The following is a 57,671-nucleotide window of genomic DNA, read 5'->3' on the forward strand; positions in this document are numbered from 1 at the left end:
ACCGTCTTTGGCGGGTGGGGGAGGTTCAGCGCGTCCACTTGGCCGGCGACCAGCGCCACGGGGCCTTCTGGGGGGGCCGTTGGGTGTGGCGTGTCGGGCTTCCGGTGCCTGCGGCGCCCCCCGTGCCCCCGCGACCGTCCTGACCCTTCCTCAACACAGGGGGCCTGCGCAATCATCCCGGCCGGTGTCGTGGCCGGTGCGGAACCCGCGGAGGGACGGCGGTTGCGCGGCGACGGTGCGGCGGCCGGTGTCCACGCCGACCGCGTCCGCCTGCTCCGTACTACCCCACCTGTGCCCCCGCTCCGTTCATGGCCGCCTTGCGCTGGCGTCCTGCCAGGCGGGAACCGGACTCGCGGCGGGTCGTCCTGCGCAGCAGCGGTACGGCGAGGAGGAAACCGGCGACGGCCCAGGCCGTGAGCACCAGGGCGACCGTGGGCAACTGCCAGGCCCCCGATGCCTCCGCGGCCAGCGCACTGTCCGGCAGCAACGCCGACCGCAGGCCCTGCGCCATCCATTTGAGCGGAAAGAACTCGGCTATCCGCTGCACGATCTGGGGCAGCCGGGTGACCGGGAACATCGTCCCGGAGATCACGAGCAGTGTCATGGAGGGCAGCATGATCAGGGCGAGCGCCTCGCGCGGGTTGGGCAGTACGGCGCCGATGGCCGCGCCGAGCGGTACGACCGCGAGGAGTCCGAGGCCGGCGACCCAGATCAGGGTGAGCCACTGGGCCGGGGTGGCCGGCAGCGGCCCGTCGGCCAGCACCGCGCAGGCCGTGAGCAGGAGCACGAGGGTGCCGACGGCCATGCCGAGGATCAGCAGCGCCTTGGCCACGAGGTACGCCGGTATGCCGCCCGGCGTGGCGCGCAGTCGCAGCAGCGCGCCCTCTTCGCGTTCCGTGACGAACATCTGCGGGATGTTGAGCACGCCGAGCTGGAAGAGCAGATAGGCGCTGAACCCGGCGACCATCAGATGGCTCATGGGGAGCTCGGTGCCCGGCACGGAGTCGCCGATGGTCACGGCGAGCACGACGGCCACCACGATGTTCAGCAGATGCCCGCTCAGCTCCTTCTTGCTGCGCAGCAGCTGGCGCAGTTCGATGCCTCCGCGCCGGACCCCCGCCCGCAGATACCTCCGCGGCCCCGTCCCCCTCATGCGGCACTGTCCTTTCGGTCCCCGGCGTCGGCCGGGGGTCGGTTCTCGGTGTTCACCATGTGCAGGTAGGTGTCCTCCAGCGTCGGGCGGCGCACCTCCAGGTCGGCTATCGGTCCCCGGGCTTCGCGGTGCAGGTCCCACACGAGCCGGGAGGGGTCCTCGGTCCGCTCCCTTCGCGGGGTCCCGTCCTCGGCCGTCCAGCGCACCTCGGCGCGGGCCGCGGCCTGCCGGGCCAGTTCGGCCGGGGTGCCGCTGACGCGTATCCGCCCGTCGACCAGTACGGCTATACGGTCGGCGAGGCGTTCGGCCTCGATGAGATCGTGGGTGGTGAGCAGGATCGTGACGCCCTCGTCGCGGGCGAGTTTCTCGACCAGGACGTGGAAGTCGTAGCGCGCCTCCGGGTCGAAGCCGGTGGTGGGCTCGTCGAGGAAGAGCAGTTCGGGGCGGCCGACGATGCCGAGGGCGACGTCGAGACGACGGCGCTGGCCGCCGGAGAGTCTGCCCACTTGCTGGTCCGCCTGCGTGCTCAGGCCGACGAGGGCGAGCAGCGCCGCCGGGTCACGCGGGTAGGGGTAGTACTCGGCGAAGTGGCCCAGCAGTTCGCCCACCCGCCATCTGGCGTGGTCGCGCCAGGACTGGAGGACGAGACCGAGCCGTCCGCGCCAGGCGTCGTCACCGCGCACCGGGTCCGTACCGAGTACGCGCACCTCGCCGGAGGAGCGTCGGCGGAAGCCTTCGAGTATTTCGACGGTGGTGGTCTTGCCGGCGCCGTTCGGGCCGAGCAGGGCGAAGATCTCGCCGCGGTGGATGTCCAGGTCGACGCCCTGGAGCACTTCCCTGGAGCCGTAGGACATGCGCAGGTCGCGGACCTGTACGACGGGGGCGGGCGGGGTCACCGGCGGGCCTCCGTACGCATCGGGCGCGTCTTCGCGGAATCCGCGCTTTCCGCGCCCGCGTGGGCCGCAGCCGCATCCGGCGGGGACGCCGGGGCGGCTTCGGGAGGCGGACCGGTGGTGGCGCCCTCGACGATCGCGCGCAGTGCCGCCACATGTCCCTCGAACGCCGTCCGCCCCCGGTCGGTGAGCCGGACCTTCGTGCGGCGCTTGCGGCCGCCGCCCTCCTTCCGGATCTCCAGGTAGTGGGCCTCCTCCAGCGTGTGCAGCTGTTTGGAGAGCGCCGAGTCGCTGAGCGAGAGGCTGTCCCGGATGAACGGGAAGTCGGCCCATTCGGTGGCGGCGAGGAGCGCGACCACCGAAAGTCTGGTCGAGGGATGGATCAGTTCGTCGAAACCTGTGGGGGTGCTCATGGGCGGCTCCCGTCGTAGCTGCGCAGCGGGGCGAAGGCCCACCGGTTGGCCGGCGCGGTGACGAGCAGGAAGAGGCCCGCGCAGATCGTGGCCTGCACGAGGCTGCCGAACGGCAGCTCGGCCCACTCGACCAGCCGGCCGGTCAGCGCGATGCTCGCCGCGCCCAGGGCGGCCGCCGCGAGGAACACGGCGAACACACGCCATGAATAGCGCGAACGATGCAGTCGCATACGGGATTTGCGGCTCGCCCGCACGCCCATGGCGCCCAGCGCGCCCACATACGCGGCCAACGCCACCAGCACCCCCCATTCGGGCAGGTCGAGCCCGCTGACGGCCAGATAGACCCACATGACCGCCGCGATCGGCAGATACGCCCGCCGGCCCGTCACGGAGCAGCGCTCCAACTCGTCGTACACCCGCTCCTGCGGGACCCGGATCCGCTGCAGATCCGCCCATGCACGTTCGGCGTCCACCGGTGTGCTCATGCACATCGCCTCCCCAAGACGTTGACATGCTGCATCGCTGAGTTCATGGACGATCCACTTCCCCACCGTCAGCTTTCCCACTAGGAAAGTTAGCGCAGACTTTCCTGCCGGGCAAGTCAAGAAACGGGAACACGCGGCCGGACGCGACCGCCGCCGCCGTTCCCCGTCACTCGATGCTGGCGACGGCCTCCACCTCGACCAGATGCGCCGGGATGTCCAGCGCCGCCACACCCAGCAACGTGGCCGGCGGGGTCGGGGTGGTTCCCAGTTTTTCGGCTGCCCGGGTGATGCCTTCCAGGAGCAGGGGCATCTTGTCCGGGGTCCAGTCGACGACGTGGACGGTCAGTTTCGCGACGTCGTCGAAGGAAGCGCCGACTCCGGCCAAGGCGGTGGCGACATTCAGGTAGCACTGCTCGACCTGGGCGGCGAGGTCACCTTCGCCGACCGTGGTTCCTTCGGCGTCCCAGGCGACCTGGCCGGCGAGGAAGACCAGTTTCGATCCGGTCGCGACCGACACCTGCCGGTAGACGTCGATTTCCGGCAGTCCTTCGGGGTTCACCAGGGTGACGGCCATGGGTGTGCCTCCTCGGCGTGAGCCCGTGGCCCCGCTGCGCGCGGGCCACGACGCTTCCGGTTTCTCTTGGTTACTCGGAAACCGTAGGAGAGTGGCCGCTGACGTGGAAGAACGCACTTCTCGGTGCCTGGGGAACCTGATGGTGACCCAGCAGTTCGGGAGCTCCCCGGGAGGACGAGCACGGAAACGAGGACGAGCACGGGGACGGGGACGGGCTCAAGCGACCCAGTGTGGGCGGCGGTCGGTCGACGAGGGGGTGAGGCCGTCCGCCAGTGCGGTGGCCATGCGGTGTACGGCCTCGCGGAGGGTGTCCGAAGGGGTGGTGTAGGGAATGCGGAGGCGCTGTTCGAAGACGCCCGGGTCGGTGGCGAAGTAGGCGCCGCCCTCGATGCGTACCCCGTAGTCCAGGGCCCGTTCGGCCAGCGCGGCGGCCAGCGGCTCCCCCAGATCGACCCAGAGGGACAGGCCGCCGGGCGGCAGTCGCCAGGTCCACTGCGGGGCGTGTTCGGTCAGCGCGGCGGCGAGGGCGGCGCGCTGGACGCGCATCCGCTCCAGGCGTGGCGGGAGCAGTTCCTCCGACCGGTCCAGCAGATCCAGGGCCAGGAGCTGGTCCAGGACCGAGCCGCCCATGTCGGTGGCGACCCGCTGCCCGGCGAGTTCGGTGACGAGCCGCGCGGGGGCGCGCAGCCAGCCGATGCGCAGGCCCGCCCAGTGGGTCTTGCTCATCGAGCCGGTGGTGATGACCTGGCCGGTCCCGCCGGGTGGGGCGAGGGAGGCGAAGGGCGGTGGCGCGGGGACGTCGAGGGCGAGGTCGGTCAGGGTCTCGTCGATGACCAGCCACGTGCCGGAGCGTTGCGCGGCGCGCAGGATGCGGGCGCGCTGGCCGGCGGGCATGAGGCAGCCGGTCGGGTTGTGGAAGTCGGGAATGAGGTAGGCCAGTTGGGGCACCGACTGGCGCAGGGACGATTCGACGATCTCGGTGTCCCAGCCGGTGTCGGTCACGGGGACCGGCACCGTACGCAGCCGGGCGCGCCGCAGGGCTTCCAGGGCGTTCGGGTAGGACGGGTTCTCGACCATGACCCGGTCGCCGGGGCGGCAGAGCAGCCCGAGGACGAGCGTGAGCGCGTGCTGGGCCCCGGAGGTGACCAGGATCTGTTCGGGCACGGTGGCCAGGCCCCGCCGGGTGAACCGTTCGGCGATGGCGGCACGCAGCTCCGGCAGGCCGTACGGGTGGTAGCCGGGGGTGTCGACGTGCTCGGCCAGCTGCGGGGACACCCTGGCGAGGGCGTCGGCGAGTGTGCGGTGCGGCAGTCCGGGGGCGGCCCTGGCCAGGTCGATCGCGGTGTCCCGCGGGCCGAGGAGCCGTGTGACACCGCGGGGGGTGCGGCCTTCGGGCAGGGCCGTCCAGGTGCCGGCGCCCTGGCGGCTGTGCGCGTAGCCGCTCTCGCGCAGCAGGTCGTAGACGGCGGTGATGGTGGCCCGGCTGGTGTTCAGGGCGGTGGCGAGTTCGCGTTCGGCGGGGAGTCTGACGTGCAGCGCGATACGCCCGTCCAGGATCAGCGCGCTGATCACCTGTGCCAGGTGGCGGTAGGCGGGCCGGGACTCCGACGGGTCGGGCAGCAGCGCGGCGAGTCGCCTGCTTCCCAGCGTGCGGTCCGAGTGTCCGGTCCTGGCTCCTGCTCCGTGTACGGGTTGGGGCGCTCCGGTGTCCGCCATGTCGCTCCTCCGTTCTGCCGCGCCCGTCAGCCGGCTGCCGCCCCTGCCGCGTCGCGCCGCACGGCCATACCACTCCCCCGGTATTGGCCATGTTCTGTCAGCCAATCACTGTACAGAGTCACACCAATGGCCTCGGACGAACGCGGGCCCCGGCACACGAGGAACGGTGGAGGCGACCGGCACGTGCAGCACGAGCACACGCACCCGCACACGGCAACAGCCGGACACGAGCACGCAGGGCGAGGACGATCCCGGAACGAAGGGCGGGACCCGACGCGTCCGCCGGTCAGCCCCCGGACAGGCGCGCCGCCGCTCGCTCTCGCCTACGTCCCGCTCGGTGAGCGTCCACTGAGGCGGCTGCCCCAGCTGTTCACCGGCCTGGCCCTGTACGGGTTCAGCCTGTCGGTCATGGTCCGGGCCTCACTGGGCGTCAACCCGTGGAGTGTGCTGTACGAGGGGGTGGCGCGCCACACGTCCCTGAGCTTCGGCACGATCAGTGCCGTCGTGGGGGTGCTCGTGCTGCTGCTGTGGATACCGCTCAGGCAGCGGCCGACGTTCGGCACGGGCGCCAACATCGTCGTTCTGGCGTGCTCGTCCGACCTCGGGCTCCGGCTCCTCCCCCAGGACCTCGGGCTTGAGGCGCGGATCGGCCTGCTCGCCGGTGGCGTTCTCCTGAACGGCCTGTCCGTCGCCGTCTACGTGGGCGCGCGTTACGGCCCCGGCCCCCGGGACGGCCTGATGACCGGCGCGTCGGCCGCGACCGGGCGTTCGCTCCGCTTCGTCCGTACGCTGATCGAGGTCACCGTGCTGGGCGCCGGGTGGCTGCTGGGCGGGAGTGTGGGGGCCGGCACCGTGCTCTATGCCCTCGCGGTCGGCCCGGTCACCCAGTTCTTCTTGCCCCGGTTCGCCTACCGGAGCGCGGTGGAGCGCCAGGGGTGAGAAACCCGGTTCGGTCACCAGGACGCCGGAATCGAAAGGGGGCGGCGGAAGAACAGGCCCTCGTGCCAGCGGATCTCCTCCGGCTGCACGGCCAGGCGCAGGCCCGGGTTACGGGACACGGTGCGCACCATGGCGTCGATCAGGCAGCGCGCCAGCCGGTTGCCGGGGCAGAAGTGCAGGCCGCGTCCGAAGCCGAAGTGCGCGGGGCCCCGGCGGCCGAGGAGGAAGGCGTCCGGGTCCTCGAACGCCTCCGGGTCGTGGTTGACGGCCTCCATCGAGACCATCACCACCTCTCCCGCCCTGATGGTCTCGCCGTCCACCTGTACGTCCTCGGTGGCCCGGCGTTTGGCGGACCCGGTGGCCAGGGGGGTGTGGCGCAGCAGTTCCTCGACCGCGGCGGGAATCAGCGCCGGATCGCGGTTCAGTGCCGTGACGGCTTCGGGGTGTTCGAGCAGGGTGATCAGGGCTCCGCAGAGGAACCCGGAGGAGGTCGGATATCCGGCCACGACGAGGAGCTCGGCGACTTCGGCCAGGTCCTCGTCGCCGAGCCGGCCGGATTCCGTGGGGGCCTCGGACACGGCCTTGAGCAGGTGCTCCCCCGGTGTCCCGGCCAGGCGGCGGGCGTGGGCGAGGAAGAACCGGTGCATGTCGGCGAAGGCGGCGGTCTGCTGCCGTGCGGTGACGCCGCAGAACCGCAGGCCGAGGTCGGCCCAGCGGGTCAGCTGCTCCTCTTCGTCGGGGCCGAGCTGTCCCAGTAGCGTCCGCGATGCCGACTGCCGGGCCAGGGGCAGGGCGAACTCCCGTGCCAGGTCGACGGTGTCCCGGCGTTCGAGGAGGGCGCGCATGAGGACGTCGGCCCGCTCGCGAATCCACTCCTGGTGGCGGCGGACCGCACGCGGCCCGAGGCCGTCGGCGAGCACGGCCCGCAGTCCGGCCTCTTTGAGAAGCGCGATGGCGTTGCCGCGCGTGCCCGGGGCCCGCAACTCGACGGGCTCCTGGCGTGGGCAGCCGGGCGCCATGGCGGCAGCCGAGCTGAACCGCGGGTCCTCCAGCACCTGCACGGCGGTGGCATAACGGGTGACCAGCCACAGCCGGTCGCCGGTGTATTCGGACACGACCGGGCAGGCCGCCGGGCCGGTTTCGCGCAGCCGTGTGTAGTGCGGGGAGAGCTGCTGGCTCCAGTCGTGGAACGGATACGTGAGAGCCCCGGATGCGGGTGCGGCGGACTCGTGTGCGGTAGTCACGGTGAGTGCTCTTTCCCATGGTGGGCGGCCCGCACCTCAGGTCGCCGGGGCGGGCGTCGCCGAAACGGCTGCGGTCGGCGGCGGGACGAGGGTCAGTGTTCGGCCGGGTTCTCCGTGAGCAGGATGAGGCCCTGGCCGTCGGCGGCGCGCAGCGGTCCGTTCCCGATGTAGAGCAGATCGGCGAACGGGACGGGAGCGTGATAACTGGCCAGCGACGTCGGCACGTCGAGGATGCTCGGGGTGTCGATGAAGAACGGCAGCTCGTCGATGAGGTACTCCAGGGCCAGGCCGGTCGGGTCGCTCTCGGCGGCCCCGCCCCGCACCGGCTGCGGGCCGCCCGTCGTGACAGCGCGGGCCGTCACCTCCCGGCAGACGCGGCGGGTCCGCTCGTCCGAGGCCAGCGCGTCCCGGACCCGCTGGTGGAGTGCGCGGTACTCGGGTGACTGCGCCAACTCGGACAGCAGGTGGGTGCGTTGGTCCGGCTCGGGGATGCCGGTGCGTTCGAAGGCGCGGCGGATGCGGCGGCGGACGCTGGAGAGTTCGGTACGGGCCTTCTTGTGCGCCGCCTGCTCCGGGTAGCCCTGCGCACGGTAGTTGGAGGCCAGGGAGCGGTCCGGGACGATGACGTCCACCCGCTGGAAGGTGGCGTGTGCCCAGCGCAGCATCCGGGCCAGGGTGGGGATGCGGTAGTAGCTGTTGCCCGGACTGACGCCGATCAGCAGGTGGTCGGCGCCGGACAGCAGGCGTCGGCAGTTGGGCGTGTGCGGCAGCGCGGTGTAACTCTTCGCGATCGTGGCCGCGGTGAGGGGCAGGGGGTTCGACACAGACGTTCCTCGGTGTGGGTGGGCGTGGCCGGGGCCGCCCGGGTCAGGGGCGTACGGAGGTGTCCGCGGCCGGTGCGGGCTCCCGGACGGCGTGCGCCACCCGACGGCAGAGGTCGTCCAGGAGATCGGACGCGTCCAGCGGCCGCTGCGGTCCGGTGGCGACCCGTTCGATCTCGGCGCGGACGGCGGCCAGCCGCGGGTCGTGGGCTCCGCTCGCCTCCAGCAGCTCCAGCGTGCGGCGCGCGCCGTCCATGCAGCGGAAGACGCCGTAGAAGCCGGGTTCGTCCATCAGGCCGCGCGCGCTGCTCAGCAGGAAGCCGGCCAGCAGCGCGAGCCCTTCACTCAGCTGCGGCGGGTTCGGCTCGACCGGCCCTCTCATAGCTGATCACCTCGCTTCTGGGTCGTCTGAGGGACGGTTGGGGCGCCTGCGCGGGATGCCCGACCGGCACCAGCAGCAGCGGGTCGAGCGAGGGCGGCAGGCCGAGCAGTTCCCGCAGCACGCCGGGCACGAATCCGTGCACCGGACAGGCGCCGAGGCCGTGCGCGTGGGCGGCGAGCAGCAGGTTCTGGGTGGCCATGGCCGCGCACAGCGGCGCGATCCGCCGCCCGGAGGCATCGGTGCTCCGCGCGGTGTCCACGCAGACGACGACGATCAGCGGGGGCAGTCCGATCACGCCGGGCGACAGGCCGCGCAGCCGCCGGATCGTCCGCCGGTCCTGGACGGCGAGGAAGGACCACGCCTGGGCGTTGCCCCCGGAGGGCGCGGCGAGCATGGCATCGAGAAGCGCCTCCACGACGGGGGCGTCGACGGGCGCTTCGGTGTAGCCGCGTACGACGCTGCGGGTGAGCAGGGTCCGCATGAACGCGTCCGCCGACGCGGATCGTGGCGAGCCGGTACGAGGCGGCCTGCTCGGCGCGTCGGTGACCGTGTGCAGCGCGTCGGCCATGGCGACGGGGTCACTCACGTCCGGCTGCGCGGGGCGGCTGGGCGCAGCGGTCTGCTGGGGAGGCGGCGCGGACCGGCGAGGCCGGGTTCGGGGCCGCGATACGGGCGGTCGCCACGCGAATCCTTTCCATGGGCCCGCGGTGCCGGCAGGCAAACGGGAGTAATGCCAAATTGCCTGCCGGGCTGCGGTCGCGCGCCCTGCGGAAGGCCGGACGAGTGATCGACCGCAGTGCCCTGAGGAGGGCTGCGACGCACGGAGGCTTCGGCCGGGAGGAGGGGTTCGCGGCGAAGGAGAGTCCTGCCGCGGGTTCGGACGGTCGCGGAGGTGTGTCAGCGGTCGTTCGCGGCTACTCCCGTACTACCCGTACGGCGATGATCAACCGACCGGGCCGTGCGCGCGGCCCGGCACCCCTCAGGAGACACGGCATGAGCAGCGAACCGACCATGCGCACGATCACCCAGGACACCTGGGGCGGCCCCGAGGTGCTGTACCTGACCCGGGCGCGGCGGCCCGTGCCGCTGCCCACCGAGGTGCTCGTGCGGGTGCACTCCGCCGGGGTGAATCCGGTCGACTGGAAGACCCGTCAGGGCGGCGGCATGGCCGGAGTCCTCGGAGACCCGCCGTTCACCGTGGGCTGGGACGTCAGCGGTGTCGTGGAGGAGGTCGGCTTCGGTGTGCACACGGTGGAGGTGGGGGACGAGGTGTACGGGATGCCGTGGTTCCCGCGACAGGCCGGCGCGTACGGCGAGTACGTGAGCGCGCCCTCCCGGCACTTCGCCCGCAAGCCCGCCGCGCTCGACCACGACCACGCCGCCGGGGTGCCGCTGGCCGCGCTCACCGCCTGGCAGTCGCTGGTGGACGCGGCGCGCGTCGAGGCCGGCCAACGGGTGCTGGTCCACGCCGCGGCCGGCGGGGTCGGTCACTTCGCGGTGCAGTTCGCCAAGCACCTGGGCGCGCAGGTCATCGGTACGGCCCGGGCCGCCAAGCACGACTGGCTGCGCTCACTCGGGGCGGACGAACTGATCGACTACACCGAGGACCGCTTCGAGGAGGCCGTACGCGACGTCGATGTCGTCCTCGACCTCGTGGGGGACGAGCACGAGCGGACCAGCACCCGTTCCCTGCGGACACTGCGGTCCGGTGGCACGCTCATCGCCGTCCCTTCGGGGGCCTCACCCGACCTGGTGGAGCGTGCCCGTGCGCAGGGCGTGCGGGCGAGGGGCTTCCTGGTGGAGCCGGACGGCGCGGCGCTCGGCCTCATCGGAGGCCTCGTCGACGAGGGGGCGGTGTCGGTGGCGGTCGAGGACGTACTGCCGCTGGCCGAGGCCGCGGAGGCGCACCGCCGGGGCGAGGAGGGCCGTACCCGCGGCAAGCTGGTATTGCGTGTGGCGTCCTGACATCGCGCCGCGCTCGCCGGATACCGGACCGACCGGTGGACGCGCCCGAAAGGGTGACCGGCATTTATCCACCGGAATACCGGCCGTACCGGCACCCCGGCCCCCGGGCCGAACCCACGGCGCGAACCCGCGTTCCGGTCCCGGAACCCGAACAAGGGGACCCGGACCCGGAACTGGAACGCGGCCTGAACCGGAACCCCGATGCACCCGGTGTCCCCACGCCCCGGTGCTCGTCAGACAGTCGGACCCGCCATCGGAATTCCGTTCTCCGGAGCAAGCGCGGGCCGACGATGTGTACCGGCCACTGCGTTGTGCGTGCGACGCCGCACCGCATCGCCTCTGCGCAACCTGCCGGATACGGGGAGTGGCAGCAGACGCGATACGGACGGCCCGCGGCGGTGGGAGTTCGACCGACCGGGCCCGGGGCCCGGAAGTTGGGAAAAGTTACGCGTCGACCCATTCGTGGGACTGTGCCTGCTTCAGCAGACGCTGACGGGCCTGGACGATCTGCTCGCCGGTCATGCTCGGCACGCCCGTCACCAGGAGTTCGGTCACCTCGTCCAGGAACTCCTGGGCGGAGAGGGTGTCGCACAGGACACCGTCCTCGAAATTCCCGTCGTGCGCCGCGCTCTGCGCGCGGTGGGTGCCGCCGGACCGGCCGGGGGCGCCTTCCAGGAAACGCACCTCGGACGCCTTGGGGCCCCGGTCGCCCTCGTCCACCAGGAATTCGACCTTGACGCCGGGGGCCATCAGCCCCTTGTCGAATTCCAGGTCGTTCACATGCACGAAGACGTCTTCTCCGCCGTCGTCCGGGACGACGAATCCGTAGCCGCGTACCTCGTCGAACCGAATGACCTTGCCCGAAACCATCACAGTGCCCCAAACCCCAATTCCACAACTGCCCGCAATTCCGCACCCTGTCGCCATCGCCTCGGCGGTGCCGTTCCCGCCGGGCGGACCGGCAGAGGTTATCGCCGAAGGCGGAGACGAATCGGTGGATGTCCCGCACATACTATTGCCGAGCCGCGGCGGAACGTCCAGCCCGGCGCCCGCCCCCACCCCGCACCGGCGTACGCGGGCGGTCCGCGGGGCGGCACCGACCGTTTCGACGACACCGCACCGTCGCGACGACACGATCCCGTCGAAACGACACCGGCACGCCGCTACGGCGGCAGTCCGTCGCTACGGCCACGTTTCGTCGTTACGGCCCGGCCCGTCGCTACGGCACCGGACCATCGCTACGGCACCGCCCCATCGGAACGGTGCCGTAGCGACGAAACGGGTCAGTCCGCCAGGGCGGTCCGCACCTCCTCCGCGAGCAGGGCCACGTAGTCGGCGGTCCAGCCCTCGATCGTGCTCCGGTCCCACAGGTCGGACGAGTACTCGACGTACCCGGTCAGCGTGTCGCCCGCCGGGACGAGCCCGAAGTTGAACTCCGTACGGGAAGCCCTGACGGCCAGGTCCTCCACCGCGGTCTCCACGCCGGGCAGCTCGATGTCCGTCTCCAGCGAGTTCTGGTACTGGAAACCGAACGGCACGTGGTCCGGCACCTCGACGCCCATCTCCTCACGCAGGGGCTTCGCCAGCCTCCGCAGCGGCATGATGTGGTCGATGCCCTCGATGGAGGTGTGCGCGACCTGGCGGACGAGGTCCGCGAAGTCCTCGGCCCCGTCGAGCCGGATGCGCAGCGGCAGGCCCACGGCCGTGCAGGCCACCAGCGACTCGAAGGCGCGGCGCTCACGGTTGGCGTAGGAGACGTTGACGACGACGTCCGAGCGCCCGGAGAGCTTGCCGACCAGCCGGCCCAGGGCCGCGACGGTGACCGCGTACGGTGTCGTGCCGCACTTCCTGGCCAGCCGTTCCACGTCGGCGCGCACGTCGGCGCCCACCGGGAAGAGGAAGACGCGCCCCTGTCCGCTGAGGGTTTCCGGGCGGGGCCGGTCCAGGGGCAGCGCGTGCTGGAACGGCGCGCCGTCCAGTTCCCCGGCCCAGTACTTCAGGATGCGCTCTTCGGTCCGGTCCGTGGCGGTCTCCTGCTGCCAGCGCGCGTACTCGGTCGGCTGCGGCACCGTGCTGCCCAGGGTGTGCGGGGTGCCGGTCACCGCGGCGCGGTAGAGGGCGGCGAAGTCGCTCAGCAGGATGCTGACGGCCCAGCCGTCGCAGGTGGAGTGGTGCATCAGGAGGAACAGCACCCAGGCCGACGGGCCGGTGCGCACCAGCCGGAGTTTGGGTGCCACTCCTTCGGTGAGGTCGAACCGGGTGTCCGCGACCTCGGCGCTGATCCGCTTGATCACGTCGTCGGCGTCCCCGGCCGCGCCCGTCGTGCCCGGGGTGGCGGCCGTGGCTTCCTTCCGGGTGGTCAGGTCCTCGACCGGGAGATCGACCGGCCGCGGCCGGAGGATCTCCTGCCACCACTGCCCGTCCTCTTCGACGAACCGGGTGCGCAGCGATTCGTGACGGGCGACGAGCCCGGTCAGCGCGGTGCGCAGCGCCGGCAGGTCCAGGTCGCCGGTGAGCGTGATGCGCAGGGCGACGTTGTAGACCTGCGGCAGGGTGTGCCGGTGGTGCGAGTCGATGAAGCCCCGCTGCTGGCGGGTGACCATGGCCCGGTCGACCACCTCGGCGGCGGCGACCGCTGCCCCGTCCGCATCCCCGCCGTCCCCGGCATCGGCGCCCCCGGAGCCGGATTCCCCGGAGTCCCCGGAAAGGTACGCCGCCATGGCCCGTACCGTCGGCTCCTGGTAGAAGCGCACCATCGGGTACTCCTGGCCGAACACCTCACGGGCCCGGTTGACCAGCCGGATCGCGGCGATCGAGTGACCGCCGAGGTCGAAGAAGGACGTGTCGGGCCCGATGGCGTCGGCGGTGAGGTCGAAGGCGTCGGCCCACAGGGCCCGGAGGCGGTGTTCGAGCCGGGCCCGGAGGCCGGGCTCCGGCCGCCCGTCGGCCGGAACGGTGACGGTGGCTGCCTGCCGGGGGTCCCGCTTGGGCTCCACGGGAGCGGGCGTGGGGCGGACGGCCGTGACGATCTCCGGGTCGGGCAGCGCGGCGCGCTCCAGCTTGCCGTTGCCCGCGAGCGGCAGTGCGGTGAGGACCGACCAGGAGCGCGGTACGAGGTACTCCGGCAGCCGGGACGCGAGTTCGCGGGCCAGCCCGTCGGCGTACGCCTGGCGGTCGGCCGCGGTGGCGGTGTGACCCGCGCCCTGGTCCGCCGGTACGGCGTAGGCGGCGAGGTAGGCCTCGCCGTGGCTGTCGCGGCGGGCCAGTACGGCGGCTTCGCGCACGCCGTCCAGGGCGTTGAGCGCGCGGGCGGCCTCCTCGGGCTCGACGCGGTATCCGCGGACCTTCACCTGGTCGTCGATGCGCCCGCGGAACTCCAGCGCCCCGTCCTCGGTCCACCGCACCAGGTCACCGGTGCGGTAGTAACCGATGGTGCCCGACGCCTCGGAGACGTCCGCGCCGGGCCCGGCGCGGAGCGGGTCGGGGCCGAAACGTTCCTCGGTCGACGCGGGCGCGCCCAGGTAGCCGCGGGCCACGCCCGGCCCGCCGACGTACAGCTCCCCCACCGCGCCGAGCGGCACCGGCGCGCCCGAAGCGTCGAGGACCCGCAGCGTCACGTTGTCGGCGGGCCGGCCGATCGGGATCGGTCCCGAGCCGGTCTCCGGCGTGTGCGGGCGGACCGTCTCGGTGGTGCACAGCACGGTGATCTCGGTCGGCCCGTACACGTTGACCGTCTCGTACGCCACGTCCGGGCGCGGCCGGGCGCGCATCACGTCGCCGCCCAGCAGCAGGTGGCGCAGCGGCGGCTGCTCGGCGGACGGCAGGGTGAGCAGTGCCTCGCCGAGGGCGGTGGGCAGGATCGAGAAGGTCACGTGCTGCTGCGCGTACCAGCGGGCCAGTGCCGCCGTGTCCGTACGGACCGTGTCGTCGGCGATGACGATGGCCGCCCCCGCGGTCAGCGCGGGCCAGATCTCCAGGACGGAGGCGTCGAAGCTCTGGCTGCACACGAGCGCGCTGCGGTCGGCCGAGGTGAAGGCGAAGCGCTTGTGGTGCCACTGGCAGAGGTCGACGACGCTGCGGTGCGGCACCGCGACGCCCTTGGGTGTGCCGGTGCTGCCGGAGGTGTAGATGACGTAGCACAGGGATTCCGGCCCGGCGGCGTCCGACGGCGTCTTCTCCGTGCGCCCGGAGGCGTGACTCCCGCCGCTCCCGCCGCTCTTCCCGTCGGCGACGTCCAAGACGGCCGGGCCGTCGGGGAGGTCGAGCGCGTCGGCCTGGGAACCGGTGCTCACCAGGAGGCGGGCGCCGCATTCCGCGATCACCGCGGCGGCACGGGCCCGCCCGAGCGACGGGTCCAGGGGGACGTACGCGCGGCCGGACTTGAGGACCGCGAGCATGGCCACGATCAGGTCGAAGGAGCGGGGCAGCCACAGGGCCACCACCTCGTCCGCCCCGTCGCCGCCGGAGCGCTCCCGGATGACGGTGGCCAGCCGTTCGGCCCGCTCGTCGAGCTCGCGGTAGCAAAGCCGGTCCTCGCCGTGGTGGACGGCGGTCCGGTACGGGGCGTCCGCCGCGCGGCGGGCGACGAGTTCGTGGACGGTGGTGCGGGCGACGGGCCGGGCCGGTCCGTGCTGCCATTCGGCGGGCACCGGTTTCCCCGTCGGCGCGGTGGTCGGGGCCGCGTCCGTGCCGGGCCGTTCCGCCGTGGTGGCGAGGCGGGACAGCGGGGTCCTCGGGTCCCGTACGGCGGCTTCGAGCAGGTCGCGGAAGGTGTGGAAGAACCCGTCCACGGTGGCCGCGTCGAACAGGTCGGTGTTGTACTCCAGGTGGCAGCGGATGCCTTCGGGCTGGTCGGTGAAGTAGACGGCGAGGTCGGTGAGGGCCTTGTCGGGGCCCGCGTCGATCACGGTGGCCCGGACACCCGGCAGGTCGAAGCGGAACGGGTCGCTGCTCTCGAACTCGGCGAGCACCTGGAAGACCGGCGTGCGGTCGGTGGTGCGCGCCGGAGCCAGCTCCCGCACCACCGTCTCGAAGGGCACGTCCGCGTGGTCGTACGCGTCCAGGGCGACGCCCCGCACCCGGTCGAGGAACGCGCCGAACTCCGGGTCGCCGGAGACGTCGAAGCGGAGCGCGAGGGTGTTGACGAAGAACCCGAGCAGGTCCTCGGTGCCCTGGGGGCGGTCCGAGATCGGGGTGCCGACGACGATGTCCCGCTGTCCGGTGACCCGGTGGAGCATCGCGGTGAAGCCGGCGAGCAGCGTCATGAACAGGGTGCCGCGCCGCTGCCTGCTCAGGTCCCGCAGCCGGGTGGACAGCTCCGGGGCGAGCCGGTGGAAGACGGCCCGTCCGTTGGACGTCATGGCCGCGGGGCGGGGGCGGTCGCAGGGCAGTTCCAGTACGGGGAGTTCGCCGCCGAGCGTGCCGAGCCAGTACGTGAGGCCCGCGGCCTTCGCGGGCTCGTCGAGCGTACGGAGCTGGGCGCGGGCGTGGTCGGCGTAGGTGCCGGTGAGCGCGGGCAGCTCCGGGCCCGTGCCGTCGTGTGCGGCCCGGTAGAGGGCGGACAGGTCACGGGCCAGGACGGTGGCGGAGGCGGCGTCCACGACGATGTGGTGCAGGGAGAAGACCAGGACGTGGCGCTCCTCGGCCAGCTTGACCAGCCGGGTGACGAACAGCGGACCGTTGACGAGGTCGAAGCGCCGTTCGCTCTCCTCCGCCAGGACGGCGCGGATCGCGGCGTCGTCGCCGGCCGGGCCCGCGGCCGTACGGTCGAGCACCGCGAAGTCCGGTGCGGACGGCGGCCGGACGAGCTGGCAGGGCTCGTCGTCGATCTCGCGGAAGACGGTCCGCAGCCCCTCGTGCCGCGCCACCAGCTCGCGCAGCGCCGTACGCAGCGCGGGTACGTCGAGCGGGCCGTCCAGGCGGATGGCCTTGGTCTCGTTGTAGGCGGTGCGGCCCGGCAGCATCCGTTCGAGGAACCAGATGCGCTGCTGTCCCGGGGAGAGCGGGGCGGCGCTCTCGGGGGCGGGTTCCCGGACTCCCGTCCGGCCCGGTGCGGACGGCGCGGACCGGCGCGCGCCGGCGCTCGGCTCGTGGTATCGGCGGCGCAGCGCGTCGACGTGGGTGAGGCCGGAGCGCAGCGCGTCCGGGGCGACGCCGAAGTCGACGAGCGAGACGATCTCGTCGGCGCCCGCCGCGCTCACCGCGTCCACCACGGGGGCGACGGTCTCGGGGGTACCGATGAGGGCCCGCTGGTCGCAGTAGCGGTCGTAGGCGCGGCGGAAGAGTACGTCGAGGTCGTCCTCGCTGAGCGCGGACAGGTCGACGTTGTGGCCGAGGCTGTTGGCGACGTTGCCGAAGAGGGAGAGCGAGGCGCGCATGTAGCGCGACAGGGGCTCGTACGCCTCGGTGCGCGCGGTGCGGTGGTCGGCCGCGAGGTAGGTGTGCAGCAGGACCGCCACCCGCCCGGCGTCCGGGTCGAGGCCGTGCTCGGCGCGGGTGCGGCGGTACAGCGCGATGTTCTCGGCGAGCTGCTCGACACTCTGGGTCATCAGGTTGGTGACCACGCCGACGTCGTGCCGGGCGGCGGCCTCGTACGACGCGGGGTTGCCGACCACCGCCGTGTACATGGGCGGCGTGTCCTGGACGGGGCGCGGGAAGAGGCGCACCTCGGTCTCGCCGTCGCCGCCGGCGCGCCGCACGGCCTCGCCGCGCCACAGCCGGCGGACCTGCTCCACCTGCTCGTACATCATCTCCTTGTGCCGGCCGAAGCGTTCGGGGAAGAAGACGAAGTCGTTGGCGTGCCAGCCGCTCGCGCAGCCGATGCCGACCCGGCCGCCGGAGAGGTTGTCGGCCATCGACCACTCCTCCGCGACCCGGACCGGGTCGTGCAGGGGCAGGACGACGGAGCCCGCGTTGAGGCGGACGTGCCGGGTCTCGCGGGCGAGGGCGGCGGCGAGCACGACGGGGTTGGGGAACAGCCCGCCGAAGGAGTGAAAGTGCCGTTCGGGCATCCAGAGGGCGTGGAATCCGTGCTGGTCGGCGAAGCGGGCGGTGTCCAGGATGTGGTCGTACTTGCCCTGGGAGGCGGCCGGGTCCGCGGCGGCCGCGGTTTCGTCCTGGGGATAGTCGCCGAAGAAGTAGATGCTGAAGTCCGGGGTGCGGCGGGGGGCCGCGGCGGTGGCGGAGGGCGCCGGACGCGGCTCGGTGGCGGGCTTCGGCGCGGTGCGCGCGGGGGCCGGTACGGTGGCGGTCCGGGCGGCGGCCGCGTTCCAGGCCACTCCCTTGGGCTCCTCCGCGAGGGGCGCGCCGGGCACGGCCCCGGAGGCCTTCGGTGCCTCGGGGGTCCCAGGAGCCTTGGGCGCCCGCGCGGTTGCCGGTGCCGCCGTCGCCAGCGGCTTCGGCCCTCCGGGGAAGAAGCCCGCGGCGCGCAGGTCCCGCAGCGACCCGCGGACGGCGTCGGCGATGAATTCGAGGTCCCCGTCGGAGTGGGCGGTCGACAGGAAGAAGTTGCGCCATTCCCAGACGTGTACCCCGCGCAGCATGAGGTGGTGGTACAGAAGTTCCATGTCCGCGCGGTGCTCGAAGCGGAACTGGGAGCCGAAGTGGCTGATCCGCAGCGGGAATTCCTCGTCCTCGAAGAAGCGGTTCAGCGAGTCGGCCAGTTCACCGGTCCGGGCGTTCAGCCGCTCCTGGAGCAGCGGGCTGTGCTCCTTCAGGTGCGTCAGCACGGCGCGGGCGGCGACCATCGAGACCGGGTGCTGGATGTAGGTACCGCCGAAGAAGGTGGTGTCGGCGGGCGGGTAGCTGGCGTCCCCGTACTGCCAGAAGCCGCCGTCCACGCCGTTCATGATGTCCGCGCGGCCCGCGATGGCGCCGATCGGGAAGCCGCCGCCGAGCAGCTTGCCGTAGGTGGCGAGGTCGGGGGTGACGCCGTACAGCTCCTGGGCGCCGCGGGGCGCCGGGCGGAATCCCGTCAGCATCTCGTCGAACATCAGCACGATGCCGTGGCGGCGGGTCAGCTCGCGCAGCCGCCGTACGAACTCGGCGGGCTGCAGCGACGGATGCCGGCTCTGTACGGGTTCGATGATGACCGCGGCGATGTCGTCCGCGTGCTCGGCGACGGCCGCCAGGCTCGCGTCGCTGCCGTAGTCGAGGACGAGCAGGTCGGCGACGCTGTTGTGCGGGATGCCGCTGGAGACGGGGACGGTGACCCGGTCGGCGCCGGTGCCGGTGGAGCGGCCGAGGACGTTGTCGGCGTGGCCGTGGTAGGCGCCGTGGAAGGTGACGATGCGCCGGCGGCCGGTGGCGGCGCGGGCGAGCCGGATCGCGGCGGAGTTCGCCTCCGTACCGGAGTTGGCGAACGCCACCCGCTCCATGCCGGTCAGTTCCGCCAGCAGCTCGGCGGCCTCGCCGGTCTCGACGTTGCGCGGGCCGAGCTGGATGCCCCGGGAGAGGTGTTCGCGGACGGCCTCGCTCACGAACCGCGGTTCGTGGCCGAAGAGGAGCACGCCGAAGCCCATGGTGATGTCGACATAGCGGTTGCCGTCGACGTCCTCCAGCCAGGAGCCGCTCGCCCGGCGTCCGGCGATCGGGTACAGCATCTCCTTCGTCTTGCTGCGGAAGCCGACGACGGCCCGGCTGTCGGCCAGCACCCGGCGGTACCGCTGGGCGATCTCCTTGGACGTGGCGGTCTTGGCCGTGTAGCGGCGTACCAGGTCGTCGAGGTGCGCCTGCTGGGAGGCCGGGGCCAAGCCGCCGACCATGCCGGAGGCGCGGGAGACGGTCACCCGGGGGCCGTGCACGCGCTGCCGTCCTCCGGTCCCCGCCGCCGGAGCCGCGGGTGCCGGGGCCTCAGGTGCCGCCGTCTGTTCCGCGGTTCCGGCCGCGGCCTCGATCCGCTGCGCGATCCGCCGCGAGAGGTCGGCCATCGCGGCCAGGTCCTGGTCCACCGCCGCGGCGGCGCCGCTCAGCCCGGTCACTTCCCGCCCGCCTTGCCGTTGGCCACCGCGCCGCCGGACAGGACGCTCGTCGCCTGCGCGGTCAGCAGCTGGGAGAGCTGGTGGATCTGGGACATCATCTGGAGCTGGAGCTGCGAGAGCTGCTGCACCTGGCGCACGACGTCGGCGAGTTCCGCGCGCGTCACGGGGTGCGAGGCGCCGGACGGCTCGGCCGGCGCGGGTTCCGGAGCGCGGACGGGCTCGGCGGGTGCCGTGGGGGCGGGCTCGTACCGTACGGGTTCCTCCGCGGCCGGCTCGTACCGCACGGGCTCGTCGGCGACCGGCTCGGTCCGTACGGGCTCGCCCGCGACCGGCTCCGACCGTACGAGGCCACCGGCAGCGGCCTCCCCCGACGCACCGCCCGGCGCGCCCGGACCGCCCGCCATCCGGCCCACGATCAGCTCCGCGAGCTGCCGCGAAGTGCTCGCCTCCTCGAACAGCTCCCGCATCGCGACCTTGACCCGGTGGTCCTGCTCCAGCTCGCGCAGCACGCTGATCATTTGCAGGGAGTCAGCACCGAGGTCGAAGAAGGATGTGTCGCCGGTGATCGTGTCCGCGTCGTGCCCGAGGTGCTTGGCGACCAACTCGATGACGTGCCCGAGCACCCGCTCGAACACTGCCTCGTCCTGTGCCACGTCTTCCTCTTCTCTCGCTGGTTCGCCGGTCCGGACGGCCCGGACGGCTGTCGGCTCCGGCCCCGTCCAGTAGTTCCTGTGCTGGAAGCGGTAGCCGGGCAGCCCGGTCCTGCGGCCGGCGCTCCCGGCCGTGAGCGCCGGCCAGTCGGGGTCCGCGCCCGCACAGTGCAGCTGCGCCACCGCGTCCCAGAAGGGGGCGGGCCCGGCGCCGCGGCGCTGCGTCGGCACCGCCCGTACGCCGGGCAGGGCGGCGCGGGCGAGTCCGCTGAGCGTGGTGTGCGGGCCGATCTCGACCAGTGCGGCGGGGCCCGTTTCGCCGAGCGTGCGCAGTACCGCGTCGTAGCGCACCGGCTCGCGCGTCTGCCGGACGAAGTAGTCGGCGTCGGGCACCCAGCCGGGCTCGTACCGGCTTCCGTCGAGGCAGCTGACGAAGCCGGTCGTGACCGGGCGGAAGGTGACGCCGTCGAGCAGTTCCCGGAACTTGTCCAGGACGGGGTCCATGAGCACGGTGTGGAAGGCGCGGGTCACCGGCAGGCGTTCCCCGGTGATGCCCCGCTCCGCCAGGAGTGTCAGCAGCCGGTCCACGCCGGCGACGGGGCCGGCGAGCACGTGGCGCTGCGCCCCGTTGACGACGGCGAGTTCGAGGCCGCTGATCTCGGCGGTCAGGTCCGAGGCGGTGGTCAGGTCGGCCGAGACGGCGGCCATGGCGCCAGGTGCGCAGTGGTCCTGCATCAGCCGGCCGCGCTCCGCGGTGATCCGCAGGCCGTCCTCGACCGAGAGTGCGCCCGCCGCGCACAGGGCCGCGTACTCGCCGACGCTGTGCCCGGCGACGACGTCCGGCGTGATGCCGGCGTGCCGCCAGAGTCCGGTGAGCGCGTACTGGAGGGCGAAGAGGGCCGGTTGCGCGGTCCGGGTGTTCTCCGTCGTGGCGCGGTCGGCGCCGGGGTCGAGCAGGCCGTCGAGCAAGGGGGTGCCGTAGAGCTGCCGGTGGTGGCGTTCGCAGGTGTCGAGCAGGTCGCGTACGACGGCGAAGCGCTCGTACAGGGGCTGGGCCATGCCGGGGTACGGGCTGCCCTGCCCGGTGAACTGGAAGGCGACGCCCGCGCGCCCTTCGCGCGGCGCTTCGCCGGTCGTCACGGCGGCGGTGGCGGCCGGACCGCCGGTGCCCGCGAGCCAGCCGTCCAGGGCCGCGGCGAGTTCCGCGGGGGTGGTGCCGCGGGCTGTCAGGCGGTGCCGGTGGTGGACGCGTCCCGCCGCGGTGGTCACCAGGTCGGCGAGGTGTGCTTCGGGGTGGCGCGTCAGGTGGTCGCGTACGGCGTGGGCGTTGGCCGCGAGGGCCGCTTCGGACTGGCCGGACAGGACGAGGACGTCCGGCGGGGGGACGGTGGCGGCGCGGGGCGGGGGCTCGGGGGCCTGTTCCACGATGACGTGGACGTTGGTGCCGCCGACGCCCAGTGAGGTGACACCGGCCCGGCGCGGCGTGTCCCCCTGCGGCCACGGGCGGGCGGCCTCGGGGATGTAGAACGGGCTGGTTTCCAGGTCGAGGGCGGGGTTCGGCTCGCTGAAGTTGGCCATCGGCGGGATGACGCCGTGTTTGAGGACGAGCAGCGCCTTGATGAAGCTCGCCAGGCCCGAGCCCACGTCGAGGTGGCCGATGTTGGCCTTGGTCGAGCCGAGCGCGCAGTAGCCGGTCCGGTCGGTGTCGGCGCGGTAGGCGGAGACGGCGCCGTCGAACTCGATCGGGTCGCCCTTGAGCGTGCCCGTACCGTGGGTCTCCAGATAGCCGACGGTGTCCGCGCTGATACCGGCGTGGTCGAGCGCGCGGCGGATGGCGCCGCGCTGGCCCGCCGCGCTGGGCGCGGTGTAGGCCTGCTTGCCCGCGCCGTCGTTGGTCACGCCCCAGCCGCGCAGCACGCCGTGGATGGTGTCGCCGTCGGCGACGGCCCGGTCCAGGCGTTTGAGGACGACGGCGGCGACGCCCGTACCGCCCACCGTGCCGTCCGCGCCGGCGTCGAAGGCACGCAGACGGCCGCTCTTGGAGAGGATGGAGCCCTTCACGTACTGGTAGCCGAGGACCTGCGGTACGTGTACGGCCGTGGCTCCGGCCAGTGCGATGTCGCTGTCGCCGACGAGTACCGACTGGGCGGCGAGTTGCAGGGCGACCAGGGAGCTGGAGCAGCCGGTCTGCACACTGACGGCCGGGCCGGTCAGGTTGAGGCGGAAGGAGACGCGGGTGGCGGTGAAGTCGGTGTAGTTGCCGACCATGACCTGCATCCGGGAGAGCCAGTCGTCGCCGACGGGGCCCTTCAGGACGTTGTTCAGCAGGTAGTTCTCCATCGTGTAGAGGTGATAGCCGGTGGTGGCGAAGACGCCGGTGCGCTGTCCGTCCGGCTCCCGGGGATATCCGGAGTCCTCCAGTGCGTGGTAGGCGCATTCCAGGAACATCCGGTGCTGCGGGTCGGTGAGCTGCGCCTCCCGTCCGCTCATGCCGAAGAACGGGGCGTCGAAGCCGGCGATGCCGGACAGGATGCCGCTGGCGCCGACGAAGCCGTCCGCCCGGTACTTCTCCGCGGGGACGCCGGCCGCGGCCAGTTCCTCGTCGGTGAAGCGCCGTACGCAGTCCCTGCCGTCCCGGATGACGCGCCAGAACTCCTCGGGGGTGTCCGCCCCGGGAAGGCGGAAGGCCATGCCGATGACCGCGACACGCGAGTCGGCCGGTACGTTCATGAGCTGCCGCCCTCCGCGGCGGAGACCTCCCGGCCGGGCGCCGGGCCGCCGCTCTCCCGGGCAAGCCGTTCCTGCGGGAACAGCGAACGTCCTTTGGACAGCACGACGAGCAGCGCGACGCACAGCACGATGGCCAGCCCTTGGAAGGCGCCCACCACTTGCAGCGGCGAGTAGCGCTCCAGCAGCGCCGCGCTGACGATCATTCCCAGGCCGAAGCCGCTGTTCTCGGCCGAGGCGGAGAGGCCGAAGAGCCGGCCGCGCTGCTCGTCGGGGGCGGCCTGCAGCCGGGAGACGTACGCGATCTCCGTGAATCCGTCGGCCATGCCGGCGACGAGCGCGGCGACGGCCGCGGGGACGGCCGGCAGTCCGCTGAAGACCACGATGAACGCCGCGGACATCACACAGGAGCCGATCGCGAAGGCGCGCTCCCCCGGTGACCACCCGGTCTTGCTCGTACGGCGCGAGCAGACCTGCTGCGCGACGATGTTGCCGATCGCCCAGGTCGCCCAGAACTGGCTGATGAAGGTGGCCGGGTGGGACGGGTCCAGGGCGCTGGAGTAGATGGGCAGGGCCACGTTGTGCGACGAGGAGCCGAGGCCGTCGGCCGCGCGCACCGCGACCATGATCGCCAGCAGCGGTGCCGCCTTCAGGAGCGCGAGGGAGGCCCAGCGGCCGGTGTCCGCGGCGTCCGTCGCGGTGCCCTCGGCCGCGCTCTTCGCGGCGACGGCCCGGGTACGGATGGGCAGCAGGAAGAGGATCGTGGCGGAGACCGCGAAGGTGGCGGCGTCCATCGCGAAGGCCGCGGTGTAGCCGAGCTGGGCGATGACGACGCCCGCCGAGGCGAAACCGGCGATCATGGCCAGCGAACGGCCGGTCACCAGCAGGCCGTTGGCCCGGGTCCGCAGGTCGGCGCCGACGATCTCCGGGACGCTGCTGCGCAGTGCCACCTGGGAGAGCGTCGAACAGGCGCCGGTCCCCACGGCCAGCGCGAAGAGCAGCGCGACCCGTGCGCCGTCGGGCGCCAGGAGCAGCACCACCAGGGCGGTCGCCTGGGTCAGGTCCGCGCACACCATCAGACGCTTACGGTCGTAGCGCGACACCAGACGGCCGCTGACGAAGCCCGACAGTACGCTGGTGATCAGCCGGACGGCCATGAACAGGCCCGCGGTCAGCGCGCTGCCCGTCACCTGGTAGACGAAGACGTTCAGCGCCACCATGTTGAGGTAGCTGCCGTACGCGGAGACGGCGTTGCCGACGACGAGCAGCCGGAAGTGCCCCACCCTGTTGTTCCCCCTTAGCGCCCCGTGCCGGCCTGGTCCACCACACGGACGGCGGAGGACGTACTTACAGTCACCCGGTTCGCGGGGCGTCTGGAGACGCATCATCCGGTGACTTGACCGGTGCTTTACCCGCGTGTAGAGGCAGGGCGGGACCGGCCGTCGCCTTCTTGCGTTTTGCCGCGTCCGTGGTTAGATCAAGCCGCATGTCAGGGGGCGTGCCGCCCCCGCGACGCCGTCGGCAGTTCTGCTCCGTACCCGCGGGAGGGCGCACCATGGCCGGTCCTCCACGGGCCGTCTCCGCGGCGATGAGCCGATGAGCCCGCGAGCACCCCGCAGCGCGGCGGCCGTACCACGGCCTCGCCCCGCTCCGCCCGCGCCACCGGACCGACCGTCCTGACGCCGCGGGCCGCCGGACCTTCCCTGCTCCACCGCCACCCCCTTGGAGAAGAGATGTCGGATCACAGCGCGTCCACCCTGTCGCCGGTGCTGTCCCCCCGGGAGCGGGAGGTACTGTCGCACATCGCCGACGGCCTGACGTACGACCAGACGGCCAGGCGCCTGGGCATCAGCGTCCATACAGTCAGCACCTACCTGCGCCGTATACGGGCCAAGCACCCGGCTCCGACGCTCGCCCACCTCGTACGGCTCCAGCTGGCGCAGAACAGCCGCTGACGGCCCGCGCCCGGGGCGCGTCCGCGGCGACGCGCCCAGGTTGGCCGGTTTGCGCCCCGTCAATGGCCGGTATCCGGACAACATCACCGGGACCGGGCGCTCCGGCCCCGTCATATCCCCGGCCGTACGAGCCTGCGTGCGAACGATTGACGCCATCGGGTTTCCCACGGCTGCGGCGGGTACTCGCCGCCGGACGCCGAACCCGATCGAAGGGCGCCCGTTGGCCATGCACTGCTTGTCATCAACACGGCGGAAACCGGCGTCCCCCGAAGGGACCAGGCCCGGACGTGGCATCCCGGCGACGCGCGGGTCCCGTGGTGAACTGCGGTGACGGGCGCCGGCGGCGCGGGGCACGCGCCCGGCCCGTCCGGCGGCGCGTCCGAGGGGCGGCCACGGTCCACGTGGAGCAGCGCCCATCGACCGGTTCGACGGAAGGACGTGCGATGCGCCGTATCCGGGTGGAGGACCGTCAGGACGCGGCCGGTGCCCGTGCGGTGGACGCGGATGTCGCGGGGGCCATCGGGCGGGTGCTGCACGAGGTGCTCGGCGCGCGGCTCACCGAGGCGGCGCGGACCGATGCCCTGTTCACGCGCGACATCGCCGAACGCGTCGCCCGCTTCACGCTGGGCGGCAAGCGGCTGCGGGGGCGGTTCGTGTGGTGGGGGCTGCGGGTCTGCGGCGGCGGTGGTGAGGCGGCGGAGGCCGCGCTGCGGCTGGCCGCCGCGCTCGAACTCGTCCAGACCTGCGCGCTGGTGCACGACGACGTGATGGACGGAGCCGAACTGCGCCGGGGCGGGCCCGCCCTGCACGCCGACGTGCGGGCGCAGTACACCGCTCCCCCAGGGGCAGGCGGTTTCGACCGTTCGGCTTCCCCAAGGGCCGGTGGCTTCGACCGCTCGGCGGAAACGTTCGGCCGGTCCGCGGCGATCCTGGCCGGCGACCTCGCGCTCGCGTGGGCCGACGACACCGTCCTGGACACCGGCCTCCCCGCCCGCGCGCGGTCCGCGGTGCACACGCTGTGGCGGACCATGCGGACCGAGATGGTGGCCGGCCAGTACCTCGACCTGCACGGCCAGGTCACCGCGTCCCGCTCCCCCGTCCGCGCGGTCCGCACCGCCCGGCTCAAGAGCGCCCGCTACTCGGTCGAACGGCCGCTGCTGCTGGGCGCCGCCCTGGCCGGCGCGGACGACCGGGCCGCCGGCGCCCTGCGCTCGGCGGGCCGCTGCGCCGGGCTCGCGTTCCAGCTCCACGACGACCTGCTGGGGGTGTTCGGCGACCCGCGGGAGACCGGTAAACCGTCCGGGGACGACATCCGCGAGGGCAAGTTGACCTACCTCACCACGGTGGCCCGCGCCCGCGCCGAGGCCGCCGGCGACGACGGGGCCCTCGGCGTCCTCGACGCGGCCCTGGGCGATCCGGACCTGTCCGCCGCCGCGGTGGACCGCGTACGGGAGGTCTTCGTCTCGACCGGGGCCCGCGCCGCGCTGGAGGACAAGGTGGAGGTCCTCGCCGACCGCAGCGCGGCGCACCTCGCCGACATGCGGACCGCCGACCCGGCCGCCCTGCGCCACCTGCACGACCTGCTGCGCGCCACGGCAGGCTCCCGCCGGTACACGCCACCGGGCGGCCCTCCCGCGACCGTCGCCGTCGTGACCGCACGCGGAGGTGAGCGGTGAGGACCGTACCCGGCCGTACCGATCATGTCGTCGTCATCGGCGCCGGGCTGTCCGGGCTGTCCGCCGCGCTGCATCTGCTCGGTGCGGGGCGGCGGGTGACCGTGGTGGAGCGCGCGCTCCGGCCCGGCGGGCGGTGCGGCCGCATCGACCGCAACGGCTATCTGATCGACACCGGGCCGACCGTGCTGACCATGCCGGACCTCGCCGAGGAGGCGTTCGCGGCGGTCGGCGCCTCGATGGCCGGGCGGCTGGACCTCGTCCCCCTGCACCCGGCCTACCGCGCCCGGTTCGCCGACGGCAGCACGCTCGACGTGCACACCGGAGCGGCGGCCATGGAGGCCGAGATCGAGCGGTTCGCCGGGGCCCGGGAGGCCCTCGGCTACCGGCGGCTGCGCTCCTGGCTCGGCCGGCTGTACGCGGTCCAGATGCGGCGCTTCATCGACGCCAACTTCGACTCGCCGCTGCAACTGCTCCATCCCGACCTCGCCCGCCTGGCGGCGCTGGGCGGCTTCGGCCGCCTCGACGCCCGGATCGGCCGCTTCCTCGACGACGAGCGGCTGCGCCGCGTCTTCTCGTTCCAGTCCCTGTACGCGGGTGTGCCGCCGGCCCGCGCGCTCGCCGCGTACGCCGTCATCGCCTACATGGACACGGTGGCCGGGGTGTACTTCCCGCGCGGCGGTATGCACGCGCTGCCCAGCGCCATGGCCGACGCCGCGTCCGAGGCGGGCGCGGAGTTCCGGTACGGGCGAACGGTGCGGACGCTGGAACGTTCGGGCAGCCGGGTCACCGCCGTCGTCACCGACGCCGGGCGCGTCCCGTGCGACGCGGTGGTGCTCACCGCCGACCTGCCCGAGGCGTACCGCCTGCTCGGCCGCGCCCCGCGCCGTCCGCTGCCGCTGCGCCGCTCGCCCTCGGCCGTCGTCCTGCACGCGGGGACGCCGACGACCTGGCCGGAGCCGGGCCACCACACCCTGTCGTTCGGCGCCGCCTGGCACCGCACCTTCCACGAACTCACCCGTACCGGGGCCCTGATGAGCGACCCCTCGCTGCTGCTGACCCGGCCGACCGCCACGGACCCGTCCCTGGCGCCGCCGGGCCGCCATCTGCACTACGTCCTGGCGCCCTGCCCGAACACCGACATCGGGCCCGGCGTCCACGCGTGGCGCGACCTCGGTCCCCGCTACCGCGACGCGCTGCTCGCCGAACTCGCAGGGCGCGGGTTCACCGGCCTGGACGCCGCTGCGGAGCAGGAGTGCCTGGTCACCCCGGCGGACTGGAGCCGCCAGGGGCACGGCGCCGGGACCCCGTTCGCCACGGCGCACACCTTCGCGCAGACCGGGCCGTTCCGACCGCGCAACCTCGTGCGCGGCACCGAGAACGCCGTGCTGGCCGGGTGCGGCACCACTCCGGGCGTCGGGGTGCCCACCGTGCTCGTCTCGGGGAAGCTGGCCGCCGCCCGGGTGACCGGCGGCGGCTCCGTGCCGCGCGCCCGGGTGACCGACCTCGGCACGCGCCCTCCCGCCCGTACACCAGGAGGCACCCCGTGACCACCCGGGAACTGGACGCCGCGGGCATCGCCGAGCCCGCGCTGCGGGCCGCCTACGCCCACTGCCGCCGGCTCAACGCCCGGCACGGCAAAACGTATTTCCTGGCCACCCGGCTGCTGCCGGTCGCCCGCCGGCCCGCCGTACACGCGCTGTACGGCTTCGCCCGGTGGGCCGACGACATCGTGGACAGCCTGGACGACGACGCCACTCCCCAGGAGCGCGCCGCGGCGCTGCACACCCTGGAGGCGCAGCTGCACGCCGGGCTCGCCCGTGGCGGCGGCGACGAGCCGGTGGTACGGGCGCTGGCGCACACCAGCGCCGCCTACGGCATCGCCCCGGAGTACTTCACCGCCTTCATGGCCTCCATGCGCGCCGACCTGGAGGTGACCGACTACCCGACCTACGAGGACCTGCGCCGGTACATGTACGGCTCGGCCGAGGTGATCGGCCTTCAGATGCTGCCGGTCCTCGGCACGGTCACGCCCCGCGAGGAGGCCGCGCCGCACGCCGCCGCGCTCGGCGCGGCCTTCCAGCTCACCAACTTCCTGCGGGACGTGGGCGAGGACCTGGACCGGGGGCGGGTCTATCTGCCGGCCGACCTGCTGGCCGCGCACGGCGTGGACCGGGAACTGCTCCGGTGGAGCCGGTCGACCGGCTCCGAGGACCCGCGGATCACCGCTGCGCTGCGGGCCGCCGCCGACCTCACCCGCGGCGTCTACCGGCTGGCCGCCCCCGGCGTGGCCATGCTCGCCCCGGCGTCCCGGCCGTGCATCCGTACCGCGTTCATCCTCTACCGCGGCATCCTGGACGCCGTGGAGGCCGACGGCTACGCGGTGCTGCACCGCCGCGCCGTCGTGTCGCGCCCGGTCCGCGCGACCGTGGCCCTGGACGGGCTGGTCCGGGTCACCGCGGCCCGCACCCGGGCCAGAAGCGGTCCCACGGACGCGGCCGGGGTTCGTACCCCGGCCGCTGCCGTCGCCCGCACCCCGTCCGCGTCCGGGCCCTCGTACGACGCGGCAGCCACCGCAGTACGCCCCGGAGGACGCACCGTGGACACTCCCCACCACCCCGCCGGACGCGACCGGTTCCCACTGAGCCTGCGCCGGCGGCCCGTGGCATGGGACCGCCAGCGGCCGACCTGGCGGGACGCCGCGCCCGGCGTGATCGCGGGTGCGCTGGAACGTGCAAAGGCCCGGCCGTCCGGCAACTGGTACGCCGTGGGCGCCTCGCGGGAGGTCGGCCGGGACCGGCCCCTCGGCCGGACCGTCGCCGGGACGGAGGTGGTGCTGTGGCGCGCCGCCGACGGGCGGCTGCGCGGCGGCCCGGGAGCCTGCCCGCACCTGGGCGCGCCGCTGAAGGACAGTCCCGTGCGCTGCGGCACCCTCGTCTGCCACTGGCACGGACTGTCCCTGGACGGCGAGCCGTTCGCCGGTTGGGAGCCGTACCCGGTCCACGACGACGGGGTGCTGGTCTGGGTACGCCTGGACCGGGCGGGCGGTGAGGAGCCGCTGGACCGGCCCCGCGTCCCGCGGCGTCCGGGCGCGGCAGGCGCGGTGGCGGCCGTCTACACCTGCGTGGGGCGCTGCGAGCCGGACGACGTGGTCGCCAACCGGCTCGACCCGTGGCACGGCGCGTGGTTCCACCCGTATTCCTTCGTCGACCTGACCGTGACGGACGGCCCGGCGGGCCCGGCCGACGCGTTCACGGTGGACGTCTCCTTCAAGGTCGCCGGGCGCCTGGTGGTCCCGGTCCGCGCGGAGTTCACCGCGCCCGGGCCGCGCACCGTGGTCATGCGCATCACCGGGGGCGAGGGCGTGGGGTCCGTCGTGGAGACCCACGCCACGCCGCTCGGCACCGACGCGGCCGGGCGTCCGCGCACCGCCGTCGTGGAAGCGGTCGTCGCCGCCTCCGCCCGCCCCGGGTTCGCGGTGGCACGCGCGGCCGCCCCGCTCCTGCGGCCGCTGATGCGGGCGACGGCGGGGCGGCTTTGGCGGGACGACCTGGCGTACGCGGAACGGCGGTGGGAGCTGCGCCGTTCGGGGCGCTTCCCGGGCTGAGGAGCCGGTCGGCCGTCAGGAGGCGGGGCCGGTGGCGGGGCGGGGCTCGCGCCGCATCGCCCACACCGTCGGCCCGCCTCCCGGCAGGTCCATCTCCCCGCGCACGGTGAAGCCGAAGTGCTCGTAGAAGGGAAGGTTGGACGCCTTGGAGGACTCCAGGCAGGCGGGCAGACCCGCCGCGTCGGCCTTGGCCAGTCCCGAGCGCAGCAGGGCGGCGCCGTGTCCCTGGCCCTGTGCGGCCGGGTCGGCGCCGAGCACCGCCAGGTACCACTGGGGTTCCTTCGGCGCATGCTCGGCCGCGGCCCCCACCGCGTCGCGGAACAGCGAAGCCCGGTCGCCGAGGATGTCCTCAAGCTCCCGAACGGTCTCCGCATCCGGGACGGCCTTGTCCTGGCTCTCCGGCGGCACCCAGAACGCGGCCGCGGCGCCGGTGCGCTCGCACACGCCGTGGTGGGCGTACTGCCGGGTGAAGAGCGTGGTGAAGTAACGGCGCAGCCCCGCCCCACGGGAAGCGGCGTCGGGGAGGAACCAGCGCATCATCGGGTCGTCGTCGAAAGCGTGGGCCAGGATTCGGCTGACCGGTTGCGCGTCGTCGAGCGTTGCCCTCTTCGGGGTGTTCGTTATCGGCACAAGGGTCATTGTGCCCCCATGGTGATCTTTTGCCGTCGGCGGGCGGTCCGTTGGGAGGGCGAGGGGCGGTAGCGCAGCACCCGGGGGGCGTCGGCGCCGAGCGCACCACGGACCCGGATTCGCCATCGCCAACCGCGCCTGGAGCGCCGGTTACGGCTCGGACGAGGCGGTTTGGTACGGGTGCCGTCGGCGCACGACGCATCCGCAACGGGCTGGTGATCCGGCCGTCGGGAGAACGTTCCGGGCCAGACTGACCGAATATGTCCGCGATTTCAGGACAGCCGCGCCCGTGAGGGTTGTGGGGCTGACGTGCCCCATGGCACTCATGTGTCGATAGAGCTTCGTGAGCTGCCACCGCCGCCGTTGCGCACCTTCGGACGCACCGCCGTCCCGGCAACGGCGCCTGCCCGAGCAAGCCCCCAGCACGCCCCGCACGCCCCCGGAAGAACTCTGACGAGGAGGACCCATGCGCGCATCCCGACGCTGGAGAACGACGGTCTGCGGCGTGATCGCCGTCACCGGCATCGCCCTCGGTACGGGTACGGCACAGGCCGTGCCCATCGGCCAGAACATGACCGGCAAGATGACCTTCTACAACGACAAGGGCTACGGGGCCTGCGGTACGCCCATCGACGCCACCACGCAGGATCTGGTCGCCGTCTCCGCCTCCTGGTGGACCTCGCCCAACCCGAACAACGACCCGCTCTGCGCCGGGGTCAAGGTGCAGGTCACGTACAACGGCAGGACCATCACCGTGCCGGTCAGGGACAAGTGTCCCTCCTGTCCCTCGACACACATAGACCTCAGTCAGGCCGCCTTCCGCAAGCTGGTGCCGGCGGGCACCGACATGGTCGAGAGGGTCACCTGGAAGTTCGTCCGCTGAACCGGACCTGACCGCGGGCCCGATGGCACCCGGCGCGCCCACCGCGCCTGCCGTCGGGCCCGTCCGCGTCCGCCTCCGCACCCGCCCGTACGAGCGGGAAGAGCGAGCACGCAAGCAACGCAAGAAACGCAAACGGCTTGCACTGCTTGCGCTGATGCTGCGTACATGACGCGACGACTTGCGCGGTGTGGCGAAGAAGGCGGACGCCGCCGAGGCGACCGGCATCTCGTACGCGGCTCGGCGGGCCCATACTGGCGCGATAGACCGACGCCCACTCAGGAGCGCGCGTCCGCGACACCCCAAGGACTGTCAATCTTTTGCAGATTGTGCGCGCTATATTGCGCTCCCCTGACCCCGGTGCTTGAGTGTGCGCCGTCACACACCTACGCATCGCCCAGCCCGAAGGGGTCCACCGATGTCCTCCACGAGAAGCCGTGCGCTCGCGCTCGCCTCCGTCGCCGTAGTGTCCCTGACCCCGCTCACCGCCTGCGGCACCAGCAGCGACGGCTCCGACGGCGCGCCGGGCGGCAAGGTGACGCTCTCCGTCAACGGGCAGCCGCCCACGACCCAGGTCTTCGAGCGGGCGCTCTTCGACAAGCACGTGCGGCAGTTCGAGCAGGCCAATCCCGGCATCGACATCGTCCCGCACGAAGGCTTCATGGACCCCAAGACCTTCAACGCCAAGCTGGCGGGCGGCAAGTTGGAGGACGTCTTCTACGTCTACTTCACCGACGCCCGCGGCCTGATCGCGCGGCACCAGGCGGCCGACATCACCGGCCACGTCAAGGGCATGCCCCATCGGGGCGACGTCCAGGACGAGTTGATGAAGGTGTTCCAGGACGGCGAGGGCCGCCAGTACGGCCTGCCGACCGCCAACTACTCGATGGGCCTGCTCTACAACCGCACGCTGTTCGAGAAAGCCGGACTCGACCCGGACCAGCCGCCCCGGACGTGGGCCCAGGTGCGGGCCGCGGCCAGGCGGATCGCCGCGCTCGGCGACAACACCGCCGGCTACGCCGACTTCTCCAAGAACAACCAGGGCGGCTGGCACTTCACCGCCGGGCTGTACTCGCGCGGCGGCCGGATGGCCACCGAGGAGGGCGGGAAGTGGAAGGCCGCGTTCAACTCGGCGGCGGGCCGGGCCACCCTCCAGGACCTGCACGACATGCGCTGGAAGGACGACTCGATGGGCAGCAGGCAGCTGCTCCAGGCCGAGGACGTCCAGCGGATGATGGGCAGCGGCAAACTGGGGATGTACATCGCCGCGGCCGACAACATCACCGTCATCGCCAAGCAGTTCGGCGGCAGGTACCGGGATTACGGCCTCGGGCCCGTCCCCGATGCCAGGGCGACCCTGATCGGCGGCGAAGGCTACATGATCAACCCCAAGGCCTCGCCGGAGAAGACCGCGGCCGCGGTCGAGTGGCTGCGGTGGAAGTTCCTCGACCCGGACCTCGTCGAGCGCAACATCCGGGACAACGTGGAGGCGAAGCTGCCCGTCGGACTGCCCATGCCGCCCACCCCGGACATCTGGAAGGGCGCCGTCCGCGACCGGGTGGAGAAGGCCAAGCGCCGGTACGCCAATGTCCCCGTCGCCAACTACCGGTCCTTCATGGACGCGGCCCCCCACGTCACCGGCGTGATCGAGCCCCCGGAGGCCCAGCAGGTCTACGCCGTGCTCGACACCGTGATGCAGGCGGTCCTCACCAGGAAGGACGCCGACATCGACGCGCTCCTCACGACCGCCGCGAAGCGGGTCGACCAGATATACAGCGCCCTGTGATGGCCACCGCACCCCTGCTGGAGAAGCCGGTGCCCCCGCCCCCGGCCACCGCGGAACGGCAGCGGCGGACCGCTCGCCTGCGCCGCCGCGTGCGCGAGCACCTGACCGCGTACGGGTTCCTGTGCGCCGCCGTGGTCGTCTTCGCGCTGTTCTCGTGGTGGCCGATCATCCGCAACGTGCTGCTGAGCTTCCAGCACGTCGACTTCGCCACCGGCGGCACCTGGGCGGGCACGTCCAATTTCGGAAAGCTCTTCCGCGACCCGCTGCTGGCCACGGCCTGGCGCAACACCGCGCTGTTCACCGCGTACGCGCTGGTCCTGGGCTTCTTCGTACCGTTCCTGACCGCGGTGCTGCTCAACGAGTTCCGGCACGCCCGCGCGTACTTCCGCGTCCTGGTCCACCTCCCGGTGATGCTGCCGCCGGTGGTCGTGGCACTGCTGTGGAAGTGGTTCTACGACCCGGGCCCGGGGCTGCTCAACGACCTCCTGCGCACCCTCCACCTGCCGACCTCCGACTGGCTCGACTCCTCCGCCACCTCCCTGATCTCCCTGGTGATCGTCTCGACCTGGGCCAACATGGGCACCGCCACGCTGATCTACCTCGCCGCGCTCCAGACCATCCCCGGCGAGCTGTACGAGGCGGCGGAGCTGGACGGCGCGAACCTGTGGCAGCGGCTGCGCCACGTCACCATCCCGCAGACCCGCTTCGTGCTGCTGGTCCTCCTGCTGCTGCAGATCGTCGCGACGATGCAGGTGTTCACCGAGCCGTACGTGATGACCGGCGGCGGGCCCGAGGACTCCACGGTCACCGTGATGTTCCTCGTCTACCGCTACGCCTTCGTCTACAACGACTTCGGCACCGCGAGCGCGCTGAGCCTGCTGCTGCTCCTCGTCCTCGCCGCGTTCTCCGCCCTCTACCTGCGCGTCACCCGCGGCGCCGAGGAGGACTGATGGCCGCCTCGGCCCGTACGCTGGTCCGTCCCGCCGTGCTGCGCACCCGAAAGGGGAAGCTGGTCTACTGGTCGGTGCTGGCCGTGGCGCTGGCGCTGTTCACCGTGGCCTTCCTCGTGCCGCTCTACTGGGCCGTGACGGGCGCGATGAAGTCGTCGGCCGAGCTGGCGCAGAACCCGCCCACCTACGTCCCCGCGCACTGGCACCCGGAGAACTACGCCCGCGCCTGGCGCGAGATGGACCTGACCCGCTACTTCCTGAACACGGTGCTGCTGGCGGGCGGTGCCTGGCTGATCCAGCTCGCGGTGCAGGTACCGGCGGCGTACGCGCTGTCCAAGCTGCGGCCCCGGTTCGGCAACGTGGTGCTGGGGCTGATGCTGGTCACGCTGATGATGCCGGCCACCGCGCTGCTGGTGCCGGCCTACCTCACGGTCGTCGACGTCCCGCTGGTCCACCGGAACCTGATCAACAGCCCGAGCGCCGTCTGGCTGCCCGCCGCCGCCAACGCCTTCAACATCTACATCCTGAAGAACTTCTTCGACCGCGTCCCCGACGAACTGCTGGACGCCGCCCGGATCGACGGCGCCGGCCCGCTCGGCACGATGTGGCGGATCGTGCTGCCGCTGTCCCGGCCGATCCTCGCCGTGGTGTCGATCCTGTCGGTCGTCGCCGCGTGGAAGGACTTCCTGTGGCCCCTGCTGGTGCTGCCGGACCCGGCGAAGCAGCCGCTGAGCGTCTTCCTCCAGCGCGTCGCCCAGGACACCCCGCTCAACAGCCTGGTCGCGGGACTGGTGATGGCCTCGCTGCCGCTGATCGCGCTGTTCCTGGTCTTCCAGCGGCAGATCATCGCCGGTCTCGGCGCGGACGGCCTCAAAGGCTGACACCGTTCGCCCGATCACCCCCGCCGATCGGCCCCCGCACGCTCCCTACGCTCCGTACGAAAGGACTCCTCCTTTGTCCCGCACGGACTGGTGGCGCAGCGCTGCCATCTACCAGGTGTACGTCCGCTCCTTCGCCGACGGGAACGGCGACGGCACCGGCGATCTGGCCGGGGTCCGCGCCCGGCTGCCGTACCTGGCGGAACTCGGTGTGGACGCGCTGTGGTTCACCCCCTGGTACCTCTCGCCCCTCGCCGACGGCGGTTACGACGTCGCCGACTACCGCACCGTGGACCCGGCCTTCGGCACCCTCGCCGAGGCGGAGGCGCTGCTCGCCGAGGCGCGCGGGCTGGGCCTGCGCACCGTCGTGGACATCGTGCCGAACCACGTCTCGGACCAGCACCCGTGGTTCAAGGCGGCGCTCGCCGCCGGCCCCGGAGCGCCGGAGCAGGACCTGTTCCACTTCCGGCCGCCCTCCCCCGGGCCGCCGAACGACTGGGTGAGCGAGTTCGGCGGCGTGCCGTGGTCGCGTACGGAGAGCGGCCAGTGGTACCTGCATCTGTTCAGCCCCGAGCAGCCGGACCTCAACTGGAGCCATCCGGCGGTGCGCCGGGAGCACGAGGACGTGCTGCGGTTCTGGCTGGAGCGCGGCGCCGCGGGCGTACGGATCGACTCCGCGGCGCTGCTCGCCAAGGCCGACGGGCTGCCCGACATGCCCGGCGACGGCGGCCCGCACCCCTTCCACGACCAGCCGGAACTGCACGGCATCTACCGCTCCTGGCGGCGGCTGGCCGAGGAGTACGACGCTGTGCTGATCGGTGAGATCTGGCTGCCGGACGCCGAGCGCTTCGCCCGCTACCTGCGCCCCGACGAGCTGCACACCGCCTTCAACTTCGACTTCCTGGCCCGCCCCTGGGACGCCGCCGAGCTGCGTGCCTCCATCGACCTCACCCTCGCCGCACACGCCCCCGTCGGCGCGCCCGCCACCTGGGTGCTGGCCAACCACGACGTGACCCGTACGGTCACCCGTTACGGGCGGGCCGAGGACACCGGCTTCGCTTTCGAGCGCAAGCGCTTCGGGGTCCCCACCGACCTCGCCCTGGGCACGCGCAGGGCGCGCGCCGCCGCGCTGCTCACCCTGGCCCTGCCCGGGTCCGTCTACCTCTATCAGGGCGAGGAGCTGGGCCTGCCGGAGGCGGAGATCCCGCGTGACCTCGTCCAGGACCCGATGCACGCCCGTTCCGGCGGTGTGGACCCGGGCCGGGACGGCTGCCGGGTGCCGCTGCCCTGGCGCTCGGGCGGCGACGGCCCGAGCTGGCTGCCGCGCCCGGCGGACTGGTCGCGGTACGCGGCCGAACGGCAGGCCGCCGACCCGGACTCGATGCTCGCGCTGTACCGGACCGCGCTACGGCTGCGCCGCTCGTTCCGGGACGCGGGGCCGCTGCGCTGGCTGCGCGCGCAAGCGCCGCGGGTGCTCTCCTTCGCGCGCGGCGTGCCGGGCGGCGGCAGCGTGCTGTGCGTGGTCAACCTCGGTACGGCTGACGTGCGGCTTCCCCCGCACCGCGAACTTCTGCTGGCCAGCGGCCCGCTGACACCGGTGGGCGCGCTGCCGCAGGACACGGCGGTCTGGCTGCGGGCCTGACCCGGGCACGGCCGCCGCCCGCTCTCCCCACGGAAGGGAATGTCATGGGCACCACACAACGCACCCTCCCACCGCGCAGCAGGGCCTGGCGGCCCGTACTGGCCGCCGTGCTCGGCACCGGACTGATGCTCAGCGGCTGGCAGACCGCTTCTGCCGGAACCCCGGCGAACAGCGGAGGCGCGGCTCCCCTCCCGGCCACCTTCAGCGGCGACGGGTCCGCCCGCGCGCACGACGGTGACCCGGCCTCGTACGCGAAGGGCAGCGCCTCCCGCTGGATACGGGCCGACCTCGGCGCGACCCGCCGCCTGGACCGGGTCCAGCTCACCCTGCCCGGCGAGGCCCAGCGGGTCCAGCTCCAGGGCTCCGTCAACGGCCGCGACTTCGTGGACCTGTCCGACGCGCAGGCCCGCAAAGGCAAGGTCACACTGCGCCTGGACGGCGCCCCCGTACGCTACGTCCAGGTCGTCGGCGCCCACCGGGTCGGCGAACTCGCGCTGTACGGCGCGGCAGCGGGCGACACCACACCCCCATCGGCGCCCCGCGGCGTCCACCTGAACGGCGCGACGCTGAGCTGGGAGCGCACCTCCGGGGCCGCCGGGTACGACATCTACGCCGACGGCCGGCTGCGCACCGGGCTGCCCGCGACGGCGACGCGTTGGCAGGACACCACGGCGCCCGGCGGCACCGCGCGGAAGACCGTCTACACCGTGCGGGCCCGGGACACGGCGGGCAACCAGTCCCCGGACAGCCGTACGGCCACCCGCACCGTCGCGGCGGGCGGGGGCTCTTCGCGCGCCGCGTTCACTCCGGCGCGCGGGAAGCCCCGGCCCGGACCCCGGCGGGCCGGGGCCGCGACCGGCGCCACCATGCCGTACACCACCGTCGAGGCGGAGTCCGGTGCCACCGGCGGCGGCGCCCAGGTGGTCGGCCCCAACCGTAAGATCGGTGATCTGGCGGGCGAGGCATCGGGGCGCAAGGCCGTGACACTGAAGGGGACCGGCCAGTACGTGGAGTTCACCACCCCGGTGGCGACCGACACCCTGGTCACCCGCTTCTCCATCCCGGACGCGCCGGGCGGCGGCGGAACGAACGCGACGCTCAACGTCTACGTGGACGGGGCGAAGGCGAAGCCGCTCAACCTGACGTCCAAGTACGCCTGGCTGTACGGCGCCGAGGCCTCCCCCGTCAACGACCCGGGCGCGGGCCCGGCCCGGCACATCTACGACGAGGCGCACCTCGACCTCGGCCGCACCGTACCGGCGGGCAGCAAGATCCGGCTCCAGAAGGACGCCGACAACGCCTCCTCCTACGCCATCGACTTCGCCGACTTCGAGAAGGTCTCCGCGGCGCCGAACCCGAACCCACAAGCATTCGTGCAGCCGGCCGGATTCGGTCACCAGGACGTGCAGAACGCCCTGGACAGGGCCCGCATGGACACCACCGGCACGATCCAGGGCGTCTATCTGCCGCCGGGCGACTACGAAACCTCCAGCAAGTTCCAGGTCTACCTCAAGCCGGTGAAGGTGATCGGCGCCGGGCCGTGGTTCACCCGCTTCCACGCCCCCGCCGGACAGCAGAACTCCGACGTCGGCTTCCGCGCGGACAACGGCGCCAACGGCTCGACGTTCGCCGGCTTCGCGTACTTCGGCAACTACACCTCGCGGATCGACGGGCCCGGCAAGGTCTTCGACTTCCAGAACGTCTCCGGCATCACCATCGAGAACATCTGGGCCGAGCACATGGTCTGCCTCTACTGGGGCGCCGACACCGACCGGATGACGCTCCGGAACAACCGCATCCGCGACACCTTCGCCGACGGCCTGAACATGACCAACGGCTCCTCCGACAACCTGGTGACCGACAACGAGGCCCGGTCCACCGGGGACGACTCCTTCGCGCTGTTCTCCGCGCTCGACTCGGGCGGCGGCGAGCAGACGAACAACGTCTACGAGAACCTCACCTCCAAGCTCACCTGGCGGGCCGCGGGCCTGGCGGTCTACGGCGGTCAGCTCAACACCTTCCGCAACATCCGTGTCACGGACACCCTGGTCTACTCGGGCGTGACCATCTCCTCGCTGGACTTCGGATTCCCGATGAACGGCTTCGGGCCCGGCCGGACCACGTTCGAAAACCTCGGGATCGAGCGCGCGGGCGGCCACTTCTGGAACGGCCAGACGTTCCCCGGCATCTGGCTCTTCTCGGCGTCGAAGCCCTTCCGTGCGATCCGGGTGAAGGGCGCCGAGATCACCGACCCGACGTACCACGGGATCATGTTCCAGACGAACTACGTCGGCCAGCGGCCGCAGAACCCGGTCCAGGACACGGAGCTGACGGACGTGACCGTCTCCGGGGCGAAGAAGAGCGGTGACGAGTACGACGCGCGGTCCGGCTTCGGGATCTGGGCCAACGAGATGCCCGAGCCGGGGCAGGGCCCGGCGGTGGGCACGGCGGCGTTCCGCGGGCTGACGCTGCGGGACAACGCGGAGAACATCCGCAACACGACGTCCACCTTCAGGATCGACGTCGGCTGACGGACGCGCGACGCAGGCCGGGCCGCCACGGAAGGCGCGGCGGCCCGGCTGCTCCGTACGGCACGCCGAAAGGACGTACGGCCTGCTGCCGGACCGCGGCAGGCTGGGCGGATGGAACACCCACTCGACGTGCCGGAACTCACGGCGCCGGACGGATTCACGCTGCGGCCGTGGATTCCCCGCCTTGAGCTGTACGTCGAACCGTGAAACACCGCGTCCGTGCGCACGGCCGAGCGCGTGGGGTTCCGGCGCGAGGGACTGCTGCGCAGCTGGCAGCAGGTAGGGGCCGAGCGCAGGGACATGTTCATGTACGCGCTGCTGGACGGCGAACGGTGACGCCCCTGGTCACCGGCCCTGGCCCGCGCGGGCTCCGCGTACCGGCGTCACGCGTTGCCGAACCAGCCGGGCGCGTCGAGGGGGAACAGTTCCGCCGGGGTGACGCTGCGCAGGTCGGCTTCCAGCGCGCGCAGCCGGTCCGCGCCGAGGCGCCCGGCCCAGTCGGCCCGGAGGCGGTCGAAGATGCTTGCCGACAAGGCCAGGCAGTCCCGGCCGCGGTCGGTGAGGCGCACGGTCTTGCGCCGCGCGTCGCGCGGGTCCGCGCCGCGCTCCACATAGCCGAGGCGCTCCAGGGAGTCGACCGTCTTGCCCGCGGCCTGTTTGGAGACGCCGAGCCGCCGGCCCAGCTCCGCGGCGGTGCTGCCGTCCGGGCCGATCGCCTGGAAGACGAAGCCGTGCATCGGCCGGACGTCGGGGTGCCCCCGGCGCGCCAGTTCGTCGTGCAGTTCGTCGACGAGCACGCGGAAGGCGAGGAACAGCCGCAGCGGCAGCTCGAAACCAGGGGGGTCACTCGACACGTTCGACAACCGGATTTCCTCTTCCGACAACGGGATTGTCGAGTTTACGGAGTCCCCCGACGCCTGTCATGCGACGCGGCGGGCCGGGACGGCCGACCGTCGCGCCGCCCTCACAGGCTCGTGAGCAGGGCGTCGAGCGGGGCCGGTACCTGTTCCGGTTCGAGGGCTTCGACGAGGAGGCGGCCGTAGCGGATCTTGCGGCCCTTCTTCGTGCCGAGGAAGCGCCGCAACTGCTGCTGCCGGGGCCGTCCGTGTTGTGCGGGCTGGCGCAGGAAGGTCTGCAAGGCACGGAGGTCTCCCTCGGCGCGGACGATCTCCTCGACCCGCGCCGGGCCCAGCGCGCGGACGAGTTCCTCCTCCAGGTCCTTCACGCACACGAAGACGCCGCGGCGCGGCGCCCCCGCTCGCTCCAGGCCGCGGTCGTAGAAGCGCTGTTCGCCCTCGTCGCACAGTCCTGTCAGGCGCAGGCCCAGGCCGGGCGGCCCCAGCAGGCCCGCGTAGCGGCCGACGCTCATCGCCCCGCCCATCGACAGCGCGCACACGCCCTCGGCGGCCAGGTCCCGGCCGCGGCGTACGGCCAGCGCCTCGACGGCCGCGAGATCGCTCGGCCCTTCCAGCAGCACCGCCGTGCGGACTTCGAGCCGCACGGCCAGATCACCGGCCGGCCCGCCGGGACCGCCGGCCGCCCAGCCGCTGACCGCGTTTCGAAATGCCCGCATGTCCCCCATGGAGTGAGTCTGCACCTCCGCCGACGGCACGGCACGGGCTTTTCGGCATGCCCGCGGTACGGGTGCCTCAGGTGCCCGCCACCCGCGCCAGCCCGCGCAGCACCGCCGACCGGCCGCGGTCCGGGACGGTCCACAGGGTCTGGCCGCGCACGCCCCACCGTGCCAGCAGGGCGTTCGCGGCGAGGAAGCCGGTGGTGGCCGCGCGTTCCATCAGGGCCACCGGGAGTTCGGTGCGTACGAGGTCGCCGGCGACCACCACCGCCGGGTCGGGGGTGTGCACGGTGGGGCGGTCGTGGTAGCCGCCCACGGGGAACAGCGGGCAGTCCGCCCGCCACTCGTGCTGGGCGTCGACGACCTTCGCCTCGCGCGTCTCGGGGTAGACGCGCTGCAACTGGTCGATCAGCCGGTCCTGCCGCGTCTGCCGGGCGGTGTCCGCGGCAAGCGCGTACGCGTGCAGTTCGACGACCGAGCCGCCGGTGCGGGACGCCCACCGGGCCGCCTCCCCCTCCCAGCGCTCCAGCACGCTGACGTTGTCGAGCGGGCCGAAGCCGCTGGTGCCGAGGAAGCCCGGCCGGTCCGGGGCCACCGGCCGGTCGAGCCACAGCCGGGAGACGAGGAACGGCGGTGCGGTCCGCAGCCGCAGCACCCGCTCGCGCCAGTCCCGGCCGCCCAGCCCCGGTGAGGCCGCGACCAGGTGGCACAGCCCGTCGGTGTCGAGGGCGAGCACCACCGCGTCGTGCCGCGTCGCGCCGTGTGCGCCCCGTACGGTCACGCCCGCGCCACCGGGGACGGACTCCACGCTCTCCACCGCGCAGCCGGTCCGCAGCGCCGCTCCGTGACCGGCCAGGTAGCGGCCCAGCGGTTCCCACAGGGCCTGCGGGAACGGCTCGCGGGGGACGTCGAACAGCAGCCCTTCGCCGGACCCGAGGAAGTAGATGTGGAACATCAAGGCCATCTCGGCGGCCGACAGTTCTTCCGGATCGGCGAAGAAGCTGCGGGAGAACACCTCGAACGCCAGGTGGTGCGCGGCTTCGGGGAAGCGGATGCGGTCCAGCAGCTGCCGCGCGCTGACGCCGTCCAGGCGTTCGTACACACCCGGCACCCGTACGTCGAGCAGCGGCAGCGCGGCGCGCGGGTTCATCCGGGCCAGCTCGCGCACGGTGAACGTCGGACTGAGCAGGGCGAAGCCGAGCGCGCTCCACGGGGGTGTGCGCGGGACGTGCGCGAAGCTGTCGTGCAGGCCGCTGCTGTGGCGCAGCGGGTAGTCGGGCAGGCCGGTGAGCGCGGCCAGCGCCGGGTCGGCCCGGCGCAGCAGCCCCCGCAGGTTGTAGTACTGGCGGAAGAAGGCGTGGAAGCCGCGGGTCATGGTCGCCCTGGAGCCGTCGGTGAGCTGGACGCGCCGCCCGGCGAGGCGGCCGCCGAGCCCCGGCTCCCGCTCGTACAGCGTGACCCGTACGCCCCGTTCGGCGAGCCCGGTGGCCGCGGCGAGTCCGGCGATGCCGCCGCCGATCACCGCCACGTGCGGCGCCTCGCCGGTGATCGCGGCCCGGCCCGGCGGGGCCGGCACGACGCGGGCGCGCCGGTCCCGGCCCCGGCGGGGCACGACGGTGCGGGGAGCGCGCCCGACGGCCGGGGGTTCGGCGTCACGCGGGAGGGTCGTCATCGGACGGTCTCTTCCTGTTCGGGGCGGGGCGGTGACCGGCGTGGGCGCCGGCGCGGTGTTTCAGGTACGGGCCGGGCGGGCGGCGGCGCAGTCGCGGCAGTTCGGCCACGGTGCGCAGCATGGGCAGGACGGGGGTGTGCAGGCCGATGGACAGGTCCTCGCGCATCCGGGTGCCGCCGTCCAGGAAGCGCAGCAGCCGTTCCATCGGGACGCCGCGGAACAGTCCGGTGAAGAATCCGGCGCCGTCGATGCGCCCGCTGTCCAGGGCGCGCAGCAGGACGGCGTCCATCAGCCGCGAGCGCGCGGCGTGCGGGGGCGGCGGGGCCGGGTTGCGGCCCTGGTGGAAGGCGGCGGCGATGGCCCGGGTCTGGCGCTGGACGGCGGCGAAGGTGTAGCCGGTCGACGGGCGGGTGGCGCCGCCGGCGGCCCCGATGCGGAACACGTCGGCCCCGTCGGCGCGGGGGAAGCGCGCGTCGGTCATGGGGATGACGCCGTGTTCGGAGGCGGTGATCCGGTACGGGCCCAGCGGGCGGATCTCCGCGAGGTAGTGGCGCAGGGCGCGGTGGTAGGCGGCCTCGTCGAGCGGGGCGGCGGAGAATTCGGTGTACTCGACCAGCGCTTCGTGCGGGCCGAACGGCAGGACGTAGCCGAAGGACAGGCCGTGGTCCGGCTGCGGGGTGCGGAAGTCCATCAGGTCGGCGGTCGTGGGGTCGAACTCGGGCCGCTCGGTGCGGACGAACCAGCCGTGGAAGTGCTGGAGCAGGGTGGTACGGGCGGGCGGCAGGGCGGGCAGCGGCCGGGAGTCGAAGACCCAGCGGGCCCGCAGCCGCACCGGGGCGCCGTCGGCCGTGACCCCGCGGACCTCGGCGCCGCGCGGCAGCCGGCGCACGTCCTGGACGACGGCCGTCATCCGGCGCGCGGACGGCGTGGCCGCGATCCGTGCGCCCACCAGTTCCTCGAACGCGCCGGAGCGCATCATCTTGTACCGCAGCGGCGCCGGGCGTCCGGTCAGCGGGGCCCCGTCGGCACCGTGCACGCGCAGCCGGTCCCAGGAGGCGGCCAGTACGCCGTCGTACTCACCGTCCGGTTTCTCCCAGTAGCACCAGGTGCGTTCGGGGGGCCGCAGAGGGCCGGGCGGCGCGTCGAGGACGGTGACCTCGGGGCGGCGGGCGCCGGCCGGCGGGTCGCAGAGGCGGTGGGCGAGGGAGAGTCCCGCGGCGCCGCCGCCCACGACGGCCACCTCCGTGTCGTACACGCCGGCTCCCTCCCGTCCTGCCGGGCACCGCGCCCGCGCGCCGCGCCGCCGGACCCGTCACGTCTTCGTGTGCCCGTCCGGGACGGATTCCACCGGCCCGGGGCCGCCGCCTCCACGGCGGGGGAAGCGGCGTCACGATCATTACAGCGCCGGTCGCCGGACGAAGAGGCCCGATCGGTTTCCGACACGCGCCGTAACAGGGATGGGGGGCCGCCGACGTGGGTGGGATGGCCTGCCGGCGCCGGAAACGGAGAATGCCCCGGCCAGACGGGGGGAGCTGGCCGGGGCGGTCCGGGGAACGGGCGGGAACGTCGGTCACCTCTCGGTGAACGGTCCACCAGGCCCGTGATCAATTGAACGATAAACCATCGGATCGTCTTCCGCCAAACCGGACGGATGTGACGCATATCGCTCCATGCCGCCCGGACCGCGGCAGGGCTCGGAGGGACCGGATATCCCGGATGAACCGAATGGCCCCGGACATGCGCGTGCCGCGCGACGGGGTGCGAAGCCCCGCCGCGCGGCAGTCCTCAGGAGATCAGGAGGCCGGGGCGAGGCGCGCCGCGAGGCCGTTGCGCCACAGCGCGTCCACCCGGGCGCGCTCCTGCGCGTTCGGGTTGGTGTTCTGACAGGAGGTGCCGGGGCCGCCACCCGACATCAGCTCGCTGCACGGGCCCGAGTAGTGGTCGGGCAGGCCCAGCACGTGCCCCGTCTCGTGGGCCACCACGCGCGTGGAGTTGTACTGCTGGTTCTGCCGGTAGTCGAGGAAGATGTAGCCCCGGCCGTGGCCGTCGGTGCTCGCGTAGGAGCCGCGGGAGTCGTTGCCCTCGCGGTACGAGAAGTCGCCCCTGGAGCCTTCCTGGAGCTTCACGTTGTTCACCGAGCTGTTCCAGATCTGCGTGCTGCGCGCTATCTGGCTGCGGAAGGTGGGGGCGCTGCTCGCGTTGTACGTGACGGTGACCGCCTGGACGCCGGGCGTCGCCGCGCGCTTGGCGGCGGCGGCCTTCATGACGGCCTGGAAGAACGCCTTGTTCGCCGCGGCCTCCTCGGCCGAGCCGGCGTACTTGGCGATGGAGGAGGGGGTGGAGACGCTCGCCGCGGCGGGGGCGGCCGGGGCGGAGGCGGCGGTCGCCGGGACGGTACCGAGGGAGGCGGCCAGACCGAGGCCGAGCACGGCGGTGAGAACCGTACGGGTGGGTCTCATGGGGGACCTCTTCATCCGTGGGAGGGATTTGGTACCGGGATTGTGAAGGAATCAAGGTCCCCGCGGATGACAGCTTTTGGCGATAGTGCCGTGACATCGCCCCGCCCACCCGACCGTTCGGGAGGCCGCAACTGCCGTGTCCCGGCTGGGTGCCGGGCACGCGGAAGGCGTCGTTCACACCCCGGGCAAGGGAATGTGGCACCTGCCCGTGTCAGCGCTGCCTCCGTCAAATGACGTAGACCGCACGCGATCAACGCAGGTGCGGCTGTCGGCGCGGAGGGGAATGGACGCGTCCGGTGCGGTAGGGTCCGGCCGCGCGTCAGCGGGGCAGCGGGCGGGCCCGGTTGAGGTTGAGCAGCGGCGCGAGCAGGTCGCCGTGGCGCGCTCGGCGCACGGCGACGTCCTCGAAGAGGAACGTGAGCTGCTCCGGCTCCGTACAGGCCTCGATCTCGTCCCAGGTCACGGGCGCGGAGACGGTCGGCAGCCCGCGTGCGCGCACCGTGTAGGGCGCGGCGGTGGTCTTCGATGCCGAGTTCTGTGAGAAGTCGATGAAGACCTTCCCCGGCCGCAGCGCCTTGGTCATCCGGTGCACGACGTGGCCGGGCAGGGCCCGTTCGGCCTCGACGGCGATGCTCTTGGCGTAAGCGGTGACGTCGTCCGAGGGGGCCGGTTCGATCGGTACGAGAAGGTGCAGGCCCTTGGAGCCGCTGGTCTTCGCGTACGCGTTCAGACCGTCGGCCGCCAGGCGTTCCCGCAGCCACCGGGCCACCCCGCAGCACTCCACGACCGTGGCCGGCTCCCCCGGGTCGAGGTCGAGGACGAGGCGGTCGGCGACGTGCGGCGCGGCGGCCGTCCACTGCGGGGTGTGCAGCTCCACGACGAGATTGGCGGCCCACATCAGGGTCGGTACGTCGCGCACCAGCACCTGCTGCCGGGACTTCGCCGTGCTGCCGGGGACCTCGCAGGTCTTCACCCATGCGGGGGTCCCGGGCGGAACATTCTTGGTGAAGAACGTCTGGCCGCCGGGCCCGTCGGGATAGCGCAGGAAGGAGACGGGCCGGTCGTGGATGTGGGCGAGGAGCGCGCCCGCGGTGGTGGCGTAGTAGTGCAGCAGCTCGCCCTTGGTGGTGCCGGTCCGCGGATAGAGGACCTTGTCCAGGTTGGTGAGCGACAGCCGCCGCCCCTCCACGACGGTGATTGGCGACATACGATGACAATCCCACATAAATCCCACATGAGGGATGAGACATGCGATCTGTTTGGAACGGGGCTGTCTCCTTCGGGCTGGTCAGCATCCCCGTGAAGACCTACAGCGCGACCGAGCGCACCGCCTCGGTCTCGTTCGTACGCATCCACGAGAAGGACGGCGGCCGCATCCACTACCGCAAGGTGTGCGAGCTGGACGGGGAGGAGGTCCCCAACGAGGAGGTCGGCAAGGGCTACCAGGCGGCGGACGACACGATCGTGCCGATCACCGACGAGGACCTGGCCAGGCTGCCGCTGCCGACGACCAAGACCCTGACCATCCTGGCCTTCGTCGGCGCGGACGAGATCGACCCGCTCCAGCTGGACAAGTCCTACTTCCTGGGCCCCAACGGCGTCGCCGCGGCCAAGCCGTACGCCCTGCTGCGGGAGGCCCTGGAGCACCAGGAGAAGGTCGCGATCGGCAAGGTGGCCATGCACGGGCGGGAGACGCTGGCCATGCTGCGGTCGCACGACGGGGTGATCGCCATGCACACGCTGCTGTGGCCGGACCAGATCCGCTCGGCGCGCGCCGTCGCCCCGAGCGACGACATCGAGATCCGGGAGAGCGAGCTGACCCTCGCCGAGACGCTGATGGACTCGCTCGGCGAACTGGACGAGTCGGAACTGCACGACGACTACCGGGAGGCCGTCGAGGAGCTGGTCGCCGCGAAGCTGGAGGGCGGTGAGCCGACCGCGCCGAGGGCCGCGCCCGGCACCGGCGGCAAGGTCATCGACCTCATGGCGGCGCTGGAGAACAGCGTCCGGGCGGCGCGTGAGTCGCGTGGCGAGGGCGGCGGGGAGGCCGGGGCGGAGCAGGACGAGGAGTCGGCGTCGGTCACGCCGATCAGGGGCCGTAAGACGGCGAAGAAGGCGGCGGCGAAGACCGCGTCCGGCGGCGGGGCGAAAAAGACCGCGGCAGCGCGTAAGACATCCGGGTCCGCCGCGAAGAAGACCGCCTCCGGCAAGGCGTCGGGCGGCTCCGGCGGGAAGAAGGCGGCGGCCGGCGGAGGCTCGGGGGCGAAGAAGGCCGCGGCGAAGACGGCGAAGTCCACCGCCAAGAAGAGCACCGCGAAGCGGAGCGGCAAGAAGGCGTCGGCATGATGAGGCGAGACGCGCGCGGCCCCGTCCTTGTGTGCGCTCGGGCCTCCGTCGGCCACCGGCGGCCTTAGAGTCGGTGCATGGCTTCAGACGAGGGAACGGTACGCGTCGACAGCTGGATCTGGTCCGTCCGGCTGACCAAGACGCGTTCGCTGGCCGCGACGGCCTGCCGCGGCGGACATGTACGGGTCAACGGGGAGCGGGTAAAGGCCGCCTACGCGGTGCGCGAGGGCGACGAGGTGCGCCTGCGGCACGCCGGGCGCGAGCGCATCGTCGTGGTCTCGCGACTGGTGCGCAAGCGGGTCGGCGCCGCGGTCGCCGCGGAGTGCTTCGTCGACAACAGTCCCCCGCCGCCGCCCCGCGAGGAGGTCGCCGCCGTCGGCCACCGCGACCGCGGCGCCGGTCGGCCCACCAAGCGGGACCGGCGCGAGCTGGAGCAGCTGCGCGGCGGGCGCTGAACCGGGCGGGCCGGCGGGCGACGGTACGGGGCCGGGCGGCTTCCCGTACCGCTGGCCCGTACCGCCGCCCGGCGGGTCACAGCTCGCTCAGATACACCCAGGCGCCTTCGTCCCGCACGAAGCGACTGTTCTCCTCCTGTACGCCGGACTCGCCGCGCAGCGTGTAGTGCGCCCGGAACTCCACGGTGCCCTCGCTGTGGAAGGCGCTGCCGCCCGTCGTACCGACGATCTCCAGGCGCGTCCACCGCTGCCCCGGCTCGAACTCCAGGTCCGCCGGGCGTGTCGCGGGGTGCCAGGTGCGCAGCAGGTACGGCGCGTCGCCGGCCGCGAAGGCGCTGTAGCGCGAGCGCATCAGCCGCTCGGCCGTGGGGGCGGCCGTCTGCCCCTGGTGGAAGGGGGCGCAGCACTCTCCGTAGGTGGCCTGCAGGCCGCAGGGGCAGGGGGCTGACGGGTCGATCGCCGTTCGCCGGCGCGCGTGGAATCTGGACACCCCTAGATTGTGACGGCTGCGGGGAGTCCTCCGGCCGGTGGCCCCGTGGTGTGGAGCGCCCCGTCAGCCGGTGGCGCCGCGCAGCCAGCCGTCGACCGTCGCCGCCACGGCGCGGGCGAAGCGGCCGATGCCCGGCGACCGTACGGGGCACGCGCGGGGCGTGGTGGTCGTCGGTGCCAGGCAGAAGTGCAGGGCGTCGTCGACGCGGTGCAGGTCGGTGGTGCCGCCGCCGGGGGCGGGGTGGGTGCAGTACGCGGGGTGCGCGCGTTCATAGGCGTCGCAGGGCAGTTGGCGGGCCCACCGGTAGCGGTCGTCGGCGGGGCCGAGCGTACGGCCCGCGTCCGCGTACAGGTCGCCGGACGCGGCGGCCTGCGCCGCGTAGACGGCGTTGACCCGGCGGACCCGGTCCGGGTGGAAGGCGTCGGGGGCCTGGGAGGCCCAGACGATCTTCGGCCGGGCGAGACCGGCGGCCCGCGCCGCCGCGGCGATTTCGTCGGTCAGTGCCCGCGCGTCCGCGGCGTACCGGTCGTAGTAGCCCGCCGTGCCGTGGGTGGCGCCCGCCATGCACGGCGTGTAGCCCCAGGCGTTCCCCCAGAACTGGAGGATCACGACACGCGGGCGCAGCGTCCGTACCAGCGTGGCCGCCTTGTCGCGGTCGGGGACCAGCGACCGGCCCCGCCAGGCCGTCAGGTAGTCGCACAGCGTGGTGCCGGAGTGCGGCGCGCTGTGCAGCTTCGCCCGGCCGGTCGCGCCGAGCCGTTCGGCGAGGGCCTGGCCGCTCTCCATGGCCAGCGAGTCACCGAGGTAGAGGGCGGGTACGGCACGGCGCCGCGGCTCGGGCGCGCCGTGCCCCGCGGACGTGTGCGGCGCGGGGGTGGGCGCACCGCCGCCGGCGGCCGGCGGGGACACGCCCGTACGCGGGCCGGACGGCGTGTCCATGGGGTCGGAGGCGAAGACGACGCTCCAGCCGAAGGCCCCGACCAGGGCCAGGGCCACCACGCCGAGCAGCGGTACCACCCAGCGCTGGGTCATCGGGCCGCCCCTGGTCGCGTACGGCCGGCGGCTCATGTCAGGTGCACTTCACACCGGCCCGGGCAGACCAGAGAAGCACACGGCACGCCGCGCGAGAAGACCGCGGTCCGGTCATGGACGCGGCGGCATGCGCTGCCGCCGTCCCGCACCGCGGTCCGGCCACGGACGCGGCTCCGCACGCCGTGCGGAGCCACCGGACCGGCCCCATCATGGAAGCAGCGGAGGCACTGCCGGCCCGGCGGGACTCTCCGACCCGAGCGATCTTTCGGGAGGCGCCATGGGCAAGGACGACACTCCGGGTTCCGACGAGGCCCGCGCGAGGCTGCGGGAGCTCTACACGGGCGGCGAGCGCCCGTTCGATCCGGAGGACCTGGTCATGGCCAGGGGCCTGGAACCGACACCCGAGCGGATCGAGAAGGCCCGCAGGCTCATCGAGGAGAAGGGGGCCGCGGCGATCGAACGGTATCTGCCGTAGCGGCGCCGGGCGCTCAGTTCCGGGCGGACAGAGCGGCGATGCGCTCACGGTAGGCGGCACTGTCCTGCCGGCTCAGCGGCAGCCGGCCGTCGCCCGCGAGGTGCGACGGGAGGTACGCCGCCTGCTTGACCGCCTGGAACAGCGGGCCCGGCAGGTTCAGCAGGAGCTGGCCCTGTTCGGCGGTCTCGATGACCATCCAGGAATCGGAGCCGCGGTCTTCGGGGGCGGTCGGTTCGATGGTGCTCACGGCCGTCACGGTCAGGGTGGGCGGTACGTCGGTCGTGGCCGGTGCGTGGGTCTCCGTCGTGTTCTCGTTCTCCGTACTCATGTTCCCTCCCTAACAACCGGATACGGGCCCGGGCCACCCGGTGCGCCGAGTCGTGTCTCACAGTGGCCGGGGGAATGCGGGACGGGAGCTGCGGAAGGAGAGGTGGGCGGCGGATATGGGCCGCAGAAGAGACTTGGCCAAAGTGACCCGTCCGGCACGCGCCGAAGGGGACCGATCACCGATCATGGCCGTCATGAGCGAGGACATCCACACCACCGGCCCGGCGCCGGACCCGGCACGGCACACACACGACCGGGAGCGCCGGCAGGCACGCCTGGTGCTCGCGGGGCGTGCCGAGAGCGCGGAGGATCTGGCGATGCTGATCGACGCCCTGGGGCTCGATCCCCGTGAGGACCCCGGCCCGTCGGAGCGGCGCAGATAGGCCGCAGCCCCACGGACCGGCCTGCCGGTCTCCTGGCCGGTGTGTTCCGTCAGGCGGCGGGGCCCGGGTCCGTCGCGGCGTCCATCGCATCGGCGAGGGATTTCGGCCGCATGTCGGTCCAGTGCCGCGTCACGTGGTCCAGGCAGCCCTGCCGCGTGTCCTCGCCGTGCACGACGCTCCAGCCGCCGGGCAGTTCGGCCGCCGCGGGCCACAGGGAGTACTGGTTCTCGTCGTTGACGAGGACGAGGTAGGCGGCGTCCGGGTTCTCGAAGGGGTTGGTCACGGCGTCGGCTCCTTGCGGGGGCGTCGGGTCGGTTACGGAGGAGTGGAGCAGGGGCGCGACATCGTCGGGGCGGAAGCCGAGCGCGGGTGTGTCGCCGAGCAGGCGGGCCACGGCGTGGTGCGGGACCACGACGCCCTTGGGCTCGCCGGTGGAGCCGGAGGTGTGGATGACGTACGCCGGGTGCGCGGGGAGCAGCGGACGGCGGCGCTCGTGGTCGCGTACGGGCGCGTCGGAGCACCGGCGGAGGGCGTCGGCCAGTTCGGGGCCGTCCCATACGAGGTGCGGAACAGGGGGCGCTGTCGTCGGTGTGCGGGTGGTGAGGAGCAGTACCGGGCGGGTGGCGCGCAGGATCTGCGCGTTGTGCCCGGCGGGCCGGTCCGGTTCCATCGGCGCGTAGGCCGCGCCGGTCTTCAGCACCGCGAGGACGGCGACGACGAGGTCGGACGAGCGCGGCAGTTCCAGGGCCACGAACCGTTCGGGTTCCGCGCCGCGTTCGATGAGCAGCCGGGCGAGCCGGTTGGCGGCGGCGTCCAGTTCGCCGTAGGTCAAGGTGGTGCCGCGGAGCGTCACGGCCGGCGCGCCGGGCGTGCGGGCCGCCTGGTCCGCGAACAGCTCCGGCAGCAGGGCCGGACGCGGGTCCCGGCCTTCGGTGTCCGTCTTCTGCTCCTCCAGGGCAGCGGCGCGTTCCTCTGCCGTGAGCACGTCGAGTCCGTCGATCGTCCGGTCCGGGTCGGCGGTCACGTCCGTCAGCAGACGCCGCAGCCGGTCCAGGAAGGTCTCGACGGTGGTGCGGTCGAAGAGGTCGGCGTTGAAGTGGGCGGCACCGGTCACCGCGCCCGCTCCGGCGCCGCCGGGCGTCTCCGTGATGCTGATTTCCAGGTCGGTGACGAGGGCGCCGGTGTCCAGTACCCGTGCCTCGGCGGTGGTGCCGGACAGTACGGGGGCCGTATCGGGGGTGTTCTGCCAGACCAGCATGGTCTGGAACAGCGGGTGACGGTCGCCGGGGCGGCCCGGCCGCAGCGCGTCGACGACCCGTTCGACCGGCACGTCCTGATGGGCGTACGTCTCCAGGACCGTCTCCCGTACGCGGGTGAGCAGGGAGCGGAAGTCCGGTGCGCCCGAGGTGTCGACGCGCAGCACCAGCGTGTTGACGAAAAAGCCGACCAGGTCGTGCAGCACCTCGTCGGTGCGTCCGGCCACGGGGGTGCCGATCGGAATGTCCTCGCCCGCGCCCAGTCGCGTCAGAAGTGCGGCGAGTGCCGCCTGCACCACCATGGAGGGGGTCGCGCCGCACTCCCGCGCCAGCGCGCGCACCGCTTCGGTGAGCGCGTCGTCCCACTGGAAGCGGCAGGTCCCGCCCGCTCCGGTGGGCTCTTCCGGGCGCGGCCGGTCGTACGGCAGCGCGATCCGTTCCGGCAGTCCGGCCAGCTTCCCCGTCCAGTAGGCGAGTTGTGCGGCGGCCGTGGTGACTCCGGTGCCGTCGTCCGCGTCGAGCAGTTCGTGGTGCCACAGGGCGTAGTCGGCGTACTGCACGGGCAGCGGCGCCCAGGAAGGGGGCCGCCCCTGCCTGCGCTCCTCGTAGGCGTGCGAGAGGTCGCGCCACAGAGGCGCCAGTGACCAGCCGTCCGCCGCGATGTGATGCAGCGTCAGGGACAGCAGGTGTTCCTCGGGACCGAGGACGAACAGGCGGGCCCGTACGGGCGGCTCGGCCGCGAGGTCGAACCCCTGGCACGCCGCCTCGCGCACCAGGCCCTGGACGGCGTCCGGGGTGGTCTCGGTGACCGTCATCCGAAGCCGTACGGCCTCCGGGGGCAGTACGGACTGACTCGGCCCGTTGCCGCCCTCCGGGAAGACGGTGCGCAGCGGTTCGTGGCGGACCATGACGTCGCGCAGTGCCGCTTCCAGGGCCGGCCGGTCGAGCCGCCCGGAGAGCTTGAGGGTGAGCGGGACGTGATGGGTGTGGCGGGGCCCTTCGAGGCGGTGCAGGAACCACATCCGGCGCTGCGCGAAGGACATCGGCAGCTCCGCGGGGCGGGGGTCCCGGTCCGTCGGCGCGGGACGGCGGTGCCCGCCGGTGGTCAGCCGCGCGGCCAGGCCCCCGGGGGTCGGCGTCTCGAACACAGCGCGCAGGCCCAGTTCCGTGCCGAAGACCGACCGCACCCTGTTGACCAGTCCGGCCGCCAGCAGCGAGTGCCCGCCGAGGTCGAAGAAGTCCTGGTCCGGGCCGACTTCGGGCAGGCTCAGGGTCTCCGCGAAGAGACCGCACAGGATCTCCTCGCGGGCGTCGCGCGGTGCACGTCCGCCGAGGTCGCCGTCCCGGTCCGGCTCGGGCAGTGCCTGCCGGTCCAGTTTGCCGTTCACCGTCATCGGCAGCTCGTCGAGGACCATGACGAAGGACGGGACCATGTGCTGCGGCAGCCGGGCCGCGACGGACCTGCGTACGGCGGCGGCCAGCGCGGCGACGGCCCGGCGCCGGGCGGGCTCGCCGGTGAACGCCCGCAGGGAGCGCGTGTCGCCGGCGACGCGTACCGCGGGGCGGTGGACATCGGTGTACGCCACGGCGTCCGCCCCGGGGCGCGCGCCGCCTTCGGTGAATGCGTGTTCCTCCTGTTCCCGCAGGAACACGGCGTCCAGGCTCCCGTCCTCCTCCTCGGACCAGGTGACGAGCGCCCGGTAGCCGACGGCCGCCGCCAGTTCGTGCAGGTCCTCCGGGTCGGCGGTGGGTCCGGTGCCGAGCGGCCCGGCAGTTTCTTCGGCGTCGTCCAGACGCGCGTTGGGGATGCCGCTCACCCGCAGGACGCCGGGGCGGCCGGTGCTCAGCCGCTCGACCAGGGACGGCAGGCCGGGGACCTCGCTCCCCCACCGCACACAGGGCGCGTCGGCCAGGGAGACCACGGGAACCGGCCCTTTGCGCAGCACCACGTCGTACCGGTAACGGCTCAGTTCGTTGTGGTGGCGTCCGCGTTTGACGCGGATGTCCACCACGCTCACCTCGGGCAGCGGCCCGTCGGGCAGAGCGGCGAAGAAGCCGGGCGCGACCAGCAGTTCCTTGTCGCGTGCCAGGCTCCGCCGGACCGCGGCCGGCAGGGCGCCGCCGTCCGGTACCGCGCCGCGCACGCCCCGGGTGCCGGTGCGCTGCCGGTGCGTCGCGGTGTGGAAGTGGCGGGCCAGCCGGAGGTCGCGTACGTCGCCGACGAAGAGGGCGCCGCCGGGCGCGAGGCGGTCGAGCGCGCCGCGCAGTACGGCGAGGAAGTAGCCCGCGTCGGGGAAGTACTGGGCGACGGAGTTCAGTACGACGACGTCGAAGCCGCCTTCCGGCAGGCCCCGCGTGTCGTCTGCGGCCTGGCAGGTCAGCGTGGTGCGGGCGGCCAGGTCCGGGTCCGCCGCCAGCTTGCCGCGCAGTCCGGTGACGGCCTCGGCGGACAGGTCGGTGCCCCAGTAGCTCTCGCAGTGCGGGGCGATCCGGGCCAGGAGGAGGCCGGTGCCGACGCCGATCTCCAGGACCCGGCGGGGCCGCAGGTCCCGTACCCGGGCGACCGTGGCATCGCGCCACTCCCGCATCTGCTCCAGCGGGATGGGCTGCCCGTCGGCGCTGTTCCGCCATCCCGCGAAGTCCTCGCCCAGAGCCGCGGGCCGGTCTCCGGAGGCTGCGTACAGGTCGTCGTACACCTGCCGCCAGACGGCCAGCGCCTCGTCGGTGCCCGCCGCGCGCGCGGTGGTTCCGGCATCCGCGGGGCCGGGGTGCGGGACGACGTAACCCACCAGGCCGGGCCCGCCGTCCACGCTGTGGTGGACGGCCACGGCCGCCTGTGCGACATCCGGATGGGCCGCGAGCGCGCACTCCACCTCCCCCGGCTCGACACGGAACCCACGGATCTTGACCTGGTCGTCGGAGCGGCCGACGAAGTCCAGGCCGCCGTCCGGCCCGCGGCGCACCAGGTCTCCGGTGCGGTACATCCGGGTCCCGGGCGGGCCGGACGGGCAGGCCACGAAGCGCTCGGCGGTCAGCCCGGGACGGTTCAGGTAGCCGCGTGCCAGGCCTTCGCCCGCGACGTACAGCTCGCCCGTACCGCCGGGCGGCACCGCGCCCAGCCGGTTGTCCAGGACGTACAGCGCCAGGTCCGGCACGGCCTCCCCGATGTTGCTCGCCGCGCCGGTCCGGGCGCGGAACCGGTCGTAGGGGGCGTAGGTGGCGTGCACGGTGGTCTCGGTCGTGCCGTACATGGTGACCAGCAGCGGCGCGTCGTCCGGGTGCCGGTCGTACCAGTCGGCGAGCCGGGCGGGGTCGAGCGCCTCGCCGCCGAGGACGACCGTGCGCAGCGGTCCGCCCCGCAGCACGCCGGGGTTCTCGCGGTCGGCGGCCAGCAGCGAGGAGAAGGCTGTAGGTGTCTGGTTCAGCACGGTGACCCGCTCGCGGGCGAGCAGGTCCAGGAACTCGGCGGGTGCCCGGCCGACGCGGTACGGGACGACCACGAGCCGGCCGCCGGTCAGCAGCGCGCCGAACAGTTCCCACACCGAGACGTCGGAGGCGCAGGAGTGGAAGAGGGTCCAGGTGTCGTCCGGGCCGAAGCCGAACCAGTGCGCGGTGGCGGTGAGCAGGCGGATCACGTTGTGGTGGGTGACCACCACGCCCTTGGGGGCGCCCGTGGAGTCCGATGTGTGGATGACGTACGCGCAGTCCCGCGGGCCCGTCCGGCCCCCTCGTTCGGCGTCGGTGAGGGGCGAGTTGTCGTCCAGGAGCCGCCGTGTGCGGTCGTCGTCGAGCAGGACGACGGGCACGCCGTCCGGGCCGCCGCCTCCGCCGGGCAGCCCGCCGGCCGCCTCGCACACCGTCAGTACGGCGGCGGGCGCGGTGTCCCGCAGCAGGAAGGCGACGCGCTCGGCCGGGTACCCGGGGTCCACCGGCACATAGGCCGCCCCGCACTTGAGCACCGCCAGTACGGCCACGACCAGGTCCGCCGTGCGCGGCAGTGCCACCGCCACCATCCGCCGCGGGCCGGCGCCCCGGGCGAGGAGCACGCGCGCCAGCCGGTTGGCGGCGGCCTCCACCTCCCCGTACGTCATCCGCAGGCCGCCGCACACCACGGCGACGGCGCCGGGCGTCCGGTCCGCCTGCCGGGTGAACAGTTCGCCCAGCGTCGCGCGCGGAGTGGCCCGGCCGGTGTCCGAGGCACCGCCCGGCGTCCCGCCGGGCCGTACGCCGTCCTGTTCGTCGAACGTCACTTTCGTAGACCTCTCGCACAACGGGCGCGCGTCAGGACGGCGCGGAGCCACACAGCGGGGAAGGGAATGCGGCAGCGCGGTACCGGACGGTCGGCTCGGGTTCCCACGCCGTGTCGATATGCGGCAGACAAACCCGTCCGACGGTACTCGTATATTTCTTGTGACAATTTCCCGGCGCCTTGTGCCGTACCGCTTTCGCGGCCGATTCCGCCGCGATCCGCCGGTCGCAGAAGCCGGGTACGTGAATGGCGGCGATCTCGTGCGCGGCCCGGACACCGGCATCGGAAGCAGTCGAAGTCACGTCGTCACTCTCCACTCAACGGTGCGCGGCAGGGCAGGACCAGCACCGAACGGCCGCGGGCGCTTCACCCGCACGACCATCCCGGCCCCCCGGAAAGAAAAGCCGAGGCGGCAGCGAAGGATATGAGCGAACCCACTGCCTGTTCCGCTCCCGTATCCGCCCGCATATCACTCCCGGAAATCCCGGACCCGCTCGGAGCAGCCTCTCCCGGTCCGGCCCGCGCCACACCGCGCCCACCGGCAGCCCGTCCCAACGAGGGAACGGGAAGGCATTTCATGGACGGGTGCCGGTGGAACGACGTTCCGACAAAATGCGGAACCGGGCGGTCAGTTCCACCGGACACGGAACGCGGTGGGCAGCGCGCCCAGGGCGTCCAGTTCCTCCGCCAGCCCGGGTGCGGCCACCTCGATCCGCCGCCCCTCCACCAGCGGCGCGGAGCGGTAGATCTTGCGCAGGCGGAAGTCCCAGCCGGAACCGTCCGGAGGACCGTCCGCGGTCATGACCTGCAACCGGTGCGGCTCGTACCGGACCATGGCGCTCTCCGCCCGCGTGCCGGCACAGGCGTCGAACGCGGACCACAGCTGCGGATCGGTCATGCGGGCGAGCCGGGCGGGGGCGAGGTCCGTACTGTCGAGCAGTCGGCGGGCCAGGCGCCGGACCACCGAGACCGGGCCCACGTTGTCCCACGAGGTGTGCAGCCGCGCTTCCGCGCACACCAGGCCGACGAGTGAGGCGGCGGTCCGGCGGTCGGCCGACACCACGCCGTCGTCGAGGACGAGCCGGCTCAGCAGGAGGGCCGGGTCGGTGTCGAGACACCCGGCGGCACGTCCGCTGCGCACGTACGAATCGAGGTGGTCGAGGTTCAGCAGGCCGGGGCGGCTGGTGAGCGGCGACGTCGGCTGTCCGCCGAGTGCCGCGACGACGGCCCCGGCGCCGATCCCGTGGCGCTCCAGCACCGGGCGGATCGGGTCGGTCCGCAGCAGCCGCACGCCGATCGCGTGGTGGTCGAGACCGAAGGTGCCTTCGAAGGTGTGGCTCAGCGGCAGGTGTCCGATGTCGTGCAGCAGCGCCGCGACCCGTAGCAGCTCGTCCTCCGGGCGGAAGTGCGCGACCAGCGCCAGCACTCCGAGGGAGTGTTCGAGCCTGGAGTACGACTGCAAGGTGCTCAGCGTCGACGCCC

41 protein-coding genes and 3 pseudogenes (1 of these 44 running past the window's edge) are annotated in these 57,671 nt (G+C 73.1%); 18 read left to right on the forward strand and 26 right to left on the reverse strand.

Going from position 1 to position 57,671, the window contains the following annotated elements:
- Positions 1-280 precede the first annotated feature (280 nt).
- The 6 genes from ACFV57_RS20900 to ACFV57_RS20925 form a co-directional block, all read right to left on the reverse strand.
- Complete coding sequence (locus tag ACFV57_RS20900) at positions 281-1,153, reverse strand: ABC transporter permease (protein WP_385234165.1); 873 nt, start codon at positions 1,151-1,153, stop codon at positions 281-283.
- A complete protein-coding gene (locus ACFV57_RS20905; RefSeq protein WP_385234484.1) occupies positions 1,150-2,007 on the reverse strand; it encodes an ABC transporter ATP-binding protein in 858 nt (285 codons plus the stop codon). The genes ACFV57_RS20900 and ACFV57_RS20905 overlap by 4 nt, the downstream gene beginning before the upstream one ends.
- Positions 2,008-2,045: 38 nt before the next feature.
- A complete protein-coding gene (locus ACFV57_RS20910; protein ID WP_385234167.1) occupies positions 2,046-2,459 on the reverse strand; it encodes a transcriptional regulator in 414 nt (137 codons plus the stop codon).
- Complete coding sequence (locus ACFV57_RS20915; RefSeq protein WP_385234170.1) at positions 2,456-2,944, reverse strand: hypothetical protein; 489 nt, start codon at positions 2,942-2,944, stop codon at positions 2,456-2,458. The genes ACFV57_RS20910 and ACFV57_RS20915 overlap by 4 nt, the downstream gene beginning before the upstream one ends.
- A gap of 166 nt (positions 2,945-3,110) precedes the next feature.
- Complete coding sequence (locus tag ACFV57_RS20920; protein ID WP_385234173.1) at positions 3,111-3,518, reverse strand: RidA family protein; 408 nt, start codon at positions 3,516-3,518, stop codon at positions 3,111-3,113.
- Positions 3,519-3,734: 216 nt separating this feature from the next.
- The gene (locus tag ACFV57_RS20925) at positions 3,735-5,234 is read right to left on the reverse strand and encodes a PLP-dependent aminotransferase family protein (RefSeq protein WP_385234176.1); all 1,500 of its coding nucleotides are present in this window, start codon (positions 5,232-5,234) and stop codon (positions 3,735-3,737) included.
- A 408-nt stretch (positions 5,235-5,642) separates the two neighbouring features.
- Between ACFV57_RS20925 and ACFV57_RS20930 the strand changes: the two genes are divergently transcribed.
- Positions 5,643-6,173, forward strand: a complete 531-nt coding sequence (locus ACFV57_RS20930) for a YitT family protein (protein ID WP_385234179.1) — start codon at positions 5,643-5,645, stop codon at positions 6,171-6,173.
- A 14-nt stretch (positions 6,174-6,187) separates the two neighbouring features.
- On the opposite strand, the gene ACFV57_RS20935 is transcribed toward ACFV57_RS20930, so the two are convergent.
- From ACFV57_RS20935 to ACFV57_RS20950, 4 genes are all read right to left on the reverse strand, one after another.
- The gene (locus ACFV57_RS20935; protein ID WP_385234182.1) at positions 6,188-7,417 is read right to left on the reverse strand and encodes a cytochrome P450; all 1,230 of its coding nucleotides are present in this window, start codon (positions 7,415-7,417) and stop codon (positions 6,188-6,190) included.
- A 92-nt stretch (positions 7,418-7,509) separates the two neighbouring features.
- Positions 7,510-8,241 carry a tRNA-dependent cyclodipeptide synthase gene (locus tag ACFV57_RS20940; RefSeq protein ID WP_385234185.1) on the reverse strand — a complete coding sequence of 244 codons (732 nt, stop codon included), beginning with the start codon at positions 8,239-8,241 and terminating at the stop codon, positions 7,510-7,512.
- Between the two features lie 43 nt (positions 8,242-8,284).
- Positions 8,285-8,620 (reverse strand): DUF6092 family protein, encoded by a 336-nt coding sequence (locus ACFV57_RS20945; protein WP_385234187.1) that lies wholly within the window; start codon positions 8,618-8,620, stop codon positions 8,285-8,287.
- Positions 8,580-9,206, reverse strand: coding sequence for a nitroreductase family protein (locus ACFV57_RS20950; RefSeq protein ID WP_385234190.1), 627 nt, complete (start codon positions 9,204-9,206; stop codon positions 8,580-8,582). The genes ACFV57_RS20945 and ACFV57_RS20950 overlap by 41 nt, the downstream gene beginning before the upstream one ends.
- 407 nt (positions 9,207-9,613) lie before the next feature.
- Between ACFV57_RS20950 and ACFV57_RS20955 the strand changes: the two genes are divergently transcribed.
- Positions 9,614-10,585, forward strand: coding sequence for an NADP-dependent oxidoreductase (locus ACFV57_RS20955; protein ID WP_385234193.1), 972 nt, complete (start codon positions 9,614-9,616; stop codon positions 10,583-10,585).
- 444 nt (positions 10,586-11,029) lie between these two features.
- Here the strand turns inward: ACFV57_RS20955 and ACFV57_RS20960 are convergent, their stop codons facing one another.
- The 4 genes from ACFV57_RS20960 to ACFV57_RS20975 all read right to left on the reverse strand — a co-directional run bounded on the left by ACFV57_RS20960 (position 11,030) and on the right by ACFV57_RS20975 (position 24,223).
- Positions 11,030-11,455, reverse strand: a complete 426-nt coding sequence (locus tag ACFV57_RS20960) for a cold-shock protein (protein WP_385234196.1) — start codon at positions 11,453-11,455, stop codon at positions 11,030-11,032.
- Between the two features lie 413 nt (positions 11,456-11,868).
- On the reverse strand, positions 11,869-19,563 hold the full coding sequence (locus tag ACFV57_RS20965) for a MupA/Atu3671 family FMN-dependent luciferase-like monooxygenase (protein ID WP_385234199.1): 7,695 nt from the start codon (positions 19,561-19,563) through the stop codon (positions 11,869-11,871).
- Positions 19,560-22,943, reverse strand: coding sequence for a type I polyketide synthase (locus ACFV57_RS20970; RefSeq protein WP_385234202.1), 3,384 nt, complete (start codon positions 22,941-22,943; stop codon positions 19,560-19,562). The genes ACFV57_RS20965 and ACFV57_RS20970 overlap by 4 nt, the downstream gene beginning before the upstream one ends.
- Positions 22,940-24,223, reverse strand: coding sequence for an MFS transporter (locus ACFV57_RS20975; protein WP_385234205.1), 1,284 nt, complete (start codon positions 24,221-24,223; stop codon positions 22,940-22,942). The genes ACFV57_RS20970 and ACFV57_RS20975 overlap by 4 nt, the downstream gene beginning before the upstream one ends.
- A 450-nt stretch (positions 24,224-24,673) precedes the next feature.
- On the opposite strand from ACFV57_RS20975, the gene ACFV57_RS20980 reads away from it, so the two are divergent.
- The 5 genes and pseudogenes from ACFV57_RS20980 (at position 24,674) to ACFV57_RS21000 (ending at position 30,175) form a co-directional block, all read left to right on the forward strand.
- Positions 24,674-24,895, forward strand: coding sequence for a response regulator transcription factor (locus tag ACFV57_RS20980; RefSeq protein WP_385234208.1), 222 nt, complete (start codon positions 24,674-24,676; stop codon positions 24,893-24,895).
- 443 nt (positions 24,896-25,338) lie between these two features.
- Positions 25,339-26,571 (forward strand): polyprenyl synthetase family protein, encoded by a 1,233-nt coding sequence (locus ACFV57_RS20985; protein ID WP_385234211.1) that lies wholly within the window; start codon positions 25,339-25,341, stop codon positions 26,569-26,571.
- Entirely contained in the window at positions 26,568-28,118 is a 1,551-nt protein-coding gene (locus ACFV57_RS20990) for a phytoene desaturase (RefSeq protein ID WP_385234214.1), read from the forward strand. The genes ACFV57_RS20985 and ACFV57_RS20990 overlap by 4 nt, the downstream gene beginning before the upstream one ends.
- A pseudogene (locus ACFV57_RS20995) lies at positions 28,115-29,116 on the forward strand (phytoene/squalene synthase family protein); the annotation flags it as partial. The gene ACFV57_RS20990 and the pseudogene ACFV57_RS20995, both read left to right, overlap by 4 nt.
- A gap of 51 nt (positions 29,117-29,167) precedes the next feature.
- Positions 29,168-30,175, forward strand: a complete 1,008-nt coding sequence (locus ACFV57_RS21000) for a DUF5914 domain-containing protein (RefSeq protein ID WP_385234487.1) — start codon at positions 29,168-29,170, stop codon at positions 30,173-30,175.
- Between the two features lie 15 nt (positions 30,176-30,190).
- Here ACFV57_RS21000 and ACFV57_RS21005 read toward each other — a convergent pair whose 3' ends face one another.
- On the reverse strand, positions 30,191-30,814 hold the full coding sequence (locus ACFV57_RS21005) for a GNAT family N-acetyltransferase (protein WP_385234217.1): 624 nt from the start codon (positions 30,812-30,814) through the stop codon (positions 30,191-30,193).
- Between the two features lie 457 nt (positions 30,815-31,271).
- On the opposite strand from ACFV57_RS21005, the gene ACFV57_RS21010 reads away from it, so the two are divergent.
- The 7 genes and pseudogenes from ACFV57_RS21010 to ACFV57_RS21040 form a co-directional block, all read left to right on the forward strand.
- Positions 31,272-31,688, forward strand: coding sequence for a cysteine/serine endopeptidase inhibitor (locus ACFV57_RS21010; RefSeq protein ID WP_385234220.1), 417 nt, complete (start codon positions 31,272-31,274; stop codon positions 31,686-31,688).
- Between the two features lie 415 nt (positions 31,689-32,103).
- Positions 32,104-33,471 carry an ABC transporter substrate-binding protein gene (locus ACFV57_RS21015; RefSeq protein WP_385234224.1) on the forward strand — a complete coding sequence of 456 codons (1,368 nt, stop codon included), beginning with the start codon at positions 32,104-32,106 and terminating at the stop codon, positions 33,469-33,471.
- Entirely contained in the window at positions 33,471-34,421 is a 951-nt protein-coding gene (locus ACFV57_RS21020; RefSeq protein ID WP_385234227.1) for a carbohydrate ABC transporter permease, read from the forward strand. The genes ACFV57_RS21015 and ACFV57_RS21020 overlap by 1 nt, the downstream gene beginning before the upstream one ends.
- Positions 34,421-35,302 (forward strand): carbohydrate ABC transporter permease, encoded by an 882-nt coding sequence (locus ACFV57_RS21025; protein WP_385234230.1) that lies wholly within the window; start codon positions 34,421-34,423, stop codon positions 35,300-35,302. Before ACFV57_RS21020 ends, ACFV57_RS21025 begins: the two co-directional genes overlap by 1 nt.
- A 73-nt stretch (positions 35,303-35,375) precedes the next feature.
- Entirely contained in the window at positions 35,376-36,941 is a 1,566-nt protein-coding gene (locus ACFV57_RS21030; RefSeq protein WP_385234233.1) for an alpha-amylase family glycosyl hydrolase, read from the forward strand.
- A 125-nt stretch (positions 36,942-37,066) separates the two neighbouring features.
- Positions 37,067-37,393: pseudogene (locus tag ACFV57_RS21035) on the forward strand (discoidin domain-containing protein); the annotation flags it as partial.
- 405 nt (positions 37,394-37,798) lie between these two features.
- Positions 37,799-39,472: pseudogene (locus tag ACFV57_RS21040) on the forward strand (glycosyl hydrolase); the annotation flags it as partial.
- Positions 39,473-39,855: 383 nt separating this feature from the next.
- Here ACFV57_RS21040 and ACFV57_RS21045 read toward each other — a convergent pair.
- The 6 genes from ACFV57_RS21045 to ligD all read right to left on the reverse strand — a co-directional run bounded on the left by ACFV57_RS21045 (position 39,856) and on the right by ligD (position 46,383).
- Positions 39,856-40,326, reverse strand: a complete 471-nt coding sequence (locus tag ACFV57_RS21045; protein WP_385234236.1) for a MarR family winged helix-turn-helix transcriptional regulator — start codon at positions 40,324-40,326, stop codon at positions 39,856-39,858.
- A gap of 110 nt (positions 40,327-40,436) precedes the next feature.
- A complete protein-coding gene (locus tag ACFV57_RS21050) occupies positions 40,437-41,054 on the reverse strand; it encodes a TOPRIM nucleotidyl transferase/hydrolase domain-containing protein (protein WP_385234239.1) in 618 nt (205 codons plus the stop codon).
- A gap of 67 nt (positions 41,055-41,121) precedes the next feature.
- Positions 41,122-42,717 carry an FAD-dependent oxidoreductase gene (locus tag ACFV57_RS21055; RefSeq protein WP_385234243.1) on the reverse strand — a complete coding sequence of 532 codons (1,596 nt, stop codon included), beginning with the start codon at positions 42,715-42,717 and terminating at the stop codon, positions 41,122-41,124.
- Positions 42,698-43,972 (reverse strand): lycopene cyclase family protein, encoded by a 1,275-nt coding sequence (locus ACFV57_RS21060; RefSeq protein ID WP_385234246.1) that lies wholly within the window; start codon positions 43,970-43,972, stop codon positions 42,698-42,700. The genes ACFV57_RS21055 and ACFV57_RS21060 overlap by 20 nt, the downstream gene beginning before the upstream one ends.
- A 538-nt stretch (positions 43,973-44,510) precedes the next feature.
- Positions 44,511-45,176 (reverse strand): snapalysin, encoded by a 666-nt coding sequence (gene snpA, locus ACFV57_RS21065; protein WP_385234249.1) that lies wholly within the window; start codon positions 45,174-45,176, stop codon positions 44,511-44,513.
- Between the two features lie 319 nt (positions 45,177-45,495).
- Positions 45,496-46,383 (reverse strand): non-homologous end-joining DNA ligase, encoded by an 888-nt coding sequence (gene ligD, locus ACFV57_RS21070; protein WP_385234251.1) that lies wholly within the window; start codon positions 46,381-46,383, stop codon positions 45,496-45,498.
- Between the two features lie 41 nt (positions 46,384-46,424).
- Between ligD and ACFV57_RS21075 the strand changes: the two genes are divergently transcribed.
- Together ACFV57_RS21075 and ACFV57_RS21080 are read left to right on the forward strand one after the other, a co-directional pair.
- Positions 46,425-47,522 carry a Ku protein gene (locus ACFV57_RS21075; protein ID WP_385234254.1) on the forward strand — a complete coding sequence of 366 codons (1,098 nt, stop codon included), beginning with the start codon at positions 46,425-46,427 and terminating at the stop codon, positions 47,520-47,522.
- A 77-nt stretch (positions 47,523-47,599) separates the two neighbouring features.
- Positions 47,600-47,977 carry an RNA-binding S4 domain-containing protein gene (locus ACFV57_RS21080; RefSeq protein WP_385234257.1) on the forward strand — a complete coding sequence of 126 codons (378 nt, stop codon included), beginning with the start codon at positions 47,600-47,602 and terminating at the stop codon, positions 47,975-47,977.
- 76 nt (positions 47,978-48,053) lie between these two features.
- Here the strand turns inward: ACFV57_RS21080 and ACFV57_RS21085 are convergent, their stop codons facing one another.
- Positions 48,054-48,467, reverse strand: a complete 414-nt coding sequence (locus ACFV57_RS21085) for a YchJ family protein (protein ID WP_385234260.1) — start codon at positions 48,465-48,467, stop codon at positions 48,054-48,056.
- Positions 48,468-48,530: 63 nt separating this feature from the next.
- Positions 48,531-49,499 carry an SGNH/GDSL hydrolase family protein gene (locus tag ACFV57_RS21090; protein WP_385234490.1) on the reverse strand — a complete coding sequence of 323 codons (969 nt, stop codon included), beginning with the start codon at positions 49,497-49,499 and terminating at the stop codon, positions 48,531-48,533.
- A 277-nt stretch (positions 49,500-49,776) separates the two neighbouring features.
- On the opposite strand from ACFV57_RS21090, the gene ACFV57_RS21095 reads away from it, so the two are divergent.
- Positions 49,777-49,974, forward strand: coding sequence for a hypothetical protein (locus ACFV57_RS21095; protein ID WP_385234263.1), 198 nt, complete (start codon positions 49,777-49,779; stop codon positions 49,972-49,974).
- Positions 49,975-49,987: 13 nt separating this feature from the next.
- On the opposite strand, the gene ACFV57_RS21100 is transcribed toward ACFV57_RS21095, so the two are convergent.
- Positions 49,988-50,302 carry a hypothetical protein gene (locus ACFV57_RS21100; RefSeq protein ID WP_385234266.1) on the reverse strand — a complete coding sequence of 105 codons (315 nt, stop codon included), beginning with the start codon at positions 50,300-50,302 and terminating at the stop codon, positions 49,988-49,990.
- Between the two features lie 193 nt (positions 50,303-50,495).
- Between ACFV57_RS21100 and ACFV57_RS21105 the strand changes: the two genes are divergently transcribed.
- A complete protein-coding gene (locus ACFV57_RS21105) occupies positions 50,496-50,684 on the forward strand; it encodes a hypothetical protein (protein WP_385234269.1) in 189 nt (62 codons plus the stop codon).
- Between the two features lie 49 nt (positions 50,685-50,733).
- Here the strand turns inward: ACFV57_RS21105 and ACFV57_RS21110 are convergent, their stop codons facing one another.
- The gene (locus ACFV57_RS21110) at positions 50,734-56,190 is read right to left on the reverse strand and encodes an amino acid adenylation domain-containing protein (RefSeq protein ID WP_385234272.1); all 5,457 of its coding nucleotides are present in this window, start codon (positions 56,188-56,190) and stop codon (positions 50,734-50,736) included.
- A gap of 627 nt (positions 56,191-56,817) precedes the next feature.
- Positions 56,818-57,671: the 3' portion of an HD domain-containing protein gene (locus tag ACFV57_RS21115; protein WP_385234275.1), read on the reverse strand. It continues 115 nt past the right edge of the window; only the last 854 of its 969 coding nucleotides appear in the window; the start codon falls outside the window, past its right edge; the stop codon is at positions 56,818-56,820.

Origin of the sequence: Streptomyces sp. NPDC059788, from assembly GCF_042732265.1 — a bacterium.
In the GTDB taxonomy this organism is placed as follows: Bacteria; Actinomycetota; Actinomycetes; order Streptomycetales; family Streptomycetaceae; genus Streptomyces.

Excerpts from the sequence above, each read along its gene's own strand:
- ACFV57_RS20970 (WP_385234202.1), bottom strand. The coding sequence starts at position 22,943 with ATGAACGTACCGGCCGACTCGCGTGTCGCGGTCATCGGCATGGCCTTC.
- ACFV57_RS20945 (WP_385234187.1), bottom strand. The coding sequence starts at position 8,620 with ATGAGAGGGCCGGTCGAGCCGAACCCGCCGCAGCTGAGTGAAGGGCTC.
- ACFV57_RS20955 (WP_385234193.1), top strand. The coding sequence starts at position 9,614 with ATGAGCAGCGAACCGACCATGCGCACGATCACCCAGGACACCTGGGGC.
- ACFV57_RS20920 (WP_385234173.1), bottom strand. The coding sequence starts at position 3,518 with ATGGCCGTCACCCTGGTGAACCCCGAAGGACTGCCGGAAATCGACGTC.
- ACFV57_RS21090 (WP_385234490.1), bottom strand. The coding sequence starts at position 49,499 with ATGACCCAGCGCTGGGTGGTACCGCTGCTCGGCGTGGTGGCCCTGGCC.
- ACFV57_RS20915 (WP_385234170.1), bottom strand. The coding sequence starts at position 2,944 with ATGAGCACACCGGTGGACGCCGAACGTGCATGGGCGGATCTGCAGCGG.
- ACFV57_RS21105 (WP_385234269.1), top strand. The coding sequence starts at position 50,496 with ATGAGCGAGGACATCCACACCACCGGCCCGGCGCCGGACCCGGCACGG.
- ACFV57_RS20960 (WP_385234196.1), bottom strand. The coding sequence starts at position 11,455 with ATGGTTTCGGGCAAGGTCATTCGGTTCGACGAGGTACGCGGCTACGGA.
- ACFV57_RS21055 (WP_385234243.1), bottom strand. The coding sequence starts at position 42,717 with ATGACGACCCTCCCGCGTGACGCCGAACCCCCGGCCGTCGGGCGCGCT.
- ACFV57_RS20900 (WP_385234165.1), bottom strand. The coding sequence starts at position 1,153 with ATGAGGGGGACGGGGCCGCGGAGGTATCTGCGGGCGGGGGTCCGGCGC.
- ACFV57_RS21025 (WP_385234230.1), top strand. The coding sequence starts at position 34,421 with ATGGCCGCCTCGGCCCGTACGCTGGTCCGTCCCGCCGTGCTGCGCACC.
- ACFV57_RS21050 (WP_385234239.1), bottom strand. The coding sequence starts at position 41,054 with ATGGGGGACATGCGGGCATTTCGAAACGCGGTCAGCGGCTGGGCGGCC.
- ACFV57_RS21005 (WP_385234217.1), bottom strand. The coding sequence starts at position 30,814 with ATGACCCTTGTGCCGATAACGAACACCCCGAAGAGGGCAACGCTCGAC.
- ligD (WP_385234251.1), bottom strand. The coding sequence starts at position 46,383 with ATGTCGCCAATCACCGTCGTGGAGGGGCGGCGGCTGTCGCTCACCAAC.
- ACFV57_RS20980 (WP_385234208.1), top strand. The coding sequence starts at position 24,674 with ATGTCGGATCACAGCGCGTCCACCCTGTCGCCGGTGCTGTCCCCCCGG.
- ACFV57_RS21020 (WP_385234227.1), top strand. The coding sequence starts at position 33,471 with ATGGCCACCGCACCCCTGCTGGAGAAGCCGGTGCCCCCGCCCCCGGCC.
- ACFV57_RS20930 (WP_385234179.1), top strand. The coding sequence starts at position 5,643 with ATGGTCCGGGCCTCACTGGGCGTCAACCCGTGGAGTGTGCTGTACGAG.
- ACFV57_RS21015 (WP_385234224.1), top strand. The coding sequence starts at position 32,104 with ATGTCCTCCACGAGAAGCCGTGCGCTCGCGCTCGCCTCCGTCGCCGTA.
- ACFV57_RS21080 (WP_385234257.1), top strand. The coding sequence starts at position 47,600 with ATGGCTTCAGACGAGGGAACGGTACGCGTCGACAGCTGGATCTGGTCC.
- ACFV57_RS21010 (WP_385234220.1), top strand. The coding sequence starts at position 31,272 with ATGCGCGCATCCCGACGCTGGAGAACGACGGTCTGCGGCGTGATCGCC.
- ACFV57_RS20925 (WP_385234176.1), bottom strand. The coding sequence starts at position 5,234 with ATGGCGGACACCGGAGCGCCCCAACCCGTACACGGAGCAGGAGCCAGG.
- ACFV57_RS21075 (WP_385234254.1), top strand. The coding sequence starts at position 46,425 with ATGCGATCTGTTTGGAACGGGGCTGTCTCCTTCGGGCTGGTCAGCATC.
- ACFV57_RS20910 (WP_385234167.1), bottom strand. The coding sequence starts at position 2,459 with ATGAGCACCCCCACAGGTTTCGACGAACTGATCCATCCCTCGACCAGA.
- snpA (WP_385234249.1), bottom strand. The coding sequence starts at position 45,176 with ATGAGACCCACCCGTACGGTTCTCACCGCCGTGCTCGGCCTCGGTCTG.
- ACFV57_RS21095 (WP_385234263.1), top strand. The coding sequence starts at position 49,777 with ATGGGCAAGGACGACACTCCGGGTTCCGACGAGGCCCGCGCGAGGCTG.
- ACFV57_RS20905 (WP_385234484.1), bottom strand. The coding sequence starts at position 2,007 with ATGTCCTACGGCTCCAGGGAAGTGCTCCAGGGCGTCGACCTGGACATC.
- ACFV57_RS20985 (WP_385234211.1), top strand. The coding sequence starts at position 25,339 with ATGCGCCGTATCCGGGTGGAGGACCGTCAGGACGCGGCCGGTGCCCGT.
- ACFV57_RS21100 (WP_385234266.1), bottom strand. The coding sequence starts at position 50,302 with ATGAGTACGGAGAACGAGAACACGACGGAGACCCACGCACCGGCCACG.